The sequence below is a fragment of the Acinetobacter terrae genome (genome assembly GCF_002135195.1).
Lineage (GTDB): Bacteria > Pseudomonadota > Gammaproteobacteria > Pseudomonadales > Moraxellaceae > Acinetobacter > Acinetobacter terrae.
In genome coordinates, this window is the sequence record NZ_NEGF01000001.1 from 115,344 (window position 1) to 173,014 (window position 57,671).

53 protein-coding genes and 2 tRNA genes (1 of these 55 only partly in view) are annotated in these 57,671 nt (G+C 40.1%); 20 read left to right on the plus strand and 35 right to left on the minus strand.

Translation table 11 applies throughout. The features are described from left to right. Positions 1 to 17 carry the 5' portion of an NADP-specific glutamate dehydrogenase gene (gdhA, locus tag B9T23_RS00560; protein ID WP_228139729.1) on the minus strand. The gene continues 1,330 nt to the left of window position 1, outside the view, so only the first 17 of its 1,347 coding nucleotides appear in the window; it begins with the start codon at positions 15 to 17; its stop codon lies beyond the left edge, outside the window. 345 nt (positions 18 to 362) lie between these two features. Between gdhA and B9T23_RS00565 the strand changes: the two genes are divergently transcribed. After that, complete coding sequence (locus B9T23_RS00565) at positions 363 to 1,157, plus strand: RnfABCDGE type electron transport complex subunit B (protein ID WP_086192390.1); 795 nt, start codon at positions 363 to 365, stop codon at positions 1,155 to 1,157. 3 nt (positions 1,158 to 1,160) lie between these two features. Further along, the gene (nth, locus tag B9T23_RS00570) at positions 1,161 to 1,856 is read left to right on the plus strand and encodes an endonuclease III (protein ID WP_086192393.1); all 696 of its coding nucleotides are present in this window, start codon (positions 1,161 to 1,163) and stop codon (positions 1,854 to 1,856) included. 2 nt (positions 1,857 to 1,858) lie between these two features. On the opposite strand, the gene B9T23_RS00575 is transcribed toward nth, so the two are convergent. The 4 genes from B9T23_RS00575 to B9T23_RS00590 all read right to left on the minus strand — a co-directional run bounded on the left by B9T23_RS00575 (position 1,859) and on the right by B9T23_RS00590 (position 4,778). Further along, entirely contained in the window at positions 1,859 to 2,041 is a 183-nt protein-coding gene (locus B9T23_RS00575) for a hypothetical protein (RefSeq protein ID WP_067724062.1), read from the minus strand. Positions 2,042 to 2,137: 96 nt separating this feature from the next. Next, complete coding sequence (gene adk, locus B9T23_RS00580; RefSeq protein ID WP_067724061.1) at positions 2,138 to 2,797, minus strand: adenylate kinase; 660 nt, start codon at positions 2,795 to 2,797, stop codon at positions 2,138 to 2,140. Between the two features lie 82 nt (positions 2,798 to 2,879). After that, positions 2,880 to 4,196: a hypothetical protein gene (locus B9T23_RS00585; RefSeq protein ID WP_067724060.1), complete on the minus strand. Its 1,317-nt coding sequence runs from the start codon at positions 4,194 to 4,196 to the stop codon at positions 2,880 to 2,882. A gap of 63 nt (positions 4,197 to 4,259) precedes the next feature. Beyond that, on the minus strand, positions 4,260 to 4,778 hold the full coding sequence (locus tag B9T23_RS00590) for a hypothetical protein (protein WP_086192840.1): 519 nt from the start codon (positions 4,776 to 4,778) through the stop codon (positions 4,260 to 4,262). Between the two features lie 235 nt (positions 4,779 to 5,013). Between B9T23_RS00590 and mrdA the strand changes: the two genes are divergently transcribed. Beyond that, a complete protein-coding gene (mrdA, locus tag B9T23_RS00595) occupies positions 5,014 to 7,044 on the plus strand; it encodes a penicillin-binding protein 2 (RefSeq protein ID WP_086192395.1) in 2,031 nt (676 codons plus the stop codon). 3 nt (positions 7,045 to 7,047) lie between these two features. Further along, positions 7,048 to 7,605, plus strand: coding sequence for a 16S rRNA (guanine(966)-N(2))-methyltransferase RsmD (rsmD, locus tag B9T23_RS00600; protein ID WP_086192397.1), 558 nt, complete (start codon positions 7,048 to 7,050; stop codon positions 7,603 to 7,605). An 83-nt stretch (positions 7,606 to 7,688) separates the two neighbouring features. On the opposite strand, the gene B9T23_RS00605 is transcribed toward rsmD, so the two are convergent. Further along, on the minus strand, positions 7,689 to 7,883 hold the full coding sequence (locus tag B9T23_RS00605; protein ID WP_086192400.1) for a hypothetical protein: 195 nt from the start codon (positions 7,881 to 7,883) through the stop codon (positions 7,689 to 7,691). 244 nt (positions 7,884 to 8,127) lie between these two features. Between B9T23_RS00605 and B9T23_RS00610 the strand changes: the two genes are divergently transcribed. Together B9T23_RS00610 and B9T23_RS00615 are read left to right on the plus strand one after the other, a co-directional pair. Continuing rightward, complete coding sequence (locus B9T23_RS00610) at positions 8,128 to 8,862, plus strand: sulfite exporter TauE/SafE family protein (protein ID WP_086192403.1); 735 nt, start codon at positions 8,128 to 8,130, stop codon at positions 8,860 to 8,862. Between the two features lie 198 nt (positions 8,863 to 9,060). Beyond that, positions 9,061 to 9,390 (plus strand): hypothetical protein, encoded by a 330-nt coding sequence (locus B9T23_RS00615; RefSeq protein WP_086192405.1) that lies wholly within the window; start codon positions 9,061 to 9,063, stop codon positions 9,388 to 9,390. 192 nt (positions 9,391 to 9,582) lie between these two features. On the opposite strand, the gene B9T23_RS00620 is transcribed toward B9T23_RS00615, so the two are convergent. Then, positions 9,583 to 10,170 carry a 1-acyl-sn-glycerol-3-phosphate acyltransferase gene (locus B9T23_RS00620; protein ID WP_067724054.1) on the minus strand — a complete coding sequence of 196 codons (588 nt, stop codon included), beginning with the start codon at positions 10,168 to 10,170 and terminating at the stop codon, positions 9,583 to 9,585. A gap of 334 nt (positions 10,171 to 10,504) precedes the next feature. On the opposite strand from B9T23_RS00620, the gene B9T23_RS00625 reads away from it, so the two are divergent. Then, complete coding sequence (locus tag B9T23_RS00625; RefSeq protein ID WP_086192408.1) at positions 10,505 to 10,999, plus strand: copper resistance protein NlpE; 495 nt, start codon at positions 10,505 to 10,507, stop codon at positions 10,997 to 10,999. Positions 11,000 to 11,175: 176 nt separating this feature from the next. Beyond that, positions 11,176 to 11,931, plus strand: a complete 756-nt coding sequence (locus tag B9T23_RS00630) for a copper resistance protein NlpE N-terminal domain-containing protein (protein WP_171263026.1) — start codon at positions 11,176 to 11,178, stop codon at positions 11,929 to 11,931. A 68-nt stretch (positions 11,932 to 11,999) separates the two neighbouring features. Here the strand turns inward: B9T23_RS00630 and groL are convergent, their stop codons facing one another. The 4 genes from groL to B9T23_RS00650 form a co-directional block, all read right to left on the minus strand. Continuing rightward, on the minus strand, positions 12,000 to 13,634 hold the full coding sequence (gene groL / locus B9T23_RS00635; protein WP_086192413.1) for a chaperonin GroEL: 1,635 nt from the start codon (positions 13,632 to 13,634) through the stop codon (positions 12,000 to 12,002). Positions 13,635 to 13,690: 56 nt separating this feature from the next. Next, positions 13,691 to 13,981: a co-chaperone GroES gene (locus B9T23_RS00640; RefSeq protein WP_067724050.1), complete on the minus strand. Its 291-nt coding sequence runs from the start codon at positions 13,979 to 13,981 to the stop codon at positions 13,691 to 13,693. Positions 13,982 to 14,165: 184 nt separating this feature from the next. Continuing rightward, a complete protein-coding gene (locus B9T23_RS00645) occupies positions 14,166 to 14,939 on the minus strand; it encodes a metallophosphoesterase family protein (RefSeq protein ID WP_086192415.1) in 774 nt (257 codons plus the stop codon). Further along, on the minus strand, positions 14,920 to 15,858 hold the full coding sequence (locus B9T23_RS00650; RefSeq protein WP_086192418.1) for a diacylglycerol/lipid kinase family protein: 939 nt from the start codon (positions 15,856 to 15,858) through the stop codon (positions 14,920 to 14,922). The genes B9T23_RS00645 and B9T23_RS00650 overlap by 20 nt, the downstream gene beginning before the upstream one ends. A gap of 416 nt (positions 15,859 to 16,274) precedes the next feature. Between B9T23_RS00650 and B9T23_RS00655 the strand changes: the two genes are divergently transcribed. Both B9T23_RS00655 and B9T23_RS00660 read left to right on the plus strand, forming a co-directional pair. After that, complete coding sequence (locus tag B9T23_RS00655) at positions 16,275 to 18,107, plus strand: phosphoenolpyruvate carboxykinase (GTP) (protein WP_067724047.1); 1,833 nt, start codon at positions 16,275 to 16,277, stop codon at positions 18,105 to 18,107. Between the two features lie 98 nt (positions 18,108 to 18,205). Further along, the gene (locus tag B9T23_RS00660) at positions 18,206 to 18,571 is read left to right on the plus strand and encodes a hypothetical protein (RefSeq protein WP_086192420.1); all 366 of its coding nucleotides are present in this window, start codon (positions 18,206 to 18,208) and stop codon (positions 18,569 to 18,571) included. A gap of 130 nt (positions 18,572 to 18,701) precedes the next feature. Here B9T23_RS00660 and glpD read toward each other — a convergent pair whose 3' ends face one another. Further along, on the minus strand, positions 18,702 to 20,222 hold the full coding sequence (gene glpD, locus B9T23_RS00665) for a glycerol-3-phosphate dehydrogenase (RefSeq protein ID WP_086192422.1): 1,521 nt from the start codon (positions 20,220 to 20,222) through the stop codon (positions 18,702 to 18,704). 312 nt (positions 20,223 to 20,534) lie between these two features. On the opposite strand from glpD, the gene B9T23_RS00670 reads away from it, so the two are divergent. The 3 genes from B9T23_RS00670 (at position 20,535) to B9T23_RS00680 (ending at position 24,016) form a co-directional block, all read left to right on the plus strand. Continuing rightward, complete coding sequence (locus B9T23_RS00670) at positions 20,535 to 21,842, plus strand: MFS transporter (protein ID WP_067724044.1); 1,308 nt, start codon at positions 20,535 to 20,537, stop codon at positions 21,840 to 21,842. A gap of 268 nt (positions 21,843 to 22,110) precedes the next feature. Further along, the gene (locus B9T23_RS00675) at positions 22,111 to 23,430 is read left to right on the plus strand and encodes an MFS transporter (RefSeq protein WP_086192425.1); all 1,320 of its coding nucleotides are present in this window, start codon (positions 22,111 to 22,113) and stop codon (positions 23,428 to 23,430) included. A gap of 154 nt (positions 23,431 to 23,584) precedes the next feature. Then, positions 23,585 to 24,016 (plus strand): hypothetical protein, encoded by a 432-nt coding sequence (locus tag B9T23_RS00680; RefSeq protein WP_086192427.1) that lies wholly within the window; start codon positions 23,585 to 23,587, stop codon positions 24,014 to 24,016. 37 nt (positions 24,017 to 24,053) lie between these two features. Here B9T23_RS00680 and B9T23_RS00685 read toward each other — a convergent pair whose 3' ends face one another. Continuing rightward, complete coding sequence (locus tag B9T23_RS00685) at positions 24,054 to 24,722, minus strand: class I SAM-dependent methyltransferase (RefSeq protein WP_086192430.1); 669 nt, start codon at positions 24,720 to 24,722, stop codon at positions 24,054 to 24,056. Positions 24,723 to 24,873: 151 nt separating this feature from the next. Then, entirely contained in the window at positions 24,874 to 25,722 is an 849-nt protein-coding gene (folD, locus tag B9T23_RS00690) for a bifunctional methylenetetrahydrofolate dehydrogenase/methenyltetrahydrofolate cyclohydrolase FolD (RefSeq protein WP_086192432.1), read from the minus strand. A 153-nt stretch (positions 25,723 to 25,875) separates the two neighbouring features. Here folD and B9T23_RS00695 point away from each other — a divergent pair. After that, positions 25,876 to 25,949, plus strand: a tRNA-Cys gene (locus B9T23_RS00695). A 14-nt stretch (positions 25,950 to 25,963) separates the two neighbouring features. Continuing rightward, a tRNA-Leu gene (locus B9T23_RS00700) sits at positions 25,964 to 26,049 on the plus strand. Between the two features lie 108 nt (positions 26,050 to 26,157). Here B9T23_RS00700 and B9T23_RS00705 read toward each other — a convergent pair. The 8 genes from B9T23_RS00705 to cysD form a co-directional block, all read right to left on the minus strand. Beyond that, complete coding sequence (locus B9T23_RS00705; protein WP_086192434.1) at positions 26,158 to 27,063, minus strand: helix-turn-helix transcriptional regulator; 906 nt, start codon at positions 27,061 to 27,063, stop codon at positions 26,158 to 26,160. A gap of 136 nt (positions 27,064 to 27,199) precedes the next feature. Continuing rightward, positions 27,200 to 27,400: a hypothetical protein gene (locus B9T23_RS00710; RefSeq protein WP_067724038.1), complete on the minus strand. Its 201-nt coding sequence runs from the start codon at positions 27,398 to 27,400 to the stop codon at positions 27,200 to 27,202. A gap of 235 nt (positions 27,401 to 27,635) precedes the next feature. Then, complete coding sequence (locus tag B9T23_RS00715; protein WP_086192436.1) at positions 27,636 to 28,628, minus strand: NAD(P)H-quinone oxidoreductase; 993 nt, start codon at positions 28,626 to 28,628, stop codon at positions 27,636 to 27,638. 137 nt (positions 28,629 to 28,765) lie between these two features. Further along, positions 28,766 to 29,014, minus strand: a complete 249-nt coding sequence (locus B9T23_RS00720) for a DUF2798 domain-containing protein (protein WP_086192438.1) — start codon at positions 29,012 to 29,014, stop codon at positions 28,766 to 28,768. A gap of 71 nt (positions 29,015 to 29,085) precedes the next feature. Further along, positions 29,086 to 29,595 carry a PadR family transcriptional regulator gene (locus tag B9T23_RS00725; protein WP_228145882.1) on the minus strand — a complete coding sequence of 170 codons (510 nt, stop codon included), beginning with the start codon at positions 29,593 to 29,595 and terminating at the stop codon, positions 29,086 to 29,088. 140 nt (positions 29,596 to 29,735) lie between these two features. Continuing rightward, the gene (locus B9T23_RS00730; protein ID WP_086192442.1) at positions 29,736 to 30,011 is read right to left on the minus strand and encodes a hypothetical protein; all 276 of its coding nucleotides are present in this window, start codon (positions 30,009 to 30,011) and stop codon (positions 29,736 to 29,738) included. A 145-nt stretch (positions 30,012 to 30,156) separates the two neighbouring features. Beyond that, the gene (cysN, locus tag B9T23_RS00735) at positions 30,157 to 31,773 is read right to left on the minus strand and encodes a sulfate adenylyltransferase subunit CysN (RefSeq protein WP_086192444.1); all 1,617 of its coding nucleotides are present in this window, start codon (positions 31,771 to 31,773) and stop codon (positions 30,157 to 30,159) included. A gap of 79 nt (positions 31,774 to 31,852) precedes the next feature. Continuing rightward, complete coding sequence (gene cysD / locus B9T23_RS00740) at positions 31,853 to 32,761, minus strand: sulfate adenylyltransferase subunit CysD (protein ID WP_171263037.1); 909 nt, start codon at positions 32,759 to 32,761, stop codon at positions 31,853 to 31,855. Positions 32,762 to 33,104: 343 nt separating this feature from the next. Here cysD and B9T23_RS00745 point away from each other — a divergent pair, with 343 nt between their 5' ends. The 5 genes from B9T23_RS00745 to pgaB (B9T23_RS00765) all read left to right on the plus strand — a co-directional run bounded on the left by B9T23_RS00745 (position 33,105) and on the right by pgaB (B9T23_RS00765) (position 38,690). Further along, positions 33,105 to 33,641, plus strand: coding sequence for a hypothetical protein (locus B9T23_RS00745; RefSeq protein WP_086192449.1), 537 nt, complete (start codon positions 33,105 to 33,107; stop codon positions 33,639 to 33,641). Positions 33,642 to 33,975: 334 nt separating this feature from the next. Continuing rightward, the gene (locus B9T23_RS00750; RefSeq protein WP_086192452.1) at positions 33,976 to 34,620 is read left to right on the plus strand and encodes a YqiJ family protein; all 645 of its coding nucleotides are present in this window, start codon (positions 33,976 to 33,978) and stop codon (positions 34,618 to 34,620) included. Between the two features lie 33 nt (positions 34,621 to 34,653). Beyond that, positions 34,654 to 36,372 (plus strand): flotillin domain-containing protein, encoded by a 1,719-nt coding sequence (locus B9T23_RS00755; RefSeq protein WP_086192454.1) that lies wholly within the window; start codon positions 34,654 to 34,656, stop codon positions 36,370 to 36,372. Between the two features lie 151 nt (positions 36,373 to 36,523). Continuing rightward, positions 36,524 to 37,354 (plus strand): VOC family protein, encoded by an 831-nt coding sequence (locus B9T23_RS00760; protein ID WP_086192456.1) that lies wholly within the window; start codon positions 36,524 to 36,526, stop codon positions 37,352 to 37,354. Positions 37,355 to 37,463: 109 nt separating this feature from the next. Continuing rightward, positions 37,464 to 38,690, plus strand: a complete 1,227-nt coding sequence (gene pgaB / locus B9T23_RS00765; protein WP_086192841.1) for a poly-beta-1,6-N-acetyl-D-glucosamine N-deacetylase PgaB — start codon at positions 37,464 to 37,466, stop codon at positions 38,688 to 38,690. Here the strand turns inward: pgaB (B9T23_RS00765) and pgaD are convergent. From pgaD to sdhC, 13 genes are all read right to left on the minus strand, one after another. Continuing rightward, a complete protein-coding gene (gene pgaD, locus B9T23_RS00770; RefSeq protein ID WP_086192458.1) occupies positions 38,656 to 39,168 on the minus strand; it encodes a poly-beta-1,6-N-acetyl-D-glucosamine biosynthesis protein PgaD in 513 nt (170 codons plus the stop codon). The genes pgaB (B9T23_RS00765) and pgaD overlap by 35 nt on opposite strands. After that, positions 39,161 to 40,429 (minus strand): poly-beta-1,6-N-acetyl-D-glucosamine synthase, encoded by a 1,269-nt coding sequence (gene pgaC / locus B9T23_RS00775; RefSeq protein WP_086192460.1) that lies wholly within the window; start codon positions 40,427 to 40,429, stop codon positions 39,161 to 39,163. Before pgaC ends, pgaD begins: the two co-directional genes overlap by 8 nt. Then, positions 40,429 to 42,267: a poly-beta-1,6-N-acetyl-D-glucosamine N-deacetylase PgaB gene (gene pgaB, locus B9T23_RS00780; protein WP_086192462.1), complete on the minus strand. Its 1,839-nt coding sequence runs from the start codon at positions 42,265 to 42,267 to the stop codon at positions 40,429 to 40,431. The genes pgaC and pgaB (B9T23_RS00780) overlap by 1 nt, the downstream gene beginning before the upstream one ends. Beyond that, positions 42,267 to 44,744, minus strand: coding sequence for a poly-beta-1,6 N-acetyl-D-glucosamine export porin PgaA (pgaA, locus tag B9T23_RS00785; protein WP_086192842.1), 2,478 nt, complete (start codon positions 44,742 to 44,744; stop codon positions 42,267 to 42,269). Before pgaA ends, pgaB (B9T23_RS00780) begins: the two co-directional genes overlap by 1 nt. A gap of 370 nt (positions 44,745 to 45,114) precedes the next feature. Further along, positions 45,115 to 46,005 (minus strand): succinate--CoA ligase subunit alpha, encoded by an 891-nt coding sequence (gene sucD / locus B9T23_RS00790; RefSeq protein ID WP_086192465.1) that lies wholly within the window; start codon positions 46,003 to 46,005, stop codon positions 45,115 to 45,117. A gap of 13 nt (positions 46,006 to 46,018) precedes the next feature. Further along, positions 46,019 to 47,185, minus strand: coding sequence for an ADP-forming succinate--CoA ligase subunit beta (gene sucC, locus B9T23_RS00795; RefSeq protein ID WP_086192468.1), 1,167 nt, complete (start codon positions 47,183 to 47,185; stop codon positions 46,019 to 46,021). 170 nt (positions 47,186 to 47,355) lie between these two features. After that, positions 47,356 to 48,789, minus strand: a complete 1,434-nt coding sequence (gene lpdA / locus B9T23_RS00800) for a dihydrolipoyl dehydrogenase (protein WP_067724022.1) — start codon at positions 48,787 to 48,789, stop codon at positions 47,356 to 47,358. A 60-nt stretch (positions 48,790 to 48,849) separates the two neighbouring features. Then, positions 48,850 to 50,067: a 2-oxoglutarate dehydrogenase complex dihydrolipoyllysine-residue succinyltransferase gene (gene odhB / locus B9T23_RS00805; protein WP_086192470.1), complete on the minus strand. Its 1,218-nt coding sequence runs from the start codon at positions 50,065 to 50,067 to the stop codon at positions 48,850 to 48,852. Then, entirely contained in the window at positions 50,067 to 52,907 is a 2,841-nt protein-coding gene (locus B9T23_RS00810) for a 2-oxoglutarate dehydrogenase E1 component (protein WP_067724200.1), read from the minus strand. Before B9T23_RS00810 ends, odhB begins: the two co-directional genes overlap by 1 nt. Before the next feature lie 830 nt (positions 52,908 to 53,737). Continuing rightward, positions 53,738 to 54,448 (minus strand): succinate dehydrogenase iron-sulfur subunit, encoded by a 711-nt coding sequence (locus B9T23_RS00815; RefSeq protein WP_067724020.1) that lies wholly within the window; start codon positions 54,446 to 54,448, stop codon positions 53,738 to 53,740. A gap of 14 nt (positions 54,449 to 54,462) precedes the next feature. Continuing rightward, positions 54,463 to 56,361, minus strand: a complete 1,899-nt coding sequence (locus B9T23_RS00820; RefSeq protein WP_067724019.1) for an FAD-binding protein — start codon at positions 56,359 to 56,361, stop codon at positions 54,463 to 54,465. A 12-nt stretch (positions 56,362 to 56,373) separates the two neighbouring features. Continuing rightward, a complete protein-coding gene (gene sdhD / locus B9T23_RS00825; RefSeq protein WP_086192472.1) occupies positions 56,374 to 56,739 on the minus strand; it encodes a succinate dehydrogenase, hydrophobic membrane anchor protein in 366 nt (121 codons plus the stop codon). Then, the gene (sdhC, locus tag B9T23_RS00830) at positions 56,739 to 57,137 is read right to left on the minus strand and encodes a succinate dehydrogenase, cytochrome b556 subunit (protein WP_067724017.1); all 399 of its coding nucleotides are present in this window, start codon (positions 57,135 to 57,137) and stop codon (positions 56,739 to 56,741) included. Before sdhC ends, sdhD begins: the two co-directional genes overlap by 1 nt. Positions 57,138 to 57,671: the final 534 nt, after the last annotated feature.

A 57,671-nucleotide genomic window follows, 5' to 3' on the forward strand; every position in this document is an offset into this window, starting at 1 on the left:
CTGTTATATTTCAACACTTAATCCTCAGCAGAAAGATGGATCAAAATTGGTCAAATTTTCAAAAAATGATAATTTTTGGCGCAAAATATTAAATAGCTTTTGTAACAATAGCACAATACTTTTTTTTAAAAAAACTTAAATAATATTTAATAACATATATTTATTTTAATTATAACCATTTTTTATCTTACCATTAAAGCGATGCTGTCTTACTGTTTTTGTTATCTTTTCGCCCGATAATAATGCGCTTATAGCGCCATTTTTGCGCATAAGATTAAAGGCCGAAATCATGCTAAAATCATCCAACTCGTTTTAATCTTCTTTCGGTATGCTGCTATTTCTTCAGCAGTCGTGGTTTATACATGAATTCGCAACTTGCTCTCATCCAAAATATTGATGCCCTCCTTCCTCAAACCCAGTGTGGCTTATGTGGTCATCGGGATGGATGTTTACCGTATGCAAAAGCAATCATTGAGGGTGAAGAAGCCAATAAATGTGTCCCAGGCGGTCAACCTGTTGCAGATGCCTTAGCTAATTTACTCGGTCGTGCGCAACTGAAAGCCGAAGAAAGTGTTTGGCCAATTCAAACTGATGGTCGTCCACAACGTATGAAAGCCATTATTCGCGAAGATGAATGTATTGGTTGTACCAAATGTATTAGTGCCTGCCCTGTGGATGCCATTATCGGCTCGGGTAAGCTCATGCACAGCATTTTGACGGACCTGTGTACAGGCTGTGAACTTTGCATTCCACCTTGCCCTGTCGACTGTATTGATTTGATTGCAGATCATCACCCAGTGCCCGATGAGACCATGCGGATTGCAGAACAAAATGGCTTGCGAAATCGCTATTACTCACATATTCAACGTGAGGAAAAACGACGCGTAAACCGTAAAGGTCCTGTGGTGCGTGCCAATATTGATACTGCATTATTTGCTCAGTTTTCAGCACAAAATGACAGTGTCCCAGACATTGTAATTACTCAAACTGAAGCTAAACCAGCAGTCCATTTAGATGCCAAATCGACCATTGAACTTGCAAAATTTCGTACGCAAATCAAAAAACTAGAAAAACAACTCAGTGTTCGCGAGGATGCGAAAAAACGTCAGCAACTAGATGAACTCAATCAACAACTCAATGCTTTGCAAGGAGCATAAAGAATGCCTGTAAAGAATATGACTAAAAAACAAATTCAGGTATTTTTTGAGCGATTGCGTGAGCAAAGACCCCACCCAAAAACCGAGCTTAATTACACCAGTCCTTTTGAACTTCTAGTAGCTGTGACGCTTTCTGCGCAAGCAACCGATGTCAGCGTGAATAAAGCCACGAACAAATTGTTTCCTGTCGCCAATACCCCTGAAGCCATTTATGCACTCGGCGTAGATGGCCTGAAGGAATATATTAAAACCATTGGCCTATATAACGCTAAAGCCGAAAATGTCATCAAGGCTTGTAAGATCCTGATAGAGAAGCATAACAGCGTCGTACCAAACAACCGTGCCGATCTGGAAGCACTACCCGGTGTTGGGCGTAAAACAGCGAATGTGGTGCTGAATACCGCCTTTGGTCATCCGACTATGGCGGTTGATACCCATATTTTCCGCGTAGGTAACCGAACTGGTCTGGCGGTTGGAAAAAATGTGTTAGAGGTTGAACATCGACTGGTTAAAGTCATTCCTAAAGAATTTATCATTGACTCGCACCACTGGCTGATTTTACATGGCCGTTATTGTTGTATTGCCCGTAAGCCGAAATGTCATGAATGCGTGGTGTCGGATATCTGTCAGTGGCCAGACCGTTTTGAATTTGGCGCAGCGAAAAGTATTCCGGTGAAAATGATTGAAGATAAAATCTAAATTCAGTGTTTATCTTTATTTTTCTGTTGCAATTTAGGATGTAGCTGACGCTCAGGTTGGCTATTTTTCTTTTCTGCCGCTTCTTGCTTTTCCACGCGACGCAAGAATTTGAAACTTTGAACCATTAAAGCCAATACCCCAATACCCAAAAAAATCATCAATACAATTAAGCCAATTTTTAGCAAGGGATCATCCTCAAAATAGCGTAGAAATTAAAAGAGCCCTAATATGACTTAGGACTCTTTTAATGTCAAAACATTCACCGCACTAGGGCATGTGAATTATTTTGATTGATCTAAAATCGCGAACAAATCAGTTTGAACTTCTTCAATCGGACGAAGACCATTCAATTTGTTATAAGTCGGTGCATTTTCGCCAGAAGCTGCACGACCTTGATAGAAACCGACCAATTGTTCAGTTTCAGTATGATATGAACCCAAACGTTTACGAATCGTTTCTTCTTGATCATCTGGACGCTGAACTAAATCTTCGCCAGTTTCATCATCTTTACCTTCCACTTTAGGCGGATTGTAAACAACATGATAAACACGGCCAGAAGCTGCGTGCTGACGACGACCTGAAAGACGTTGTACGATTTCTTCATCAGGCACATCAATTTCGATTACGTGATCGATATTAATGCCTTCACTCTCCAAAGCTTCTGCTTGAGGAATCGTGCGTGGGAAACCATCAAAAATGCAACCGTTTACACAATCAGGTTGAGCAATACGTTCTTTAACAAGACCGATGATGAGCTCGTCAGATACGAGACCACCGCTTTCCATCACGCTTTTAGCTTTAAGACCTAATTCAGTTCCTTCACGAATTGCAGCACGGAGCATATCACCGGTTGAAATTTGTGGGACATTGTAGCGCTTACAGATCAACTGAGCCTGTGTACCTTTACCTGCTCCAGGTGGTCCGAGTAATATAATGCGCATAAAAAAACATCCTCATTTAACAATGTATATGACGCCTTGTGTATGTCGAATCTGTTGATTCAACATGCATTCCAGCATCTAATTATAAGAAAGCCACAAACAAATGGATTGTACCCGCTATAAATCCAGTTACACCACCAAGGAGAATCAAAATCCATTCATCTTCCTGAAAAGCAGGACGTAATAAATTCTGAAACTCTCTTGGGGTCAGCTCTAGAATACGGTCTCTAAACATTTGATAGATTTTCTGTGCACGGCTCGCATTAAAAGCAGGGTCGCATACAGGCACCATCGTAATTTCAATCGAGCGATCGATCAAGTCCGTCTTGAGTTTTGCGTACTCTTTTGGCCCTAATGAGAGCTGTAAAGAGGTTCTAACCAGAGGTGTTTCCATAATTTCATTGATATGGCGTTTAACGATACGGCGAGTTTTGTTTTTCTTCCCGCCATACATCATCTCAGTCATGATCGATTTTAACGTAATTAAGTCTTCTGTGACTACTCGAGCAAAAACTTCTGACACTTCTTCCTGGCGTTTCATAAACGCGCCCTGAATATTGTAGGTGCCAATACGTGGAATCACAGGTTTTACCCAAGGAAACTTACGATTTTTAGTTAATTCAAAGAATTGCGGATAACGAACATAATGCGGTTCAAGCGGATTAAACACCATCCAGATCGCAATCCAGTTGGTCAGAAACCCCCAAATCGCAGCCCAAAATGGTACAGTCCAGTGCCAGGGTACAACAAACCAGACAATCATCTGGAATACACCAAAGAACATCCCGATTAATGCACTAATATGCCAAATAAAGTTGATTTCTTTCTGACCAACCTTGAGAAACATATTGACCATTAAACGGCGATCACCTTCCATTTGGCGAACCACCATTTCACGCATATCCACAAGTGACTCGACGTTCATGGTCAGTTCGGTCACAAGTTCTCTTAAGATTCCTGGCAACTGTTTCTGTGCCTGAGCATAAATACGGCGCTTGATCGAATAAGGCAAGTTTTCCCAAAGCACCGCATTCCGTTCAATCATCATCTCATCAATGATGTGTTCAAGTTCAAAACCAACCTGTTCACCAATGATACGCGCCATATCTTCAGGGTCCATCGCATCCAGGAATTCGTGCAATGACCCCAGTTTTGATAGCGTGTTATCGGTAATAATCCCTGAAATACGGCCGGCTTTACGTGGCACAATACCCTGCCAACCAACCGGTAATGAACCTAAATGGAATCCCCAAAATGTAATGGGATAAAAGACCATTTTAAGCGCCATCCACACATGTGCCCAAGTGACAAAAGCAGTTACAGGAATAATGCTAAGTACTGCCCAGAAATCTGGGCGTTTCAAGAAGGTTTGCCACAATTCGTTGACGTACTCAAGCATGCATAATATCCATTTTAATTTTTAATCACCAAATACTAAATCGTATAAAACTGAACATTTTCACTATAAACCGATACTTAGAGTATAGGAGAATTGTATTCTCGGCTCTATTTCAACCACAACATTGCCATTTCTATCTTTTAACTCTTCACCAGCACCAATACCGATACTAAAACTACTAATCCGTTCATTGCTTAGCAAAACATAGGCCAGATCTACACCTGCCCCCAATCTTTCTTCATATTCATTGTCTACGCGTTTACTTTCAATATGCCCAGCATAAACCCCGAAATAATAACCATTTTTATCCTTACCAGTGAGATGGTAAGGATAACGAAAGCCCACCTGCGCCCCTGGATTATTGTCATCATTAAGAAACACCCCAGCTTTTGCATAGGCGATTCCATAAGGATTAACCCATTCAGCATTTACATGCGCTAATTTGTGGGTAAAACCGGCTCCTACATTCCATGTTTTTGCACTTCCTGGTGTTAATTTCGCTTCAGGTAAATATGGATTGTCTTGTGCATGAGCTACATTTGCTAGCGCAAAAAATGCCAGCAAAGAATACGCCTTTGTGATTATTTTCATGGTTGTCCCTAATTTTATTTTTTAATACAGTCCTTTTTTTCAATTTTGACTTTAGCAGAATTATCAGAACTCTTATATACTGCACTCTACAATTTTAATGTCTGTAAAGTCAAAGTTTAAGCTAAACAAACCCAACGTTTCGCCTGAACAAATATCAAAAAATGATGACATGCGTTAGAATACCCCACCGGTTTTTCCCACTCTCCTGTATGTAAGTCGATCGCGTATGAAGCAGCACTTTCCTTTAAAAAATGTCCAACAAGAAAAGCGCATTTATCGCAATCGAGTGTTTATATCGGTCGGGATTGTTGTATTCTTTCTTCTTCTACTTGTTACCCGTTATGCATATTTGCAAATTGCAAATTACGATGAGTTTTCAACTGCCTCAGATCAGAACCGAATTCGACTGCAACCCTTAGCGCCTGCACGTGGTTATATCTATGACCGTAATGGCGTTTTACTTGCAGACAATTATCCGGTGTTTTCAGCGACAATTTCACGTGCTGATGTTAAAGATATTGATGATACGGTTAAACGTTTAATCCCAATTTTAGCGTTAACTCAAGAAGATATAGACCGTTTTAGCAGCCGAATTAAAACCTCAAAAAAAACCGAACGCGTTGCACTTAAATTAAATTTAACTGAAACCGATATCGCCAAATTTAGTGAAGTGAAGTTTCAGTTCCCTGGGGTCAATATAGAAACTCAAATGACCCGCTATTATCCGCATGGTGAATTGTTTGCGCATGTGATTGGTTATGTCGGTCGGATTAATGACAAAGAATTAAAATCGATTGATAAAGATTTATATGCAGGCACCAACCTCATTGGGAAAATTGGGGTTGAAAAATCCTATGAAGACCTTTTACACGGTGTGCCCGGCAATGAATCTGTTGAAGCCGATGCACATGGTAATGTGCTGCGTAATTTAGGCCGTAAAGACCCTGTTCGAGGCAATGACTTATACCTGTCGATTGATTATGGCTTACAAGTTATTGCGACAGAACAGCTTGCTGGACGCCGTGGTGCAATTGTTGCACTGAATCCCAAAACTGGGGAAATTTTAGCGCTGGTTTCAAGTCCAAGTTTCAATCCGAATCTGTTTGTGACCGGGATTAGCAATACCGACTATAGTGCGCTACGGGACAATCTTGACCAACCGCTTTACAACCGTGCAGTTCAAGGGGCTTATCCTCCGGGTTCAACCATTAAACCGATGTTTGGTTTAGGTGGCATTCATTATGGTTATGTCGACTGGGCGACTGCTATCTCTGACCCTGGCTATTTTACCTTGCCGGGTGACAGCCACCGTTTCCGTGACCATAAAAAAAGTGGTCACGGTGCTGTAAATATGCATAAAGCCCAAGTGGTGTCTTGTGATACTTACTTTTATGTGCTGTCTTATCGGATGGGCATTGAAAAAATGAATGCCTGGATGCGCCAATTTGGTTTTAGTGAAAAAACTGGCGTGGATTTACCAAGTGAAAGTACCGGTTTATATCCAAACCCGGACTGGAAAATGCGCACCCGTAAAAGCAAATGGATGAAAGGTGAAACCATTTCCGTGAGTATTGGCCAAGGTGCCTTTACTGCAACGCCCTTACAACTCGCCATGGCCACTGCGATTACCGCAAATCAGGGCTCACACATTACTCCACACGTACTGCGTGAAAGTCACGGTGCAAAACCGCATAAAACACACAATGCACCAGATGGAATAATTCAGTTTAATGGTAAACCTGAAGACTGGATTAAAATGCGTGACGCGATGGTTGATGTGATCGAAAGTGGTACCGGTCGTGGTATTCGTACCCCGATGTATCACATTGCAGGTAAAACCGGGACAGCACAGGTTAAAAGTATTGCGCAAGGTAAAAAGTATAACGAATCATTATTAACCGAGCGTCAACTTGACCACGGTTTATTTGTCGGTTTTGCTCCTGCTGAAAATCCTGAAATTGCCGTTGCAGTGGTTTGGGAAAATGGTAAACACGGTGGTTCAGCAGCACAATTGGCTCGTCCTATGTTTGATTATTGGCTGCTGAAACGTAAAAAAGACCCAATCCGTCCAGCCGACCATCAAATTAGTGGCGGCTTAATGACTGCAGGCATTAAACCGGGTGAATTGCCAAGTGGTATCACTCCAGTGACAGCTGATGCTAACGCGACCAATCCACCTCAATCAGCACAGCCTGCAACTCAAACTACGCCAAGTACAGCACCATCAACAAGCTCACAACCAGTAGAGAATGACTGATCTATGAAAAATCAACTCCGCATTATTGGTGGTGAATGGAAACGCCGCCAACTTGCTTTTGCCAGTATTGATGGTTTACGTCCTACACCGGATCGTGTGCGTGAAACTTTGTTCAACTGGCTGATGTGGGACATTCAAAATTCAAATGTCTTAGATCTGTGTGCTGGCTCGGGTGCCTTAAGTTTTGAGGCTTTGTCACGTGGCGCGTCACAAGTGGTGATGATTGAACCGAACCGAACTCAAGCTGCATTCTTAACAGATAATTTGCAGTTGCTTAAAGTGACCAGTCAACATGCAAAATTAAAAGTCGCCACAGCTCAACAAGTCTTACCTACGCTCAAAGAACAATTTGATCTGGTATTTTTAGATCCACCTTATAGCTTGGATTTATGGGAAGAACTGGCTCAACTTGCCGATCCTTTAATTAAGGACAAGGCTTTTATCTATGTTGAAGCCGATCGTGACTTAAATCAGCTGAAACTTCCATCTTCATGGCAACAGATTAAACAGACCAAAGCAGGAACCGTTCGCGCAGGGCTGTATCAAAAAAATATGGCTTAATCAGAAGCAATAAAAAAGGATTCCTGTATGGAATCCTTTTTTTCAAATGTCGTCTGCCAATTTAAGGTCAGGTTACAAACCTGTTAACGATTGTAGTGTCGACCACGATCACTTCTGTCATGATGCCGGTCTTTGTTGTTCCAATCTCGGTCACCATGTTGTCGATCATAATGTCCGTTGCGATCTCGATGACCACCATAATCGTCATCCCAAGGATCAACAACACAGCCAGTTAATGACACTGCCAATACAGAAAGTAATATCACTTTTTTCATCATGTCCATCACCTCTTTACTGCACTCTGCCAGTATTAAAGGATTTAATGGAGAGTGAACGGAGTCATTGTTGCTCTCTTGTAGTGATTTATTCATTTTTTATTCATAGTCAAAATATCCAATACGTATCTTATTAAATCCTTTTATTCAAAGTTCTACTTAGATTTGCAGAAATTCAGCTAACTATAAGCTTGGCTTTTCCACTGATCTTGAGAATACTGCTGCCTTTCTTTATAACCTTATCCCTATGACTTGGCTGTTATTTATTCTTGGCGCAATGGTCGCAGGTTTTGTACAGGGACTCACAGGTTTTGCTTTTGCCTTGATTGCCATGTCTTTCTGGGTCTGGGTATTGCCTCCGCAAATTGCTGCACCTTTGGTAGTTTTTGCTTCGGTATGGAGTCATATTATTTCCTTATCCAGTGAGCAAAAGTACCCTCATCTCAATAAATCACTGGTTTTCCCCTATTTAATTGCAGGCCTTATCGGCGTACCTTTAGGCACTTACTTACTGCATATTATTCAGCCAGAAACCTTTAAATTGGTTCTAGGCTTATTTTTGGTGGTGTGGTGTCCGATCATGTTCTTCAATCCTCAATTTCCACGACTGAAACAATCAGGCAAATTTGCGGATAGTCTGGTTGGGTTTATCGGAGGAATACTGGGTGGTCTAGGTGGATTTTGTGGCTCACTGCCTTCGGCTTGGGTCATGCTAAAAAACTTATCCAAACAAGAACAACGCTATATTTTACGGCATTTTAATTTTGGTATTCAGGTGTTTACCTTAGTGGCCTATTTGCTCCAAGGTACACTCGAAATACAACTACTGCCTTATATGGCTATCTTGCTGGTCAGTGTCAGTTTTCCTGCAATATTGGGAGCAAAATTATTTTATAAAATTTCAGAGCGACAATTTAAACATACCGTATTAAGTCTGTTATTTGCATCTGGTGGCTTTTTAATTTTCAGCACCCTGCTGTAAATTTGTCGATGATGAAAATATTTAAAACTCATTTAAAAAATCAGATGCCCAGAGTTGGAATAATCCCCCCTGAAAGATAGTCCAAAAAGTGAGATAAACCTCATTTAATCAAAAAACATGCAATTGATATTCTACATTCCATGAATGTTAGAGAAAACTTTATACAATAACTTATCCTCTCCACTAGTTTTTCTAAAAATGAAAACCTTGATTTTGTTAGCAGGGATTATTCTGCTAACAGGCTGTACTTTAGGCTCATCTCGTGATGTCAAACATGCCGAAAAAATGCTTGCATACTTTCAATGCAATAAAATTGAAAGTGCACAAATGACGCATAGTTCCATTACCTCATTTCACGAACAATCACTCGCTTCTAGCCGGCAAAAAGCAGAATCTTATGTGCAAAGTTATAAAGAGGGTGAAGAGTTATTTGATGTTCCCTTAACTGATGTAATTAAGGATCAATATGCCATTTATCAGGAGGCTTGCCAGCATTTAGGTGGAATCAGTCCAACACCAAACAAATAAATGTGCTTATTTCATCTCGTTAAGTTAATGCCCTACGGATTTGATCGTCACTAAAAAGTGCTCAATCACATGCTGACTGACGAATGCTAAAACCTCGGGGCAAAGTTTTTGTAATTTCTAAATCTAGTTCATGTTTTAAAGCAAGACAGGGATAAATCTCCCTGTCCTTTTAAAAACTACGCTTCTTAAAAACTATGCTTCAGTGTAATAACGCTGATCAACACTAAAATTTTCTGGGAATTTAGCGTTGATTTGTGAATAGAAATCCATAATTTCAGCCATATCTTTTTCATAATCCCCTGTAGGATATACAATTTTTCCTACACCGGTTTTTTTCTTGGCATAATCCATATAGGCCAAAGCAATAGGTACACCTGCACCCGTTGCCACATGATAAAACCCGGTTTTCCATTGTTCTTGTTTTGCACGTGTTGCTTCAGGTGTCACCAGCATCACTAACTTTGGATGGTCTTTGAATAAATCGGTCATGACCTGAACCATACTTGGGCGCGGCTCCCCTTCTGCTTTTGGTGTACGGTCAATACCAATGCCACCCAAAGCACGTACAAATGGCCCAAATGGAAACTTCATATAACTGTCTTTAATGGTTAAACGAACATTCACCCCTAAAGCTTTTAGCGCTAAACGGGCATATAAAGCATCCCAATTACTGGTGTGTGGTGCTGCAATCATCACGCACTGATCTAAATCAAGTGGCCAATGATTATCAATTTCCCAGCCCATCATTTTTAAACTTTGTTCAGCTAACTTTTCGAACACAAAAACACCGCAACCTAATAAAGTGCGCAGATTTTAACAAGGTCACTGAAATAAGATAGCTTAATGCGAACAATTAATGATCAATTAATATATAAATGTATAACTTAGAATTTAAATGAAATAGGTGTTTATTTTTCAACCATTATACCTCGTAGAAATCATTGTATTTTTAAAGAAGAATCAAATTTACACAGCAAAAGTTAAACAAAAACAGTAATATCTATCTTTAAAACCCATGCAAGCAATAACAAAGCACGAACAATATCACTCTTTAATCAGCCTCTTTTTCTATGTAGTTTTAAAAGTTGCGTTGTCATATAAAAGGAACTAAATCGTGAAAAAAACAATATTAATCCTATCCCTTAGCACAATCACTTTAGCTGCCTGCAGCAAACCGAATACCGATACGCATGAAAGTGATCAAGCACCTGAAAACACGGTCAATCAAACTCAATCTATGCAGCCTACCAATGCTCAACCTGCAACCCCGATGGGTGATACTGCAGAAACTTCACTGGATTGGGCGGGTGAATATAAAGGTGTTTTCCCCTGTGCTGATTGCCCAGGCATTGAAACAGAACTTGATTTAAAAGCAGATAAAACTTATGAATTAACGCAAGAATATTTGGGTAAAGGAAAAGGCAATGAATTTAAGGTGAAAGGTACTTTTAGCTTCGATCCGGATAATCCATCGGTCATTCGCTTAGATAAAGCCGGTGAAAATCGTAAATTTTTTGTAGGTGAAAATTTTGTAGAAGCGCGCGATATGAACACAGGAAAAGCTATTGATTCAAAGCTTAATTATAAATTACAAAAAGATCTTAATTAGTTTAGCTCCTTTACTCCCCGGCATAAAAAGCCTGAAATATGGCTTTTTAGCCCCTCCTTTTTGTATACTCGTCACGATTTGCTACAAATAAATCATTTATTTAATGGCTTAATACTAGCGAGATCATCCAGTTATGCTTATGGTTAGAAAAATATCTTTCTAATTAAATGATCATTATGAAACAAACGATGATTACACTTAGTTTTTTTGCCATGTTACTTTCAAGTGGCTGCGATAATACAAGTACATCATCCCTGAATGAAAAAGTTAATCTCCCTGAGCAGCCTTCAAAACCGATACAGGCTAAAATTTCCGATTGGGTTGGCCATTACAAAGCATTTATTCCCTGTGATGCTTGTGAAAAGAAACTCGTTTCACTCCGACTTCATCAAAACAAGACTTATACCCTAAAGGAAATTAGTTTCTTTAAGCAAAAGATTAAACAAAAAGACTCTTCAGGGACATTCACTTTCGATGAGCAAAATTCAAATTTATTGCAATTAATGGACAATAAAACCAAGCAAAATCGTTATTTTTCTTTGCATGATCATTCAATAGAACCCCTTGATCAAAATAAAAACCAATTCAAAGATTTTGAAAAATACCAAATTCCACAAGTGCAAAATATTGAAGTGAATAATGCACTCAAATATGTAGATATTCAGGCTGATTTATTTAAATCAGAAAAAATAGAATCTAATGGCATTGAAAGCACAAAATTGACGTATTTTTTTGAAATTAATAATAATTCAGATCGACCGCTTAAATTACGCGACAGCGATATTGTTTTAGTGGATGCGAAGAATAACGAACATATTTCTACGATTGAAAATAATCCAATCTCACCTATTAAGCCTCATAAAACCCAACATGAGCTTGTATCGTTTATCTATGCTGAATCACATCAACCTGCTTATATCAACATCAAGTAATTTGAATATTGATAAAAAAATCCCCGCATAAAGCGGGGATTTTTTTAGATCGGGATGATCAGTATGAATTACATCATACCGCCCATACCCCCCATGCCGCCCATATCAGGCATAGCAGGTTTATCTTCTGGGAGATCAGTGATCATGCATTCAGTTGTAAGCATCAATGCAGCAACAGAAGCAGCATGCTCAAGTGCAGAACGCGTTACTTTTGCAGGGTCAAGGATACCCATTTCAAGCATGTCGCCATATTCGCCAGTCGCAGCGTTATAACCGAAGTTACCTTCGCCATTTTTAACAGCGTTGATCACTACAGATGGTTCATCACCTGCGTTTGCAACGATTTGACGAAGTGGTGCTTCAATCGCACGACGTAAAATATTGATACCTACATTTTGATCATCGTTTGCACCAACAATACCATCAAGTGCTTTAGCTGCACGTACTAGCGCAACACCACCACCTGCAACAACACCTTCTTCAACTGCAGCGCGAGTCGCGTGAAGTGCATCGTCAACACGGTCTTTTTTCTCTTTCATTTCAATTTCAGTTGCAGCACCGATTTTAATCACTGCAACACCGCCTGCTAATTTAGCAACACGTTCTTGAAGTTTTTCCTTATCGTATTCAGACGTAGATTCTTCAATTTGAGCACGAATTTGTTGAACGCGATCTGCGATTTGAGCCGCATCACCTGCACCATCAACAAGAACAGTATTTTCTTTAGAAACAGTTACTTTATGCGCTGTACCTAAATGTTCTAAAGTTGTTTGCTCAAGTGACATGCCAATTTCTTCAGAAATTACAGTACCGCCAGTCAAGATTGCGATATCTTGTAGCATAGCTTTACGACGGTCACCAAAACCAGGTGCTTTAACCGCACATACTTTGATAATACCGCGCATGTTGTTTACTACAAGAGTAGCCAACGCTTCGCCTTCAACATCTTCAGCGATGATAAGCAGTGGTTTACCTGTTTTAGCAACCGCTTCTAATACACTGATCAATTCACGGATGTTGCCAATTTTCTTGTCAACCAGAAGAATGAACGGGTTTTCAAGTTCAGCAGTTAAAGTGTCTTGTTTGTTTGCAAAGTACGGGCTGATATAACCACGGTCAAACTGCATACCTTCAACAACGTCAAGCGAATCTTCAAAGCCTGAACCTTCTTCAACAGTGATTACGCCTTCTTTACCCACACGTTCCATTGCTTGCGCAATAAGTTTACCCACAGTGGTGTCAGAGTTAGCAGAGATCGAACCAACTTGTTCAATCGCTTTAGTATCAGAAGCAGGTTTAGCCGTTGCTTTAATGTTTTCAACTACAGCGCGAACTGCAAGGTCGATACCACGTTTCAAATCCATTGGGTTCATACCCGCAGTTACTGATTTGATCCCTTCGTTCAAAATTGCTTGAGCAAGTACAGTTGCAGTTGTTGTACCGTCACCTGCGATGTCATTGGTTTTTGAAGATACTTCACGAACCAACTGCGCGCCCATGTTTTCGAATTTATCTTTTAGATAAATTTCTTTGGCAACCGTTACACCATCTTTAGTGATGTGTGGTGAACCGAAAGAACGGTCGATAACCACGTTACGACCTTTAGGGCCTAAAGTTACTTTTACCGCATCTGCAAGGATGTTTACGCCTGCAATCATTTTGCTGCGCGCTGAATCACCAAATTTTACTTCTTTAGCTGACATGCTTTACTCCAAATATTTTAATTTTCAAAAAATTTGATTAACTGAAAAGGTCTGAATTAGTCTTCTAAAACGGCTAAAATGTCAGACTCTTTCATGATAAGAAGTTCTTCACCTTGTACTTTTACAGTTGTACCTGCGTAAGTACCGAACAAAACTTTGTCGCCTACTTTAACGTCTAAAGCACGTACGCCATTGTCAGTAACCTGACCATTACCTACTGCAATGACTTCACCTTGAGCCGGTTTTTCAGCAGCAGAACCTGGAAGTAAAATACCGCCAGCAGTTTTAGTTTCTTCTTCAACACGACGAATAACTACGCGATCATGTAATGGACGAATATTGCTCATTGGAAACTCCATCAGACTAAGTCTTTTATTAGTGAAGTAATGATGACTTTGTTATTCCATCGGTCATCATCAAAAATAATTTCGATGTCACTTTTGTGGGGATGGAAAAAAACGCTTCAAGGGGCAAACGAAAAAAAAGTGCTGTTTTTGTATTTTTTTTAATCAACCCTCACTGTTTCTTTATTTATTCAGCATTTTGTTCATCTAATACAAATTCTTTTTGTTGTTCATCAAAATAATAATGCTGCACGTCGGCATTTGCCTGAATGACATTAAAACTATTTGGCAAGCCACGATGTAATCGGTAAGAAGTCGCCGTACCTGCATGAATATCCAGTACAGGATGTGCTGCACCTAAACGATAAATATCATTTAAGTCATACACCGCCGATTGATGCAGATGTCCATGCAATAAGCCATTTAAACCGCTTTGGCTCCAAGACTCTAAAGCCATACGTCCCAGCATCGGACAGTCTTTTACCCCATGCGGATCATTCGGTGGGGTATAAAAAGGCTGATGCGCCACGATCAGTTTGATTTTATCTGTAGGTGCGATCATTAATGACTGGTCAATCTGCTGGATTTGTTGCAAAGAGATATGTCCGCGGGTGTGATAACGTCTTCGAATACTGTTCACCCCAATCATATAAAAATGTGCAGTTTCTAAAGTATTTTCCATGTGGCCAAAGAATAATTTATAGCGGGTAAATGGACTAAAGATGCGGTTCCATAGATGATACAGCGGAATATCGTGATTGCCGGGCACCACCAAATAGGGAAGATCCAAACTTTCCAAAAACTGTTTGCAATCATAAAACTGCGTATAGCGCGCTCTCTGGGTTAAATCGCCACTCACCACGACAGCTTCAAGAGGTTGCTCTTGGCAAAAGAGACGGATTGCAGCCATACAGGCTGGTTTTTCCGTCCCAAAATGTAAATCAGACAGATGCAGAATCATGAGGAACCATTATTTTTAATGCATTTTTACGCACTGAAATTTTAAGCGGCGGCTGCATTTCAACAATTTCACCATCTAAAGCCACAGTTAATTTTTTTCGTTTTGAATAAATTTTAACTTCATCCGCAGAAAAGCTATACACATCTGGTGCTTGGTCTAAGTTCCCCCTCATCAATTGCCATAACATTTTAAACAAGGTACGTTTATCGCTTTTGGCGACCACCACACCCGCCACCTTGCCTTTTGCAGCAGATTCTGCAATACGCAGATTCATCTCTGCCAGTTGCAACTGATTATTGCCGAAAAAAATCAGTGGCGTTTTCACCGGATATTTTTTTCCATCGACTTCTATTTCAAGTTTCAGTTCTTTACGATCACGAATCAATACATCCAAACCCGAGGTATAGGCATTTAAAGCAAAACGACCAAAACGCTGGTTGTATAATTCACGTCTTTGAATAAATAAAGGATATAATCCCAAGCTGGCATTATTTAAATAAATATGATCATTGATTTGTGCAACATGCACTTCACGGATCTTGCCTGTAGCAATGGCTTCAGCCGCCTTTAATAGATCCAGTGGAATATTGAGCAATCGCGCCACATAATTAAAGGTTCCCAGTGGAAAAATTCCCATCGGAATATCCGTTCCCATGAGCTGTGCCGCGACAGCATTTAAGGTTCCATCACCACCCGCAGCAACCACAACACCAACTTCACTCGCCTGTTGATGACGTAAAATAATTTTTTTCATTAAATTAACAAAATTTGCTTCTGCACCAATTTCAAAAGCCTGAATTTCATAACCATAAGCCGTTAAACACGTTATAAGTTGTTCATAGACCTCATCTTTATCCACAGCATGAAATCCTGACTTTTTATTATAAATAAGAGACAGTGGCTTTAAAGGTTCTGACATTTTCTATACTTTTTTGAAGCAATTGCTCTAATTGTGTCCAATTTATCGGCAATTAAAAGCCTGTTTATGTAAAATTCGAATTACCGCCATTTATTTAATCAATAATAACTCTCATAAAAAAAATAATACTAAGTTATTGTTTTTAAAATACATAGTTAAAATAAATAATGCTCATAACAATTAAAAATACCTAAAACAAGAAAATAAAAATTTCGTAAACCATTGTTTTAATAAGTATTACATAAGAGCAAACATAATCTACCCCCCTATTTCCCATACTTCTTTAGTCTTATTTTTTTTACGATTTTATGCTTTAATACAGCCACTTTTTTTTATACTTAAATTGGAATGTTGTATCCCTTCATTCTAATTATTATTTGTACACACAATTGTACACATTTGAGATAGGCCTCACCATGACCCAAGTGAACGCACCAGAATTCGTTCGTCACCCTAAGCTAATTGCATGGGTTGAAGAAATTGCAAAATTAACGAAGCCAGCGAAAATTGAATGGTGTGACGGTAGCGCAGAAGAATATCAACGTTATATCGACTTGATGATCGCTAACGGCACTATGCAAGAGCTTAACCAAGAAAAGCACCCTGGTTCTTACTTAGCTAATTCTGATCCTTCTGACGTTGCTCGTGTTGAAGGTCGCACATATATCTGCTCAGAAAAACAAGAAGATGCAGGTGCGACAAACAACTGGGAAGCTCCAGCTGAAATGCGTGCTCGCCTTAACGGTTTATTTGATGGCTCAATGAAAGGACGTACTTTATACGTTGTACCTTTCTCTATGGGTCCTTTAGGTAGCCATATTGCACACATCGGTATCGAATTAACTGACTCTCCTTACGTTGCAGTAAGCATGTCTAAAATGGCTCGCATGGGTAAAGCTGTTTATGACGTTCTTGGTACTGACGGTGAATACGTTCCTTGCGTACACACTGTGGGTGCTCCGCTAGAAGAAGGTCAAAAAGACGTTGCATGGCCTTGCAACCCTGAAAAATACATCGTGCATTACCCAGAAACTCGTGAAATCTGGTCTTACGGTTCTGGTTACGGCGGTAATGCATTGCTTGGTAAAAAATGCCTAGCTTTACGTATTGCATCTTCTATGGGTCGTCAACAAGGCTGGTTAGCTGAACACATGCTGATCCTTGGTGTGACAAACCCACAAGGTGAAAAACATTACATCGCAGCTGCATTCCCTTCTGCTTGTGGTAAAACCAACTTTGCAATGTTGATTCCACCAGCGGGTTACGAAGGCTGGAAAATTGAAACTGTAGGTGACGATATTGCCTGGATCAAACCAGGTGAAGATGGTCGCTTATATGCAATCAACCCTGAAGCTGGTTTCTTTGGTGTAGCACCTGGTACAAATACCAAGACCAACCCGAACTGTATGGCTACGCTGAGCAAAGACGTCATTTATACCAACGTTGCTGTGACTGATAACGGTGAAGTTTGGTGGGAAGGTCTGACTAAAGAAGCGCCTGCTAACCTGACTAACTGGAAAGGCCAACCACATGTTGCTGGTGAAAAAGCTGCGCATCCAAATGCACGTTTCACAGTTGCTGCTGGTCAATGCCCTTCTATTGATGCTGACTGGGAAAATCCAGCTGGCGTGCCAATCTCTGCGTTCATCTTCGGTGGTCGTCGTGCAGATACAGTGCCTTTAGTTTCTGAAGCTTTCGACTGGGTTGATGGCGTTTATAAAGCTGCAACTATGGGTTCTGAAACTACTGCTGCTGCTGTTGGTCAACAAGGTGTTGTTCGTCGCGATCCGTTTGCGATGCTTCCATTTGCTGGCTACAACATGGCTGACTACTTCTCTCACTGGTTAGAAATGGGTGAACAAGTAGCAGTTAAAGCTGAAGCTGCTGGCAACAAACTTCCTAAGATCTTTAACGTAAACTGGTTCCGCCGTGATGCCGAAGGCAACTTCGTATGGCCTGGTTTCGGTCAAAACATGCGTGTTCTTGAGTGGATGATTGATCGTTGTGAAGGCCGCGCTGAAGCGACTGAAACTCCAATCGGCTTAGTTCCTACTTATGAACAATTGAACTGGACGGGTATCGACTTCTCTAAAGAGCAATTCGAAACTGTTACAGCTCAAGACAAAGATCAATGGATCAAAGAGTTGGAAAGCCATACTGAATTATTCGCTAAATTGGGTGAACGTTTACCAGCTGCGCTTAAAGCACGTCAAAACGAACTTTTAGAAGCTGTTAAAAAATCTGCTTAATTTCTTGAATTAATTGATAAAAGGTCACTTCGGTGGCCTTTTTTTATATTAATATAGCTACGCAAATAATTTCATAACTAATAAAAAGAGAAAATTTCATGTTAAAAACATTCACACTTACAGCTTGCCTGCTCGGCTTGTCCAGTCTAGCTATGGCTCAAGCAGCTACTGCAGAACAATCCTCTCTTCACGTCTGTGCAATTAAAGGCACTCCAGACTCTAGCCAATTTCAGGTCCAAAAGCGCATTAAAGTTGCCAAAGGTACTTACGGCAGCGTAGAAGAACTATATTCACGCTTTGCCGAGCGTGCACATCAGGTCGGTGGCAATGTGGTAATCAATTATAATGCTAGCCAAAGATTCGGTTTCTGGCCTTGGCGCATGGTACGTCCAGTAGTTTCGGGCACTGCAGTTAAATGGAATATGCCTGTAGATTGTACAAGGTTGGGCGGCATTGAAATTTAAAATAATTTAAAACAATTTAAAATAGAAAGTTAAACGCAGTCTGAGCTAAAAATTCAATTGAAGATCAACACTGCAATTTGACTCAAATAAAAGACCGTTAAGACGGTCTTTTATTTCATTTTTAAAAAACTTAAGCTGCACTATCCTGCGATCTCTTCACCAGCAACTTCGAAAGATATTGATCCAATACCTGAATCTCGTCATCCCTAAATTGATATCCTAGCTTGGTTCTGCGCCATAAAATATCTTGACTGGTTCTGGCCCATTCTTGATCTACAAGATAATCGACCTCTTTGGCAAACAAACCATGCCCAAAGTCTTCACCAAGTTCATCCGTCACTGTAATACCATTTATAAATTTCCATACCCGAGAACCATAGGCATGCGCCCAGCGCGAAGCCAATTGGAATGGTACATTTTCGATGTTTTGCATAATTTCCTGAATTAACCATTCAACTGAAACCAGGTTTTCTGCGCCAGGCAATAATGCTTTTTCAGTCCAGGGCTTTTTCATTATCGGAAAGAAAGGTTGCAAATGTGCAATTGCAGATTCAGCCAGCTTTCTATAAGTCGTCAACTTTCCACCAAACACCGAAAGCAACGGCGCATCATTTTTCTGTTCTTGAGATACAGCCAAAGTATAGTCGCGGGTGATCGCAGATGGATTATCAGACTCATCATCACATAAAGACCGGACACCCGAATAGGTATATAAAATATCTTCAGTAGTTAACTGATGCTTAAAATGATCATTATAAACATCCAGCAAATAATCAATTTCAGGCTGGGTAATATTGACCCGATCTAAATCACCTTGGTATTCGTGATCTGTGGTCCCAATTAAGGTGTATTGATCCAAATAAGGAATTGCAAAAACAATACGCTGATCATCATTTTGAAGAATAAAGGCTTTATCGCCTTCATATATTCTCGGCACGATAATATGACTGCCTTGAACCAATCGAAGCCCATGAGGTGATTTTTGTTTTAAGTTCTGTTGAATAAATTGCGCGACCCACGGCCCCGCAGCATTCACCAATACTTTGGCTTGAACTTGATAAGAACCTTGTGCATTTTCCAAATGCACCACCCACAAACCATTTTCACGGTATGCAGATGTACATCGCGTTTGAGTAACAATATGCGCACCCAGCTCACGTGCTTGCATCGCATTTAAAACCACCAAACGCGCATCATCCACAGCACAGTCTGAATATTCAAAACCCTGCGTTATTTCTTCTTTTAAAGGGCTGGTTGCTACATCAAAATGAATATGTTTTGAGCCTGCTAATTTTTCTCGCTTACCCAAATGATCATAAACAAATAAACCGGTCCGAATTAACCATGCAGGCCGTAAATGCGGCTGATGAGGCATGATAAAACGCAAGGGACGAATAATATGCGGTGCTTTGGCCAGTAAAATTTCGCGTTCAACCAGCGCTTCATGAACCAAACGAAACTCTTTATGTTCAAGATAACGCAAACCACCATGTATAAGCTTGCTGCTTGCAGAAGAAGTGTGGCTTGCTAAATCATCCTTTTCACATAAAAATACAGACAACCCTCGCCCTGCAGCATCCACTGCAATACCAACACCATTGATGCCTCCACCAACCACTACCAAATCATAGACCGGATGACTCACTTGCATGTTCACCTCCTCTAATTTTATTAAAACAGCTGACTTAAATTTCTTATTGTCCTAGGAAACTTAACACCATTTAAACTGAAATGACACTTGGAAATCATGAGTCAATGGGATGAATATAAAATAATAATGGGGCTGCCGCAGCAAAAATAAACAATGCATATAAATCATCAATCTAATATGTCTTTCAACCACTTCACTTTCAGGCACTTAGACTGTGAACATTTTTTATACAAAACTAGAAACTCCCACGCGTATACCATTAAAACAATAGGTTTAACATCTAAAAAACAATACCAAAATGGACTTGAACACATGATTGAACAAAACGTTCCTCAAGTAAATTTGGATACCAAAACACGGGTCAAATCCATTCTGGGTGGCTCAGCAGGTAACCTGGTGGAGTGGTATGACTGGTATGTTTATGCCGCATTTACATTATATTTTGCCCATTCATTCTTCCCCAAAGGCAGTCAAACTGCACAATTGCTTCAAGCTGCCGCCATTTTCGCAGTTGGCTTTTTAATGCGTCCGATTGGTGCCTGGATCATGGGTATTTACTCGGACAAAAAAGGACGAAAATCGGGTCTCACTCTTTCTGTGACCTTGATGTGTATTGGTTCTCTAATGATTGCAGTAGCCCCAACGCATGATCAAATCGGGATATTTTCACCCATTATTTTAGTGGTTGCCCGACTCATTCAGGGCTTAAGTGTCGGTGGAGAATATGGTGCCAGTGCCACCTATTTAAGTGAAATGGCAGAAAGAAACCGACGCGGGTTCTTTTCCAGTTTTCAGTATGTCACTTTAATTGCAGGTCAGCTTACCGCACTCTGCGTTCTACTCATTTTGCAGTTTGTACTGACTGAAGAACAACTCCATGAGTGGGGTTGGCGCATTCCGTTCTTTATTGGCGCCTGCTTGGCCATAGTCGTATTCTATATTCGTCGTGGTCTGCTCGAGACCCAATCTTTTAAAAATGCCCAACAAGATAAAACCCAGCCTCAATCGAGTATGTTTGCGCTGTTTAAGCATTATCCCAAACAGGCATTTACAGTATTGTTTTTAACTGCTGGTGGTACGGTAGCCTTCTATACCTATACCACCTATCTGCAAAAATACTTAGTCAATACCTCTGGATTTAGTAAACCTGAAGCCACGCAAATCACCACACTGGCACTGTTTATTTTCATGTGTCTACAGCCGTTTGCAGGTGCTTTGTCGGATAAAATTGGACGCAAACCGCTGATGATTTCCTTTGGGGTACTCGGTGTTTTATTTACATATTTCCTATTTGATAAATTAGGCCAGACCCAAGACTACTGGTCCGCATTCTGGATCTGTTTAGCAGGATTGGTGATTGTCACAGGCTATACCTCCATTAATGCCGTGGTGAAAGCCGAGCTGTTCCCTGCGCATATCCGTGCATTAGGTGTCGCATTTCCCTACGCGCTTGCCAATACACTATTTGGTGGCACAGCAGAGTTTTTCGCCCTAAGCTTTAAAGAAGCCGGACATGAGTCCTGGTTCTTTATTTATGTCACCATCTTAATTTCTATCTCATTGATTGTTTATATCTTTATGAAAGATACCAAGCACCACTCAGAAATTAAAGAACATTAATCTAAAGTCATTTTTAAAAGCCTTTCTATATGAGAGGCTTTTTCATTTGCCTATTCTATTGAATAAAAATAATGAGTTAAATGTACTAAACGTTCAAAATCAAGACAATGCCTAGACTAAAGTCGAATGAAGAAGCAAAAACATGAGCGTATAACGTACCTGTAAAAATTTATTTCAAACTCCCACAACAAAATATATGTTTTTAAATTTTTTCGTTTCGAAGAATTTAAAAGGATGTGTTTTGCCAACATTCTTTTGGAGAATTGTTGTGACAGATTCATCTCCCCAGGTTGCGGCTCCGCAACTTGATAGAAAAACTCGTTTCAAATCTATCCTTGGAGGCTCTGCAGGTAATTTAGTTGAATGGTATGACTGGTATGTCTATGCCGCATTCACCTTGTACTTTGCTTCGCAATTTTTCCCTGAAGGCGATGATACGGTCAAACTGCTTCAAGCAGCAGCGGTATTTGCACTGGGTTTCCTGATGCGTCCGATCGGCGCATGGATTATGGGTATTTATGCTGACCGCAAAGGCCGTAAAGCAGGTTTAACCCTATCGGTTTCACTGATGTGTGTCGGTTCACTGATTATTGCCTGTGCACCAACCTATTCATCTGTGGGTATGCTTGCACCCGCCCTATTATTGTTTGCCCGCTTACTGCAAGGCCTAAGTGTCGGTGGTGAATATGGTTCTAGTGCAACCTATTTGACTGAAATGGCAGGTAAAAAACATCGTGGTTTCTTCTCAAGTTTCCAGTATGTCACCTTAATTTCAGGTCAGTTACTTGCGCTTTGTGTGCTGATCATTTTACAACGCACACTTACTGAAGGTCAGCTTTCTGAATGGGGATGGCGTATTCCCTTCGCGATTGGTGCCTTACTTGCCATTGTCGTATTCTGGATTCGTCGTGGTTTGGTTGAAACACAATCATCTAAAGAAGCTCAGGAACAAGCAAAAAATGGTGGACCTAAATCAGGTGCACTGGCTTTATTTACTAAATATCCCAAACAAGCCTTTACTGTGATCATGTTGACTGCCGGCGGTACGCTTGCTTTCAATACATTTACAACCTATTTGCAAAAATATCTGGTCAATACTTCAGGCTTTGAAAAAACCACTGCAACCGAAATCACCACTGCTGCCATCTTTATTTTCATGTTGCTTCAACCTGCTGTTGGTGCGCTATCCGATAAAATTGGTCGTAAACCGATTATGATTACCTTTGGTGTATTGGGTGTATTGTTTACAATTCCAATTTTTAATGGCTTGGGATCAACCACCAATCCAACGACTGCCTTCATGCTGTGTATGAGTGGCATGGTGATTGTAACTGGCTATACTGCCATTAATGCGGTGGTTAAAGCGGAACTATTCCCTGCACATATTCGTGCATTGGGTGTTGCTTTACCGTATGCCATTGCCAATACTTTGTTTGGTGGTACAGCAGAACTGGTTGCTCTTAGCTTTAAAAATGCAGGTCATGAAAACTACTTCTTCTACTACATTACCTTCATGATTGGCTTGTCTCTCATTACTTACATCTTTATGAAAGACACCAAAAAGCACAGCATGATTACTGACGACTAAACCCAGCGTATTCAGTTGATTAATCATCTAAAAAAAGCTTTCCAAGTTGTCACAATTGGAAAGCTTTTTTATTTGATATCCGTCTTGATCACATCGTTAAAAAAGCAGGCTTATGGCATACTAAATACAATAACAACGCTTGGAACTTTTGAAGATGAACAATATATATAAATTGCTTGGCTTAGGTTTTATGGCGCTTGGACTTGCTGCATGTCAAAGCACACCACGTCCATATAATGGTAATGTCGGATATCAGATTGAAAGTCAGTCCAATGGCCGTGCAACCTTGGCTTATACTTTGGCAGGTCGCAAAAGCCAGCAAGTGGATGAGAGAAAATTACAACGTGCTTGTCAAAAAGTATTGGGTTCAAATAAACAATACAAAATAGATATTTTAAGCATTAGTGAAATTGCCAATCCCGCAATACAAACTCCACAATATGGTCGTCAACTTGGTCAAAGTCGCACCAGTGTGAGCTTAAGCAACACCCCTGACCTACACAATAGTGAAGACATGGCGACTCGCGAATCTTTAGATGCTACGCGTCCAAGCACATTGAGTGTCGTTCGTTATACTTGTTCTTAATCGCTTTAAATGACTTATTAATTTAAAAAGACGCTGTTTACAGCGTCTTATAAAAACTAACATTTCGGAATTCTTTAGATTCATCCAAATCTGGCCAAGTCGTGGCACTTCGTTCATCTAGTTTTTGATATTTTGGATGACTAAAGTTTTTCACCCGACTGTCTGCAACCCACACCTCAGATGCAAATTTTAAAAACTCATCCAGGAAAAAACGATTGCATTGATCATAGAGAACATCCGCTGCTAACAGCACATCAACCTGTTCTGCTTTATACAAATCATCCAGATATTCAAGCTCCACATCATTCAATTCTGCATTGGCACGGCAGGCATCTAGACTAATTTTATCGATATCACAACAAATGACACGTTTAGCCCCTGCCATTTTCGCTGCAATCGCGACTACGCCCGATCCCGCCCCAAAGTCGAGTATGACCTTGTCTTTAACATGATGCGGCTCTGCAAGCAGCCACTGCGCCATAGCAAGCCCTGATGCCCAACAGAAGATCCAATACGGTGTATCGTTCCAGATACGACGAATCACTTCATCGTCTAAACGGTCAGTCGGAAATACCGGCGGAATCAGCCAAAGTGAAATCGGTGTTTCAGGCAATTGCTGTGCCATTAACTCACAACCGGGGATCACCTCATGCAAGGCTTGGATAAGATGTTCTGGGGCTTTAGGAAATTGAAATGTACAGCTCATTGGATTTGTTATTCGTTTTAGATTTAAGAAATGAATACTTGTCTAGACAAGAAGTTCCCTCTCCTTTTAGGAGAGGGTTAGGGAGAGGATTATGTAAAAAGCCCCCTCATCCTAGCCTTCTGCCTGAGGGAGAAGGAACATCCTATATGAATCAACCCAAAGCTTTTTCAGCAGCTTCAACAGTTTGACGAATCAAAGTAGTAATGGTCATTGGACCTACACCACCTGGAACCGGTGTATACGCAGAAGCAACTTCTTCAATCCCTGCAAGCTGGATGTCACCTACACCACCGCCATCACGTGGATGGAAGCCAGCGTCTACAACAACTGCACCTTGTTTGATCCAGTCTTTTTGGATCAATTCAGCTTTACCTACCGCACCAACGATAATATCCGCTTGTTTAACAAAGTCAGCTAAGTTTTGCGTACGTGAATGGCAAATCGTTACTGTTGCATTGGCTTCAAGTAGCATTGCAGCCATTGGTTTACCCAAAATCGCAGAACGACCGACAACCACTGCATGTTTACCGGCAATTTCAATGTTGTTTTCTTTAAGAATGGTCATAATACCTGCTGGTGTTGCAGAACCATAAGCTGCTTCGCCCATCGCCATACGACCAAAGCCAAGGCAAGTTACGCCATCGACATCTTTCGCTAATGAAATTGCATCGAAACATGCACGTTCATCAATTTGCTCAGGAACTGGGTGTTGTAACAAAATACCGTGAACATCTGGATTTGCGTTTAATTTTTCAATTTCAGCCAGTAACTGTTCGGTTGTGGTTTCTTTGCCTAATTCAACTTTTAACGAATCCATACCGACACGGCGGCAAGCATTGCCTTTCATACGTACATAAGTTGCAGATGCACCATCATCACCGACCAAAATAGTCGCAAGAATGGGGGTACGATTTGTTTTCGCCTTTAATGCTTCAACGCGAGTTAACAAGTCTGCTTCAATTTGCTTCGCCAATGCACGACCATCTAAAACTAATGCCACGGCACATCTCCAAGTGTTGATATGAATCAATTTTGCAAATAATACATGATTATTTCGCCAATTTTATTCTATATGCCGATTTTATGTGCATATACACTATTTATAGTATTGTTTTTTTTTCAAAGATTGCTAATATGTGCATCACCAAGAGATGGCGGGGTGGCAGAGTGGTCATGCAGCGGACTGCAACTCCGTGTACGCCGGTTCGATTCCGACCTCCGCCTCCAATCTTGTTAAAAATGCCCGAGTGGTGAAATCGGTAGACACAGGGGATTTAAAATCCCCCGCCCACAAAGCGTGCCAGTTCGAGTCTGGCCTCGGGCACCATTTTAATACTTCTTAAAATGGTGCAATAAAAAATCCAGCTTAATGCTGGTTTTTTTATGTCTGGAATTTCTTCCAGACTTCTCGCTATTTTATTTTGGCAGTTATTTATTACTGAGCTTCTTTCAAATAACCTTGCAAACTATCATCCAGCTCTTGCTGTAAATGTGCCGGCTTGATGATTTTTAGATAAGGAATCCAGTAACGTACCAATGGATTCAACTCCTTCTGATGCCGAATATGACAGCTAATCAATAATCCCCCTGTTTCCGATTCATCTAAAATCGTCTGTTCGGGAAAAATTCTGCGTTGCTTAAAATAAATTGCGACATCAGGATGCACTGATAAAATCACTTCCTGTTTTTCGTGCTGAAACCAAATGCCATCTTCATCTATTAATTGCTGCAGAACAGCCTGATCATGTTCAAACTGTGAAAGCCGATGGCTACAGATAATTTTCTCAATACGGCCAAGACGGTAAACACGCAGCTCCTGCTTGCGTACAGCCGCCAAATACCAGTTACCCATGTGATGAATCAATCGATACGGTTTTACAACCCGAATTTGACCTCTGTAAAACAACGCGATTTGCTGTCTTTTTTGAATACTGCCAGTCAGCGCCTTAAAGTGTTCGGCATACTGCGTCGCATCTTCAAAGTTATAGCCTTTGGCAGAAAAGACCAGATTGGCACGGTTATCAAATAACTCTCTTAAAAACGAGATATCCAAAGACGGATAAAGGTCATTAATTCCCGACAATTGTGCGAAATTTTTAATATCCTGTAATTTGAAACGCCCGAGATAGGAAGATTCCAGATAGAATTTTTTGGTTTGTGCATCCTGTATTAAAGGGAGATAAGAATTGAGTCGGTCAAAATCACGTTCAATGGTTCGGGTACTGACCTGAAACTCACGCGCCAGCTCCTGTACACTCAACTGATGCCCTATATTTAGTTTGGTTAAAATACCCGCCAAACGTTCCGCAAGGCGCTCATGCGTTGACGCATTGCCCTTCATAGATACCCTCTTTGTGCTTTGCAGCACAGTGCATAAAATGCTTAAAATTTTTAAATTATAGGAAAAATTATACAGCCAAATAAAAACTAAATTTTAAATATTCACTTCAACTTAAGGCTAATAGGCAATGCTCAAATCACGCTTTAATGCGACTTGCAGCACGGTTTTTAGAACGTTTACGATTGAGCCGTTCGACATAACGCTCCAAATGAAGCATGGCTTGATAAAGCTTATGCAGATTACAAGGTAATACCTGATTACGAATAATCGCTTTATGCAGACGCTTTAATGCACGGAAGCTGTGGGCATGAGTATATGGAGCTGACACTATTTTCATAATACATTCCCTCTATTGCATGAATTTTCAACTAAAACCAAACAATTTGGTCAGGTTTCATCTAAGTGCTAATTTACTCCTTCGTTTTGACAGGTTGTGTCGAAGATTCGACATTTTTTACCATTTTTTAAAATTTCTTCACTGTTTTTCAATCAATTAATTTGAACTACTTATCATTTTTTATGCAAAATAAAAGCCAACATTTGTTGGCTTTTATTATTTAAAGATGGAATAGTTAGATGATTTCCACCACGATCTTCCCGATATGCTCACCGGTATCCATAGCAGCATGTGCTTCCTGAATCTGATCGAACTTAAATGTTTTATAGATCATCGGTAAACATTCACCTTTTGCCCATAGAGGTGCAACGGTTTCTTGCAAGCCTTGAGCGATCTCTGCTTTTTCAGCCGTGGTACGTGCACGCATGGTTGAACCGGTAATAGTCAAACGTTTCATCATGATTTGACCGAGTTTCACCTCTTTGGCTTTTGCACCACCCAAGAAAGCGATATAGACCAGACGACCATCACGACGCAGTAAATTCAGGTTACGTTCCAAATATGGCGCACCGACCATATCTAAAATCACATCTACACCACCATTGTCGGTAGCGTCGTTAATGACTTGTTCAAAGTCTTGAGTCTTGTAGTTAATAGCCGTGGTTAAATCTGAAATAGCAGCAACTTTGTCGTCCGAACCGACAGTTGCAAAAGTTTTGATGCCAAGTGATTTGCACAGCATCAGCGCAGTCGTACCAATACCGCTTGCACCACCATGAACCAATACAGTTTCCCCTGCTTTGGCTTTACCCATTTGGAACACATTTGCCCACACGGTAAAGAATGTTTCAGGAATGGCTGCGGCTTGAGTAAAGCTTACATCTTCAGGGATCGTTAAAGCTTGGCTTTCAGGCACAACGCAATATTCCGCATAACCACCACCATTGGTTAAGCCACAAACCTTGTCACCGACTTTAAATTTAGTGACATCGCTACCTACAGATTCAACAATACCTGCAACTTCCAAACCTGGAACTGGTGTTACACCTTTAGGCATTGGATACAAGCCTTGGCGTTGCAAAATGTCTGGGCGGTTAATACCAAAAGCATGGACTTTAACCAAAACTTCATCTGCTTTTACTGTTGGTACTGCAACAGTTTCATAGGCAAGTTTTTCGACACCACCCGGTTCTGTGATGATAACTTGCTGCATGTTAGCTTGTGACATAATTTCTTCCCTTTCAATTTATTAACTATTCATCTATCTACGGTTTATTTCAACATAGTTTGTCTGTGCTTTAAAGCCAACTCCTGCTTATGTCTGAGAGCCTACCATCATCTAGAGAAATACCCCTAGATGTCGGTTTAATTTGGTTTGGCCATAAATAGCATAAGGAAACGACGAACCAAAGGCAGCACCATGATAATCAGTGGAAATGCCATCAGCCACGATAAACTCCATGCATGCAGCCACAAAGAAAAGAAGCCATCCCCAAAACCTTTATTAATAATCATGTTAAAACAAGAAATCGCGCCACTCATGATGCCAGATAAAAACAGAGGCAGGAGCCACGCTAAATGTTTGGGATGAATTTTTGGAAGATGGTTATGCATAATTGACCTATATGTACTTCGTCTTGATGTTGGCTTTTATAGATGCTTTGAGTCTTTTTAAATGTCGGTGATTACATTCGAGCGATGTCTACAGCGGCTTGATCGATCTTTTCTGCTATCTCACGGACTTGTTCAGGTGTGAGCTCACAATGCTGTATTTTCAGGCGCAAAGATGTTTTGAGATTTTCCATCGCACGTTTGATATCGACATAGTGTTCGTCATTTTGGATTTGCTTGCGTGTGTTAAAGCGGTCGAGGATTTTTTTTACTGTTTCTTGATTCCCTTCAAGATGTTGAAGACCTGTAGGCGTAATACGGTATTGCTTACGATCATCGGCACTCAGTTGAGCCTGAGTATATTGATGCTCTTCCAGATAGTTGATTGTCGGACAGATGGTACCTGTACTCGGCTTATAATTGCCACCGACCAATGCCGCAACGTCTTTAATGATGTCATAGCTATATTTAGGAGATTGCGCAATAAAGTGCAGTACCAACAGTTTCATCTGACCTGCTTCAAATAAGCGTTTACGTGGTTTTGCAGTGCTTTTAATATCTGAAACGAGATCAGTATTTGGCATAATTAAAATACACATCAAGATTAATTAAGATATATCTTAATATAAAAACATACCTATTACAAACGAATAAATAGGAATAAAAAAACTCGCTTTAAAGCGAGTTTTTTTATTAACAAAGTCTCATAGACAGGTACTTCTTATTATGAGCGCCTTTTTTTATAATCTCTCACCATCCGATCAATCACATCTTCAGGGTAACAAATTGGCGTATACCCGCCTGCTTGATTATATGCACTACGTTTACCACAACGACTACCATTTCTTGCAGAGTTATAAGGACAGGGACAATTTCCTGGATAGCTTTCAATCGACTGCTTAATAATTTTTTGCTTAATCGCTTCTGTACTTTCACTATTTTGTTTGGCTTCCACACCAAAAGCTAAGCACAACCCCATTAAAATAAATAATTTTTTCATAAATACCCCTCAATATTTGTATTGTATCGAGAAGCAATTTAAGTGAAAGTTCAAATTTAAAATAAATGTATATTATTCAAACACTTAAAACTCACCAAAATAAAAAACCCGCATTAAGCGGGTTTTCTTTTAAATCAGCTCAGTCTTATAGACGAACCAATTCCACAATTTTCTCAGCCAGTTCTTCAACAGATTCTTGCGTGAAAGTTACGTCTGTCGCTTCTGCAACAGTCGTAATTACCGCAATACCTGTTTCACGAAGAAGTGCAACTTGAGCAGCATCAAGGTCAGCTTTCGCAATCGCTACGATGCCTTGTTGAAGCAACAAGTTTTCAAGCACTTGCGCATTTTCCAATGCTTTGGCAGATACAGTGATTGACGCAGGTTTTTGACCCAAGCGCGCCGCACGGTCTTCCGCTGTTACAGGATTGGTATGTGCAGACCATTCAACAGTATCTTCCACCATACCCGCACCAATCGTTACGTTGTTCAAACGATCAATGAAGATAAACGAACCGGTGTAACGGCTGTCTTGATAACGGTCAAATACCACTGGCGCATCAAATTCAACAGTGACATTGGCAATAGCATTCAGCTCAAGGTGATCCACTTGCATTTGTTCAAGCGTGTTCACATTGGTACGGAAGTTGATGCCAGTAACTTTGGCAGGAACAGTTTGTGTACCAATTTTGATGTTATACAACTTGCCAAGCACAAGCGGTTGATCCGCCATCCATACCACAGTCGCTTTAACCGAACGTGAAATGGCAGGAATACCCTGATCCGCACGGATCAACATATTGCCGCGTGAAACGTCAATTTCGTCGTTTAACGTCAATGTCACCGCTTGACCTGCAAATGCATGTTCAAGGTTGCCATCAAAGGTTACGATTTCTTTAACAGTTGAAGACTTACCCGATGGTAACGCTACAATTTTATCACCCACGTTGATTTCACCAAGCGCAATCGTACCTGCAAAACCACGGAAGTCGAGGTTAGGACGGTTGACATATTGCACAGGGAAACGGAAATCACGTTGCGCGGTATCACGATTAATTTCAACAGATTCAAGTGAACCCATTAAAGTTTGACCCGTATACCACGGCGTATTTTCAGACTTGTTCACCACGTTATCGCCATTCAATGCAGAAATAGGCGTAAAGATTATGTTGCTTGGCTTACGATCGCCCAATTGGCTCACGAAGTTTGCATAATCTGCTTGAATTTCATTGAAGCGTGCTTCAGAGAATTCAACCAAGTCCATTTTGTTGATTGCAACAATAATGTTCTTAATACCGAGCAAGCTTGCAATATAAGTATGACGACGAGTCTGGGTTTGCACACCGTAACGCGCATCAATCAAGATGATCGCAAGGTCACAGGTAGATGCACCTGTAGCCATGTTACGCGTATATTGCTCATGCCCAGGAGTATCGGCAATGATGAACTTACGTTTTTCTGTAGAGAAATAACGATATGCCACATCAATGGTAATACCCTGTTCACGTTCAGCTTGCAAACCATCTACAAGTAACGCCAAGTCAGGTGCGTCACCTGTTGTACCTACTTTTTTAGAGTCACGAGTTACGGCTTGCAATTGATCTTCATAGATCAATTTTGAATCGTAAAGCAGACGACCAATTAAAGTCGATTTACCATCATCCACGTTACCGCAAGTCAGGAAACGTAGAAGGTCTTTATTTTCATGTTGTTTCAAATAGCCCAAAATATCCTGGCTAATTAATTCTGATTGATGAGACATCGCTCAAACTCCACAAATTCGTTAGAAATCGGTTTTAATCCACCTACCCCTCTTTATGAAAGAGGGGGTTAGGGGGAGATTAGAAGTAGCCTTCCTGCTTCTTCTTCTCCATCGAGCCTGCTTCATCATGGTCAATCATACGACCTTGTCGTTCAGAGCTTGTGGCTAAAAGCATTTCTTGGATAATTTCCGGCAAGGTGTTGGCAGTTGATTCAACCGCACCCGTTAATGGGTAACAACCTAAAGTACGGAAACGTACCGATTTCATTTGTGGAACTTCACCTTCTTTTAAAGGCATACGTTCATCATCAACCATAATCAGTGTGCCACTGCGTTCAACCACAGGACGTTCTGCAGCCAAATAAAGTGGTACTAATGGAATACTTTCCAAATAAATGTATTGCCAGATATCAAGCTCAGTCCAGTTTGATAATGGGAACACACGAATACTTTCGCCTTTGTTCACTTTACCGTTGTAAAGATTCCAAAGTTCAGGACGCTGGTTTTTAGGATCCCAACGGTGCTTCGTATCACGGAAAGAATATACACGTTCTTTAGCACGTGATTTTTCTTCGTCACGGCGCGCGCCACCAAAAGCAGCATCGAAACCATATTTATCAAGTGCCTGTTTTAAGCCTTGAGTTTTCATGATGTCGGTATATTTAGAACTACCGTGATCAAACGGGTTGATACCTGCTTCAACACCTTCTTTATTTTGATGCACGATCAAATCGAAACCATGGGTTTTGGCCATGTTGTCGCGGAATGTGATCATATCTTTGAACTTCCAGCCCGTGTCTACATGCAGTAGCGGGAATGGGAGTTTTGCAGGATAGAATGCCTTTAGGGCGAGATGCAGCATGACTGCAGAATCTTTACCAATGGAATACAACATGACCGGATTTTCAAATTCGGCAGCCACTTCACGGATAATGTGAATACTCTCAGCTTCAAGCTGTTTAAGATGAGTAAGTCTTTCCTCATTTATGGACATTGACAACACCAGCTCAGATCAACGTGTACTTATTACACTTTTAAAAATATATATATTCATTATAAAGATTTAGTTATCCCAACTATTGCTTGTTTTATTATATTGATATGCAAAATTGTCATATAAAGCTTATCTAATAATGAGTATAAGTTTTTATTAATGATTCACTTAAATAATCTTTTTTTATTTTACTTAAGCCTGGCGACCACAACAACCAAACATTAAAATGTACAAAATCTAAGCTGATCGATATTTTATCTAAAACCTATATTTTATTCAGTCTGGAAATTTCATACAGTAGCCAAACCCTCTTCCCTCGCCTATGTTCTTTTGAATTATGCCTACGCGTACTATCGACACCGTTAAATCCAGCCTAGAACACGCACAACTTGCCGGCTATATCTATCAACACAACAATCATTTACTGGTTCTTCAAGAACCCTTAAATGATGATGGTTCTATGCTGAATAACTTTGTTCAACATGAGCTTACTGCTGACCAAATCGGGCTTCAATTTGGTCTACGACTTTCGGATAATCATTTTGATTTTTTGATTGGGGTGACTCATAGCAATCAGGATCGAAGCTACGAAATTGGTGCGGGAAATTTGAAGGCCGATCAAAAGGCATTTAACTTGCTTTATGCTTTTTATAACTATCCCAAAGCATTTTATTTGGTCAGTCTTCCTCTTGCAGCCAATAGCGCGCAACTTGAAGATGCCATTGAAAGCCAATTGTTCAACCAACCCAAATTAGATTTTCTCAATAATGCAATTAAAACCAATCCAATGGGACAACAAGTCAACTGGATGAAAAGCTTTATTGTGCAGCAAGCCTTAGATATGAAAGTCCGGATTCAGACCTGTTTGAATTAAGGTCTGCTTAAATTTCAAGACCGGATTGTTTTGAGATACCTTTCATTCAACTCATATAATCAAAGTGTGGATGATCGGTATCTCTCAGGCTTTTAAGCATTTTTGTTCTTTTATAGGATGGTTAATTTAAATCATCCTCTATAGACTTTCCTAAAAATATTCCTAAATAAAATAATTAGACAACTCAACAAGCGACATCACATTTATCTCTTCATTTATTTGTTTTTTTTAGACAAATTTATTCTTCAATGCTATCTTTAATTAAGTTTAATTTTTAAACAAAAACCAATAACTTGAATAATTTACGCGAACAAACATATAGAGATAAACATTAATGTGGGAACTCATTACTCATTCTTCCAACCTCATTTTCAGCGTTTGTATTTGCCTGATGTTGCTATTGGGTATTTTAGAACTGATTTTGCTTTTACTGGGTGGTGGCTCTCAAGGATTCTTGGAGCAATTTTTACCGGATGATTTAAGCACTGCACAACATGCTGAAATTGGCGTCGATGCCGATCAAAGTATTTTTACCCAAGTTTTAGACTGGTTGTATTTGGGTCGTGTGCCACTTTTTGTCTGGCTGATTATTTTCTTAACCATTTATGGTTTAACCGGTTTTATCATCCAAAGTATTTTCCATCATTTTACTGCACACTTTTTTAGTGCCTGGATTATTGCACCTGCCTGCCTGTTCTTGAGCATGCCATTGGTACGCTATAGCTCCATGATCATTTCAAAAATTTTACCGCAAGATGAAACCACCGCTATTTATAGTGAAGAATTAATTGGACGCACGGCGGTGATTATTTTAGGGGAAGCCAAAATCAATTCACCTGCACAAGCCAAAGTTCAGGATCAATTTGGACAAACCCATTATGTTTTAGTTGAACCCGAACAAGACGAAATATTTACTCAAGGTCAGTCCGTGGTCTTGACCCAAAGAACCAAAATTGGCTTTCAAGCCATTACCCTTTAATTTTTTACTTTTAATAAAACAATCGAGATAACAATGTTAATGTCGAATTTATACAACATCTTAATCATCGCGGGTGTAATTTTTGCCGCACTGATCATTATCGGGATCATTATTGCCAGACTGTACCAACGTTCAAGCAAAGAAATTTCTTTTGTACGTACAGGTTTTGGTGGGGAAAAGGTGATTTTAGGTGGTGGTGCCATTGTACTGCCTGTGCTGCATGAAACTATCCCGGTCAACATGAACACACTGCGTCTGGAAGTTCGTCGTGCAGATGACCAAGCCCTGATCACCCGTGACCGTATGCGTGTAGACGTGATGGCAGAATTCTACGTTCGGGTTAAACCCACAGCAGAATCAATTGCAACTGCAGCCCAAACTTTGGGTCAAAAAACCATGTCACCGAATGAATTAAAGAACCTGGTCGAAGGCAAATTTGTTGACTCATTACGCGCAGTTGCGGCTGAAATGGCAATGGAAGAACTGCATGAAAAACGTGTCGATTTCGTGCAAAAAGTTCAGCAAGTGGTGTCTGAAGATTTATTTAAAAATGGGTTAGAGCTTGAAACAGTATCACTGACTGGTTTAGACCAAACTGGTTTTAAATACTTTAATCCGCAAAATGCATTCGATGCGGAAGGTTTAACCAAGCTTACAGAAACCATCGAAGACCGTCGTCGTAAGCGTAACCATATTGAACAAGATACTGACCTTGCCATTAAAACCAAGAACCTGGAAGCTGAACAGGCACGCTTGCAAATTTTGCGCGAAGAAGAATATGCAAAAATGCAGCAAGAACGTGAAATTTCAATTCGTAAAGCTGAACAACAGGCAGAAATTGCAATGCAAGAAGCTGCAAAAAAACGTGAAGCGGAAGAAGCACAAATTGCTGCCGAGCGTGAAGTTGATTTAAAACGTATTACTGCGGCACGGGATGTTGAAAATCAAAACATTCAAAAATCGCAAATTATTCAACAAGCGCAAGTGGAACAAAAGAAAACCATTGAACTGGCTGAACAGATTCGTGCCATCGCCATTGCCGAAAAATCTCGCGAAGAATCAGAAGCTAAAGCTTCAGCTGACCGTGCCCGTGCAGAAGCGGTAAAAGCCGAAGAAGAAGTCATTACAGTACGTGAAACGCAACGTGCAGAACGTCAAAAAGCAGTTGAACTGGTTGCAGCAAAACAAGCCGCAGAAAAAGATGCAATTGCCATTACCGTTGCGGCAGAAGCAGGCAAAAAAGCAGCCATTGATGATGCGGAGGCCGTTCGTATTGCTGCTGAAGCCAATGCTGAAAAAGAACGCTTAAAAGCCAAAGGTGAAGCAGATGCTAAAATTCTGTTGGCACAAGCGATGGAAAAACAATACCAAGTCGATGCCGAAGGTACACGTGCGGTGAACGAAGCCAATAACATCTTGTCTACCGAACAGGTCGAAATGCAGATTCGTTTGGCCTTATTGAAATACCTACCTGAGATTATCCGTGAAAGCGTTAAACCGATGGAAAATATTGATGGTATTAAGATTCTACAAGTCAATGGCTTAGGTGGGATTGGTGGTAGCGGTGCCCAAGGTGAAGGCTATTCAGATCAAGGGCAAATTGGCTTGTCTGATCAAGTGGTGAATAGTGCTTTACGTTACCGTACGCAAGCTCCGCTCATTGATAGCCTGATGAATGAACTGGGTATTCAAGGTGGTGATATCAATGGTTTAACGCAAAGTTTAAAGCCTCAAGTGACTACACCTAAGTAGATCTTCAAAATTCAAAAAATGCAGCCTAAGTAGGCTGCATTTTTTATTTCAATCCGAATAAATTTTATACAATTATTCTGCATAAACTTACTTGAGTTACACCTGTAGAACGCTACATTATCTGCTGATATTGCATATATAGAGAATAATAATGACTCACTCTATTTACCCCGCCTTGCGGTTTAAAGAAAATGCCAAAACTGCATTGGAATGGTATTGTTCCATTTTCCCAAATAGCCAAATTATTCAACAACAGGACGCTACGGTAAAAGCACAATTTGCAGGTGTCCCATTTATTGGTATTAATAGTGGTTCCTCTTTTACCACCAATCCTTCTATTTCTTTTATGGTGATTTGTGAAAGCTGCTCTGAAATTGATAGATTCTGGAAGCGCTTGATTGAAGGTGGTTCTGCACTGATGGAATTAAATCAATATCCATGGAGTGATTATTATGGCTGGCTACAAGACCAACATGGTTTTAGCTGGCAACTCTATTTAGGCAAATTATCCGATGTAAATCAGCAAAAAATTGTCCCGACCCTGATGTATTGCGGTGCATATCAAGGACAGTGTCTGGCAGCATTAAACGTCTATCAAAGTTTATTCAAAAGCTTTCGGACTCAAGGCATTTTAAAATATACCGAGGGTGAATTTTCCGGACAAGTGAAACATGCTCAAGTGATTGCAAATGACTTTACCCTCATGGCAATGGACAGTGGTGTTAAACAAGATTTTGAATTTACTAAAGGTATATCCTTAGTCATTGAATGTGAAAATCAAGCTGAAATTGACTATTACTGGAATGGAATCACCTTACATGGCACTGAAGACTGGAGCAGTTGGTGTAAAGACCAATTTGGTGTCAGTTGGCAAATTGTCCCGAAAAACTTATGGCAGATTTTAAACAATAACCCTCATGCCCAAGATGCCATATTCAAAATGAAAAAGCTTTCGATTCAAGATTTGATTCAAGCTCAATAACTTTGATCAGCCCAAATCTGACTACACTATAGCCACAACTGTTTTCTGCTTTTTCAAAAGAATAATGGGCTATACAGTGAACAATCCGCTTAAAAACGAGGATAAAAAAATGATAAATTTAAAATATATATATAAAAATCGTTTCATTCACTGTTTTTATTTAAGTATAGGTTGTCTGCCTTTGTCTGCAAACTCTGCGAATTTAACTCAAATTAAAAATCACCCCATTGATGAGATTGTTCAGCAGAATATCGTCAAAAAATCAGCCCCATCTGCAAAAAAAATCACCAAAATTGATCAGATGCGCATTATGCATATTGATATTGACTACGTATATGACAAGGACAAAAAACAGCAACATGAGAATATTCGGAATTTAATAGAACGGATTCAACAGATTCAGCCCAATACCATTTTTTTACAGGCTTTTGCTGATCCAGACGCGAATGGGTCGGTAGATCAGGTTTACTTTAAAAACCGTCACATCCCATTAAGAGAAAATCTTTTTCCGCTCCTTGTGAAGCAAATTCGTAGCAAAACACAGGTGCAGCATATATATGCGTGGCTGCCTTTAATGGCTTGGGAATTTCCAAAAAGCTACCACATTCCCTATGTTTCACATAGTGGCGGCGGAAAGCAAGGTTATATTCGAGTTTCTCCATTTGACCAACAAAATCTTAAATACGTTTCTGAAATTTATTTAGATTTTATGAAGTCCAATTCAGTCGATGGTGTGCTCTATCATGATGATATCACTCTCAGCGATTATGAAGATATTTCTGCTCCTGCCCGAAAGATGTATCAAGCGTGGGGGTTTAATTCAGAGCAGGTATCAAAACTTCACAATTCTCCAAAACAAGCGCCATTAGCTCAACACAAAACAGCATATCTTGACCAATTTGCTGAAGGTATTAGCAAGATACTTAAACAACAGCAACCCAATATCCTTACTGCACGGAATATGTATGCACCCGTGATATTGAATCCCGTTAGTGAAAATTGGTTTAGCCAGTCGATGCCAAGCACATATAAATACTATGATTACAATGCCATCATGGCGATGCCCTATATGGAAGAAGCAGATGATCATCAACAATTTTATTTAGACTTAATTCAACAGTCAAAAAAATACGATCCAAAATTGGATCGTACTATTTTTGAACTTCAAGCAGTGAATTGGATAAATAATCAGAAACTTTCAACGCAAGAAATTATTGAGACTATACAATTTTTAGAAAAACATGGGGTAAAACATATTGGTTATTACCCCGATGATTTTGTCAATGAACATCCTCATCCATCTAAGCTGAAACACGTTTTTTTAACTGATGATTAATCTCAAAAAATTCCAGCTTCCCTTTGTTATCATAATAAAGGGTTAGATTCTTCGCTTGTTGCATATTTAAAATATCTACCTTATTGACCTTAAAACTTTTAGCAATCTGTTGTTCATCTATGGCTAAAGGAGTACTACGGCGTTCACGGTTATAAAAACGAATCCAGTTATACGTTGCCCAAAGCAGCAGTCCACAAATAAAAATGACTATCATAAGGATGATATTCATTAAACTCAGCTGGCTATCGGGTGCAGCCTGTATCACCAACTGTTGATAAATTGTTTCACCTTCTACCCACCAGAAGAATACTGTCAGCAGCGGCATAAACAACCACATAAAAGCGAACCAACCCACAATTTGCAAACTGTAGCCCACTGATTTATTTCGTACATATTCTGGTTGATCAATGTATGCAGGAAGTTCTAACTTCGACTCATCTTTAACAATATGAAATTTATCTATATTAGTATTAGTCATTTTTCGCCTCTCCTCTAAAACCACGATCTGGACTGACCCATCGCGCACGCTTTTTAGTTTTGAAAATTGTTTTGGGCAATGCTACAACCGTGGTCAGCATGGCTAGAATCCAGAAAAATAACGGATACCAAATAACCCAAAAATAGTTCCTGAACATTCGATCTTTATCGTAGGATTTATCAATCCATAAACTGACAAAGAATTGGATAAGACAAGTTAGCCCCAGAATCACCCCATACCATTGAGGAAAGAGCGATTGAATTGCCCACTCGCCCGGTAAAGAAAAAAACAGACCGTATAAGTACAAAAGAATAATACCAAACATCACATATGCCCAAACCACACTGATAACGGATTCCAGTGCAATCGGCCACATCCGGCGCAAATTCCATTTAAATAATCTAGGTAAATAAGCCATTAAGACTTCAATTCCACCTTGTGCCCAACGTAAGCGTTGTTTCCACAACCCATTTATTGTTTCCGGCATATAGATGTAACAAAGTGCTCTTGGCACATATTGCAGATCCCAGTGATCGAATTGTAAACGCCATGAAACATCAATATCCTCTGTGATCATGTCATCACGCCAATAACCAATGCGATTTAAAGCAGTTTTGCGGAAACCGACAATAGCCCCCGACACTGTAAAAATACGCCCATAGGTTCGTTGGGCACGTTTAATTAATCCAATGATGGAGGAAAATTCACCGACCTGAATTTTACCAAGGATACTAGAACGGTTCACAATACGAGGATTACCTGTTACAGCACCAATTCGCGGGAAACGGGTTAAATGATGCATCATCCATAACACAGCATGCGGGTGTAATAAGGCATCCCCATCAATACAGACCAAATATTCATTTTGACTCACCATTGCACCCGCACGAAGTGCATAGGCTTTACCTTGGTTTTCAGCCAAATGAACCACTCTAAGTTTTGGATATTGCAGTAAAAGCTCATCTAAAATTTCAGCAGTTTTATCTCGACTACCATCATTTACCGCAATCACCTCAAACTTTGGATACTGGGTTTGCATCGCAAATTTAATAGTGTCTCTTACCTGGGCTTCTTCATTAAAACAAGGAATAATAATACTGCAAGCATGTTCACTAGCGGATGGTATGGCAGGTTGTTTACGTTCATGCTTTAGATAAAACCACATGCCGCCTGCAATCCATATCCAAGCCATAAATAATGGATAGAAAAAAGCAAAGCCAAAATAAAAATCACTGAATCGAAGTTCATTAAACCATTCCATTATTTTACCTCCTTAGCAAGGTTACGCTCATAAGGATTTCGATAAGTTAATGGACTACCATTGGTGCTTAATTCCCGATAAAGATTTTCCTGAATCTTCTGTCCATCTTTTAAGTGATAGTTATTAATACCAATTTTTTGTACAGATAAATTTTTTAAGGTTTGATAATCGTACTGATACTGTTTCCATTCACGTTTTTTGGCATTGGGATTGACCGTAAAACTAAAAATCAAGCGCTGTATTTGTTTATCACTCAATTGTTGTAACTGCTTTTGTATAGCTTTAAATATTTCAGGATGACCTACCGGATCAAATTCAATATAAAGGAAATCGCTATAAGTTAAGCTATGCTCAATTAAGGGTTTTATACCCTCAACATGTTTATCCTTTAAACTTATTTTTAAAGCAGTCTGATAGTTATTACTAATATTCGAGTAATACTTGGCCTTTTGTTTAGTTCTTTCTTTAATTTGAAAAACTTGATTTATTTTCTTACTACAGTCCGCATCCCAAGTTTTATTTTTTACAGCACATAGAAACTCATCTCCTGTTTCTATTACCAAGCCCTCAAGATTCGTGTTATTTTTAACCAAATCAGCTGTTAACTCTGCAAGATTAAAACCTTGTTTTGTTTCCAGACTAATCGGCAGTTCTGCATATACATCATTTTCAATACGTGTACGTGCTTGCCAAACTGTACGATTAAGCAGATCTTGACGCATACCCAACTGGCGATTTGGGAAATATGTCACATCTATTTTTCCATCACCATTCTCATCAGCTACTGCTTTTAATAAAATCATATTGGTTTTTAATGCGCTGACTTGATCTAAAAACTGTCCAAGTTTTTGATCAAAAATTTGATTATTGGGACTGACCATTTCAGCTAAATCGAAACGGATAAAACTGTGACGTTGCTTATGAGGGGCACGGGCAAAAGTTAAAAAATCTTCCATCTGAGTGCGAAGCATTTCAGGCGTTGGATTATCCATCACAAGAGCGCGTTGATATGTTTTGCCCGAGTCTGCAAAGGTAGACATACTGCCCAAGCTAAAAGACATTGGCAATCCTGCCTTTGCCGCAAGTTGTTCGCTTTCTTTTGTCACTGCACCATAAGGCCAAAAAACACCCTGGGTGTTAATACCAAGTTCAAAATCTAAGATTTCTTTAGACTTTTTCAAGTCTTCCACCACTCGTTCCTGATAAGCTTGATCAGACTCATATTTCTGAAGTTTGGGGAAATATTCACGGGTAATTGCGGCAGGCTGCATATTTTTTTGTGGATTGGCAAGAATACCTTTATGCATACTGTCTGAATGTGAAGCAAACTCGACTAAACCTGATTGTTGCATTTCACGCATTTGATCCCAATTCATCAAGTTATTTTTACCATAAGCTTCATAAGCGTCTTTGGTATTGCCATTAATCCAACTTGTGGGAATGGCAAATACAGCAGGAAAGTTATATTGTTTCAATAAAGGATAAACATGGGAATAACTACTTAATGCGCCATCATCAAATGTTAATAAAACTGATTTAGGAGGCAAACTCTTTTTTTTCTGGCGAGCTTGCCATACATCTTTCAAGCGAATGGGATGCCAACCTTCTTGCTGGAGCCATGCAAAATATTGCGCTAAATTTTTAGTACTAATCGCATAAACATCTTTATCTCCTATTCGAGCAACATCATCTCGCACATCATGAAAAGTAAGCGTCACAAACAGATTATCTGGTATTTCAATTGCAGCCTTTGTTCCATTTTGAGCCATACCCAGTGTAGGAATTGCCAAAGCTGCAATCACAATTACTGCAAATGTTTTTTTTGCAATTTGCTTCATTAAAAACGCCCCTCAAAACCAACAGTTCCATACGTTCTCTTTTCATCTTCACCGTCATAAGGATGTGTCCCCCATCCAATGCCGTAGTTTAGACTCCAGGTTCGATTAATTTTCCAGTCATGTTCATAAAATACGTTATAAATCGGTTTTGAGGAAAATCCATCTTGCCCAAAAGCTCCGACAGTTGCTTGAAAATGTTGTTGAAAATATTGGTCATAACGACGCCAAGTCATCCAGTCATGCTCTAAAGTCATTTCTGCGCTATAACTTTCTTCAGGATTGAAATAATCAACTAGAACTTTATCGTTTTGACTGTAATACCCACCTAATGCCAAGTTGGTAATATGATGGGGTGACTGAAAAATCTGCTGTTTAAAATAAGTGGAAAATTCCTGACGGGTATTTCCATCATCAATATCAGTCAGTTGATATGTTGCTCCAGCTTTGCGAGATTCATTCTGTTGCCAATTCATGCCAACGGAATAAGATTGACCTTCATCGCCATTTCTAATGGCTTGTAATGGAATATCAGCCTGACTATTGAAACCTAAAACATACTGCCAATGATCATTTAACCATTGCGACCAATTCAATTTCACACCAAAACGATCGGCTTGATCATCTATGCTTTGAGAAAGCATAATATTTGCAACTTTACGACGTGATGCCCATTCAAGACCAAGCCCTAAGCGTTGATCATCAATTTTACCCTCAGTGTAGTCAGCCGAACGAATGTGATGATCCACATAAGTACGATAATTGTCATAAAACCAGGGGCTGTTAATGCGTGTCCAGTTTTCCTGTTCTTGACTTCCCTTTAAACGATTAAGCAAGGCAGAATTATCAGATTCACTCTCTGAAAAAGTACTCTGATGTTGAATAGATACATGATTTCGATCATCAAGTTCTTTTTTACTTTTTATGACTGCGGTATCTCCTGGCATATTTTGCATGAGATAAGCATTCTGCTTACGCCATTGTTGAATATCACCTAATGCTTGCATGTTCTGTAAATGATTCACTCGAACACCTGGATCAACAGGTTCAACGCCATCCCACTGTGCCAATGTCCATTCAGAATGCTGTGGTTTTTCACGCCATCGTTGAATAAGTGCAAGATGATATTGATAAATCACATTATTGGGCGCTTTTGCAACCAACTCCTCAAAATGTTGTTCTGCTTTAGCATCCTCATTACGATACGCGTAGTTGAGACCGACTAATCCTAAATATTCACTACGGTCATCATGGGTCACTTTATCAACCCCTTTTGCATTACTGTATTGAAAAGTGGGCAATAATTTGTCCATATCAAGGAGTAATTGATTGGCTTCTTGAAACTTTTCTTGTTCAATTAAAGCGTAATAAATACCGGAATAAACTTTAAAGTTGGGATAATTTCTTTCTTTCAGCAAACTTTTATATTGCGCTTCAGCTAATTTAGGTTGCTGAGTCTTTAAATATGCATCTGCAATTGAGTGACGCACATAAGCAGGCATTTGATCAATCGGCAATCCAATTTTTGGAATTTGCTCAAAGACTCTTTCAGACCAATTTCTCTCATTCAATGCATAAATATATTCATAGTAAAATTTACGTTTGATATTAGGATCATTAGGCAACTGAGCTTCAAACTTTGTCATATCGGCGATGACTAGATCAAGTTGTTGATAAGCAACATTTCCACGATCACGATAAGTTGAAAGTTTGTAATACTCTACTGCATTTATAATGCGTTGGGTAAATTCACCAATTTTTGCATTAGCTCTAAGTTGGGAATTTTTCGTTAATGATTCATTCTTTTGAATATATTTTTCAGCCTTAGCATAATCAGCGTTTACCATAAGTGCCAATGCATACTGTTCTTGCGTACTGCTATTTTGATTCTTTTCCACAGCTAGGCTAGCTGCATTCAACTCCTCAATCGGCATATCTAATAATCTGTATGCATAAGCGAGCTGTGCTAAATAATCTGCTTCCACATAATTGATATCAATCTGAGAAAGTGTTTTTTTTGCTTGATCCGTTTTACCCGCTTCTGCCTGCAACACTCCTATCAAAACCAACCATTGTTGATTAGGATCATCTTGAGCGAATTTTTTTGCCCATTGTTCTGCCAATTCAAATTTCTTTAAATCCCGCAGTGCTTTAATTACGCTAATCTTTGCATATTCTGGAAATTGGGTATTTTGTATGCCAGAAAGATATTTAATATCTTGCTCGGTAAATTTTTGATGTTCATATGCCATCACCACAAAGTCAGCAATCAGTTTCTGATTATTGGGTTGAAGTATTAATAATTGTCTGAGTTTTTGTACACCTGCATCTACTTGCCCTTGCTTAATCGAACCTACTGTTTCTTCACGTTGCGGGTCAACAGAGTCCCTATAGATTAATTCTGCATGCAAGAATGAAGAAAACAGTAAAGTGCCACAAGAGAGCGTAAGTATATTTAATTTAGAATTTATTTTATTCATATTTAAAATATTCATCATTCATTGTTATTAATTATTGCAATGAAATAAACAATACCCTCAAACCTTCTGATATCAATACTCTTTTGTGTTTCATTTTGTGTTTTTAAGTATTAATGTGACACTTATCACTTTATTTTAACCGTGAAAAATTTAATATTTATCTGTTTTATATTTTTTTCTATGAGAGTATTTCTGTTAAGAATAAATAGCACAGTCTATATTCTCTTATCAATTCGATAATTTTTAAATTAAAATTTTCCAACCTCTGCAAGATTTAATGTCAAACTGGTCATCATTTATTTTCTATAATTTAAAAATACCATTGAATAAAAAAGCCCTCAAATGAGAGCTTTTTTTATTTCGCTAAAAATTAAGCTAAGCCTTTATCTTTCAGCACTTGAAGCATAGTCGAACCCAATTCTGCTGGACTACGGGTATATGCCATGCCTGCTTTTTCAAAGGCAGCAAATTTTTCTTCTGCTGTGCCCTTACCACCTGAAATAATTGCACCTGCATGCCCCATGCGTTTACCTTTAGGCGCAGTTACACCCGCGATATAACCCACAACAGGCTTGGTGACATGGGATTGGATATATTCAGCTGCTTCTTCTTCTGCCGTTCCACCAATTTCACCAATCATAATAATGGCTTCGGTTTGCGGATCTTCTTGGAATAGTTTTAAGCAGTCAATCTGGTTCATACCTGGAATTGGGTCACCCCCGATTCCAATACAAGTAGACTGACCTAAACCAAGCTTAGTCGTTTGCGCCACAGCTTCATAAGTCAATGTACCCGAACGCGAGATGATGCCAATTTTACCCGGTTGATGAATATGACCCGGCATAATCCCGATCTTACATTCACCCGGTGTAATAATTCCTGGACAGTTTGGACCAATTAAGCGTGCGTTATTGCCATAAGTTTCAAGATAACGTTTGGCTTTAAGCATATCTAAAGTTGGTACGCCTTCTGTGATCACCACAATTAATTCAATACCTGAATCAATCGATTCAATAATTGAATCAAGTACAAAAGGTGCAGGCACATAAATAGAGGTTGCAGTCGCACCTGTTTCACGTACCGCTTCTTTCATGGTATTGAATACAGGAAGGCTTAAATGTGTTTGCCCCCCTTTACCGGGTGTTACCCCACCAACAACTTTGGTGCCATAAGCAATCGATTGTTCTGAATGGAAAGTTCCATTTTTACCGGTAAAACCTTGTACCAACACGGTTGTGTCTTTATTTACTAATACGCTCATGATTGATACTCCCTTACGCTTTCACTGCAGCAACAATTTTTTCTGCGGCATCAGCCAAACCAATCGCAGAAATTAATTTCAAACCTGATTCATCGAGTAATTTTGCCCCTAACTCTGAATTGTTGCCTTCTAGGCGAACAACTACAGGTACAGTGACATGTACTTCCTGAACCGCTGCAATAATTGCCTCTGCAATCATGTCACAACGCACAATACCACCAAAGATATTGATCAACACACCTTGTACAGAAGAGTCGGAAAGGATGATTTTAAATGCTTCAATGACGCGGTCTTTGGTTGCACCACCGCCAACATCAAGGAAGTTCGCAGGCTGACCACCATATAATTTGATGATATCCATGGTTGCCATGGCAAGACCTGCACCATTGACCATACAACCAATGTTACCTTCCAAAGCAACATAGTTCAGATCAAATTCAGAAGCTTTCAATTCACGCTCGTTTTCCTGAGATTTATCACGCATTGCTGCGATTTCAGGTAAACGATACAGTGCATTTGAATCGATCCCCACTTTTGCATCGACACACAAGATATCGCCATTTTCTCGAACTGAAAGTGGATTAATTTCAAACAGGGCAAAATCATTTTCAATAAATGCCTGATAAGCAGCCGTCATAATTTTGACAAATTGGTTGATTTGTCCATCTTTTAAGTTAAGTGCAAAGGCCACTTCACGTGCTTGAAAAGGCATTAATCCCACCAAAGGATCCACTTCTATCTTAATAATTTTTTCTGGCGTTTCTTCTGCGACTTTTTCAATTTCCACACCGCCTTCAGTCGATGCCATAAAAGTTACGCGGCGGCTAGAACGATCAACCACTGCACCGAGGTACAATTCACGTTCAACGGGATAGACATCTTCACACACCAGAACACTATTTACCGGCTGACCATTGGCATCCGTTTGATAAGTCACAAGGCGTGTCCCAATAATACCATTTACATATTCAGCGGCTTCATCGCTTGATTTTACGACTTTAACCCCACCTGCTTTACCACGTCCCCCAGCATGAACTTGAGCCTTCATTACGGCAAACTTACCGCCGAGTTGCTCAAATGCTGCTACAGCTTCTGCTGCATTGGTTGCCAGTACACCCTCTTGAACAGGCATACCATATTTTTTTAATAACGCTTTTGCTTGATACTCATGTAAATTCATCGAATAACCTTTTATTACTTCTTTGCTTTGTTATGACCCACCAATACCCAGACGTCCGTCAAAGCAGTATTGGCATTTTTTAAAATCGTTATCTTTATTTTTAGATGATTGTTCCAATAAAAACAACCATGAAATGTAAAAAGAGCGACCTAAGTCGCTCTTTTTTCGAATTACTTACGCTTACGTTGAATCGCGTGAATTGCACGTCCATCGACTGCCAGTGCAGCTTCATGTACCACTTCAGAGAAAGTTGGGTGACCGAAAGTCATCAACTGTAGATCTTCAACTGAAGATACAAACTCAAGTGCGATCATCCCTTGGTGAACGATATCAGACGCAGCAGGTCCAATCACGTGCATACCCAATAAACGATCCGTTTTTGCATCAGCAACAAACTTCACGAAACCAGCGCCTTCACCTGCAGCTAAAGCACGACCATTTACCGCAAAACCGAATTGACCAGTTTTAACTTCATGACCTTTATCAATCGCTTGCTGTTCTGTTAAACCTACCCAAGCCGCTTCTGGGTGTGTGTAGATTACAGAGATGATGGTGTCGTAGTTGACTTGAGCAGCATGACCGTGAATACGTTCAACTGCCATTACGCCTTCTTCCATTGCTTTATGTGCAAGCATTGGACCGCGTACCAAGTCACCAATCGCATATACACCTTCAACAGAAGTTGCACACCAATCGTTTACTTCAACCAAACCACGCTCTGTCAATTTAATGCCTGAATCATCAGCCAATAAACCTTCAGCATATGCACGACGACCTACACAAACGATCAATTTATCGAAAGTTTCAGTTTTGTCTTCACCAGCTTGGTTATATTTAACCGTCACTTCACGACCGTTGATTTCAGTACCTGCAACTTTTGCACCGATACGGATATCCATACCTTGCTTAGTCAACAGTTTTTGGAAGTCTTTTGCCAAAGCTTTATCAGCCATTGGCAAGAATGCATCCATTGCTTCAAATACAACAACTTCTGCACCCAAACGACGCCATACTGAACCCAATTCAAGACCGATTACACCGGCACCAATCACACCTAAACGCTTAGGTACTTCTTGGAATTCAAGCGCACCAGTAGAATCAACGATTAAGTCTTGATCCACAGGAGCTACAGGAATATTTACAGGAACCGAACCCGTCGCAAGAATCACATATTTAGGCTCTAAAACTTGAACTTCACCTTCAAATGGAGTGAATTCAACTTTTTTACCCGCAAGTAATTTACCAGTACCTTGTAACCATTCAATGCCATTGCCTTTAAGCAATTGAGCAATACCACCCGTCAATTGATCTACAACTTTGTCTTTACGACCAAGCATTTTAGAAAGATCAAATTTAACTTCACCCGTGGTAATACCATGGTCATCTAAATGCTGAACGGTATCTTCATAACGATGTGAAGAATCAAGTAAAGCTTTAGAAGGGATACAACCCACGTTTAAGCAAGTACCGCCTAAAGATGGCTTGCCTTTATGAATACGTTTTTCGATACAAGCAACTTTATAACCAAGTTGAGCAGCACGAATCGCCGCTTCATAACCACCTGGTCCACCGCCAATTACAACTAAGTCAAATTGTTGAGACATTTTTATCTCCAAAAATGGGCCTAGAGGTTCGCCCTAAGCCCATGGATTTATTCTTTAGAATTAAAGATCAAGGATAAGACGAGCTGGCTCTTCTAACAATTCTTTAATTGCTACAAGGAAACCTACAGCTTCTTTACCATCGATTAAACGGTGGTCATAAGAAAGTGCCAAGTACATCATTGGTAAAATTTCAACTTGACCATTTACAGCCATAGGACGCTCTTGGATTTTATGCATACCCAAGATTGCAGTTTGTGGCGTGTTCAAGATAGGAGTCGACAACAATGAACCGAAAGTACCACCATTAGTAATAGTGAACGTACCGCCAGTCATGTCTTCAATACCCAATTTACCGTCACGTGCTTTAGCAGCAAAACCACGGATGCCGTTTTCAACTTCAGCATAGTTCATGCGGTCTGTATCACGAAGTACAGGAACCACTAAACCACGCTCAGAAGATACAGCAACACCGATGTCATAGTAACCGTGATACACGATATCGTCGCCATCAATTGAAGCATTTACCGCTGGGTAGCGTTTAAGTGCTTCAGTTGCAGCTTTAACGAAGAATGACATAAAGCCAAGACGTGCACCATGACGTTTCTCGAATGCATCTTTGTATTGAGCACGCATTTCCATGATTGGTTTCATGTTCACTTCGTTAAACGTCGTCAACATTGCAGTGCTTTGCGTTGCAGCAAGAAGACGTTCAGCAACACGTTTACGAAGACGAGTCATTGGAACACGTTTTTCGATACGTTCGCCAATAGCAACGCTTAATGGTGCAGCAGCAGGAGCCGCTGGTTTAGCTTGATGACTTGCAACATCTTCTTTAGTGATACGGCCACCACGACCAGTACCTGTAACATCAGCAGCAGCAATACCAGTTTCAGTCAATGCTTTACGTACTGCAGGCGCTTGATCAGAAACAGGTTGAGCACGTTCAACAACAGGTGCAGCACCCGCTTCAGTTTGAGATGCAGCTTGTTCAACTTGTCCTTCAGACTGAACTGCTTGAGTTTGCGCAGCGCCTGAAACAGCACCTTCTTCAAACTGTGCAATCACTTCGTTAGAAAGAACAGTTTCGCCTTCACCTTTAAGGATAGTAGCGATTGTACCGTCAGCAGGAGCAACAACTTCTAAAACAACTTTATCAGTTTCGATATCGCAGATCACTTCATCACGTGATACAGCTTCACCTGGTTGTTTGTGCCAAGTTGCGATCGTACCGTCTGCAACTGACTCTGGGAATACCGGTGCTTTAATTTCGGTTGCCATTATTTAGAATCTCCTGATTGTTCAGCTACGATCGCCAATGCGTCATTTACTAGCTGAGCTTGTTGTTTTGCATGCAAATATGGTGAACCACAAGCTGGCGCAGCAGAAGCTGGACGGCCTGCGTAACTGATACGAACTTGTTTAGCAGATTTCATCACATCATCATATAGACGTGGCGCGATGAATAACCAAGCACCTTGGTTTTTCGGCTCTTCTTGAGTCCAAACTACTTCTTTTAGGTTTGGATAAGAAGCAAGTACTTCAGCAATACGTTGTTCTGGGTATGGATACAATTGTTCGATACGAACGATTGCAGTGTTGTTTAGATTTTCTGCACGACGTTTTTCAAGTAAGTCATAGTAAACCTTACCGCCACAAAGGACTAAACGAGTCACGTCAGCGTGGTTGATTTGATCCACTTCATCAATCACAGTCTGGAATGTACCAGTTGCAAGCTCTTCTAAAGTAGAGGTTGCGAGTTTGTGACGAAGTAATGACTTGGGTGAAGTCACGATCAATGGCTTACGGATTGGACGAACCGCTTGACGACGCAATGCATGGAAAATCTGTGCAGGTGTCGTTGGAGTAATCACTTGCATATTTTCTTCAGCACATAACTGTAAGAAACGCTCTAAACGTGCAGATGAATGCTCTGGACCTTGACCTTCATAACCGTGTGGAAGCAACATGGTTAAACCACATACACGTTCCCATTTGGTTTCACCTGAAGCGATGAACTGGTCGATTACAACCTGTGCACAGTTCGCGAAGTCACCAAATTGCGCTTCCCAAACAATTAAACCATGCGGAATTGTGGTTGCATAACCATATTCAAACGCAAGCACTGCCATCTCTGACAACAATGAGTCATAAATTGCAGTACGCGGTTGGTTTTCTTTGATATGACAAAGCGGAATATAGGTTGAACCATCGACCTGATTGTGCAATTTCGCATGACGATGCGAGAAGGTACCACGACCAACGTCTTCACCAGTAATACGAACCATGTAGCTTTCGTCAAGCAAGGTTGCATAAGCTAAAGTTTCAGCCGCACCCCAGTTCAATGGCATTTCACCAGTTTGCATTTTCAAGCGTTCATCAATCACTTTCGCGACTTGACGTTGCATCACGAAACCTTCAGGAAGCTCACGCATTTTTGCGCCAATTTCTTTCAAGCGTTCGATTGGGAAAGTGGTATCCCAAACATCTGTATATTCGTGACCTAAATAAGGTTTCCAGTCCACAAACATTTTTGTATTTGGTTCTAATACCAGTGCGTTGGCAACATGCTTGCCTGCTTCAAGATCTGCGCGGTAATTTTCAACCATTTGATCAGCAGAGGCACGGTCAAGAACACCTTCTTTAACCAGTTGATCTGCATAAAGTGTACGTGTAGTCACTTTTTTGTTGATCACTTGGTACATCATTGGCTGTGTTGCTGCTGGCTCGTCTGCTTCGTTATGACCACGACGACGGTAGCAGAACATGTCAATCACAACGTCTTTACGGAAAGTATGACGGAAATCATGTGCCAATTGAGTCACGAAAATCACAGCTTCTGGATCATCGCCATTCACATGGAATACCGGTGCCTGAATCATTTTCGCGATATCAGTACAGTATTCGGTAGAACGTGCATCACGTGGATCAGACGTTGTAAAGCCCACCTGGTTATTTACCACAATGTGAACTGTACCACCCACTGTATAACCACGAGTTTGTGACATCTGGAAGGTTTCTTGGTTTACACCTTGACCTGCAAATGCTGCATCACCATGTACAATAATTGGCAATACATCATCACCACCAATGTCGCGACGACGCACTTGACGAGCACGTACAGAACCTTCAACGACTGGTCCAACGATTTCCAAGTGTGATGGGTTAAACGCCAATGCCAAGTGAACTTCACCACCCGCAGTCATTACGTTAGATGAGAAACCTTGGTGGTATTTAACGTCACCAGAACCTTTTTTATGAATTGATTTACCTTCAAATTCACCAAAAAGATCTGCTGGGTTTTTACCCATGATGTTAACAAGAAGGTTGAGACGACCACGGTGTGGCATACCAATCACAACTTCTTTACAACCTACAGCACCTGCACGTTGAATGATTTCATTTACCATAGGGATAAATGATTCACCGCCTTCAACACCGAAGCGTTTAGCACCAACGTATTTGTTACCCAGGAATTTTTCTAGACCTTCAGCTGCAGTTAAACGCTCAAGGAAGTGTTTTTTCTGTTCTGCAGTAAAGTTAAATTGTCCTTTCGCACCTTCAAGACGTTGTTGAATCCAACGTTTCTCTTTAGTGTCAACAATGTGCATGTATTCGGTACCAACAGACCCGCAATAAACGGCTTCCATTGCTTCAACCATTTCACCAAGCGTCGCTTCTGCTTTACCTAGTGCAAGGTTACCTGTGTTAAATACTGTATCGAAATCAGATTTAGTTAAACCGTGCGTAGCAAGATCAAGATCAGGCACGTCTTCACGTTTTGCCAAACCTAATGGATCCAATTTTGCTTTTTGATGACCACGATTACGATAAGCAGCAATAAGTTGTAAAACGCCAATTTGACGACGTTCATGCTCAGAACTTACAGAACTTTGAACAACAGGTTGTACGCGGCTTGAATTGCGACCTAATAAAAGGAATTGCTCACGTACATTGCTATGTGGTTGATCACCTTTAGGGAATTTATCGAAATATTCACGCCAGTCAGCTCCAACTGAGTCTGGTGACGTCAAATAATGTTCATAAAGTTCTTCAATATACGCTGCACTGTCAGCGCTTAGTTCAGTGTCAAGACGCAGAGCGTCAGCAACTTCTTGCATTTGTGGACCCATTTCCTATTGCAAAAACATTTTCAGGATGCTTTTTAAGCGAACCCATGATTAATAATGTCAAATTGGTAATATGACATTAGTCCCCATTAGGCATAAGCCATGAGGCGTTATCACTACATCAGGAATAACCCAATGTGAATAATGAATCATAACGCCCTCATTGGCATCATCACTCATTTAAATACTCGACCGAAACCGAGCAATTTTTTGCAAATCGACTTAGAAAAAATAACTGCGCGACCTATTTTTTCTAAAACGATTGATCTCTATTTATAAACCTTATACACACTCTAAAATGTTGAAAAAATGTACATAAATAAGGCGCTTTTTTTTAAATATAGCGATGTGTCAAATCGTAACATGATATCTGGTTACAATTGATTTTTTTGACACATACCTCTCATAAATTAGCGAAATACATACTTAACATTTTCAACTAACATATGGTGCTTTATTTAATAATTGGATTCAATGTAGACTATAGTCCCAAGCCAGCAAACCCAATACAATAAAAGAGAGCACAATATTTAAACTGGCCCTCTTTATTTAGGTTATATCTTAACATTTTAATCTCAACTTTGTAGATTCAAACTTGAGATTGGCGCTTTAATTGTCAATTCGAACAACTTAACTACAATTTAATTAAGCTTTCATGTCATTTCGATTTATTTTTAAACAATTCCAATCATTTAATTCAACACCAATAACAGCCACCCTGACCCATTACATACATTTTTTGCATGAACCTATAAATCATTATGACATTCAAAACATAAAAAAAGGCACACCATGAGGTGTGCCTTTTTGACTGCTACAGATTAGCCTGCTTGGTCTAACAACATGCTACGGATGTGACCGATCGCTTTAGTTGGATTCAAACCTTTAGGACAAACAGATACACAGTTCATGATGCCTTTACAACGGAACAAGCTGAATGGATCGTCAAGACGAGCCAAACGATCTTGAGTTGCTGTATCACGAGAGTCAATAATGAAGCGGTATGCATTCAACAATGCTGAAGGACCCAAGAATTTGTCCGGGTTCCACCAGAATGATGGACATGCAGTTGAACAGCATGCACAAAGAATACATTCATAAAGACCATTTAAATGCTCGCGCTCTTCAGGAGACTGTAAACGTTCCTTCGCTGGCGCAGGCTGATTATTGATCAAGAATGGATGAATTTTGTTGTACTGATCGTAGAACTGATTCATATCAACAACCAAGTCTTTTACTACAGGCAAACCTGGTAAAGGACGAATGGTGATTTCGTTTGGTAAATCGTTAAGATTCCACAAACAAGCCAAACCATTTTTACCGTTGATGTTTACACCATCAGAACCACAAATACCTTCACGACATGAACGACGGAACGTTAAAGATTCGTCTTGTACTTTTAACGCAAGAAGAGCGTCAAGCAACATACGGTGCTTGTCAGTCAACTCAAGTTTAAAAGTTTGCATGTACGGTGCTTTATCCTTATCAGGATCATAGCGGTAGATATGAAATGTACGGATACCTCTACTCATCTTTATTCTCCTGATTAGAATGTACGTGGTGCTGGTGGAATCGCATCAACCGATACTGGTTTGTAACGGACTGGTTTGTATTCAAGATGGTTGTCTGAAGAGAACCACAAAGTATGCTTCATCCATTCATCATCACGGCGACCGTAAGAATATGTTGGGTGATCTGCTGGTAATTCATAATCAACAACAGTATGTGCACCACGACATTCTTTACGAGCAGCAGCAGAAATTAACGTTGCTTTCGCGACTTCATATAAATTCTCAACCTCTAGAGCCTCAACACGTGCAGTGTTAAATACTTTAGATTTGTCTTTTAAATGAATATTACGAACACGTGGCTCAATCGCAAGAATTTGTTTCACGCCTTCGTCAAGTAATGCTTGAGTACGGAATACACCAGCATGGTCTTGAACGATGTCACGAATTGCATCAGCAACGTCTTGAGCATTTTCACCAGAAGTTGATTCATCTAAGTGACGAATACGCTTTCTTGTATTTTCAAACACTGTGGTCGGAAGCGGTTGGTATTCATCACCGTGATGTTTAGTCACGTAATCAATAATATGTTCACCAGCCGCCTTACCAAATACAACCAAGTCAAGCAGCGAGTTGGTACCTAAACGGTTTGCACCATGTACAGATACGCAAGAACACTCACCAATTGCATAGAAGCCTTTAACAGGTTTTGTATAGTTACGCTCACCGCCATTGGTTGAGTAAACGTCACCACTTTTGTCATAACCTGCTTCAAAGTTAGTATCCGAAGCACCTTCAGGAACAACAACCTGTCCATGAATATTTGTTGGAATACCACCCATTTGATAATGGATTGTCGGCACAACAGGAATTGGTTCTTTAGTGATGTCAACGTTCGCGAACTTCTTACCAATCTCAAATACAGATGGAAGACGTTTCATGATGGTGTCAGCACCTAAATGCGTCATATCTAGAAGGATATAATCACCTTTAGGACCACAACCACGACCTTCTTTAATTTCCTGGTCCATAGAACGTGATACGAAGTCACGTGGTGCCAAGTCTTTCAAAGTTGGTGCATAACGTTCCATGAATGGTTCGCCGTCTTTGTTGCGAAGGATTGCACCTTCACCACGACAACCTTCAGTCAACAATACGCCTGCGCCCGCAACACCTGTTGGGTGGAACTGCCAGAATTCCATATCTTGTAATGGAATACCAGAACGTGCTGCCATACCAAGACCGTCACCAGTATTGATATACGCATTGGTAGATGCACGATAAACACGACCCGCACCACCAGTTGCAAACAATGTCGCTTTTGCTTGGAATACCGCAATATTACCAGTTTCCTGGTCAATTGCAGTCACACCCAGTACATCACCAGCTTCGTTACGAATCAGATCAAGCGCGATCCATTCCACGAAGAATTGAGTACCCATTTTCACGTTGCTTTGATAAAGCGTATGAAGAAGCGCATGACCTGTACGATCGGCAGCAGCACACGCACGAGGAACAGCTTTTTCACCGTAGTTCGCAGAGTGACCACCAAATGGACGTTGGTAAATTGTACCGTCCGCATTACGGTCAAATGGCATACCCATGTGTTCAAGTTCATAAACAACTTTAGGCGCTTCACGACACATAAATTCGATTGCGTCTTGGTCACCTAACCAGTCCGAACCTTTTACCGTGTCATAGAAGTGGTAGTGCCAGTTATCTTCTTGCATGTTACCAAGAGATGCACCGATACCACCTTGCGCTGCAACAGTGTGCGAACGTGTTGGGAATACTTTAGTCAGCACTGCAACATTCAAACCCGCTTGAGCAAGCTGATATGAAGCACGCATACCTGAACCACCACCACCAACGATGACTGCATCAAAAGTGAGGTGTTGAATGTTTGTATAATCTTCTTTAGGGGTTATCGCGCCCATGATATTTTCCTATCAATTCGCCCAAAAAATCTGGATCGCCCAGATTGCATATGCAAATACAGCAATAATTACTGCTGATGTCAGCACTAGGCGTAAACCTGAAGCTGAAGGACCCATTTGACGAGTAGTCACATAGTCAGTGAATACCTGCCACATGCCGATCCAAGCGTGTGCGACAAGAGATAAGACTGCCAACAAAGATAAAACCTTCATTGGTAATGTCATCATAAAGCCAAACCATTGTTCGTAGTTAAATCCGCCATTAATGAGGATCCAACCAAACACCACAACAGTATAAACAGCTAATACAACAGCACTGACACGTTGGATAAACCAATCGCGAGAACCTGAACCCGTAAAACCTGTAGCACTTTTCATTAGAGAACAATCCATACAAATGCTGCAATAATACCAATTGCAGACAAGATCAATGAAATAGTAGCTGCTATACGACCACTTTGCAGTTCTTCGGCAACACCGATATCTGCAAGTAAATGCTTAACACCCGCAATAAAGTGGAATATTAAACCGGCTACAAATACCCATACGATGAAACGCACAATGAAGCTACCGAAGATTGCTTGAACTTGAGCAAAACCTTCAGCCGAAGACAATGATTTGTCTAAAAGCCACAAAAGTACCGGTACGAGTAAAAATACGATGACACCAGAAAGACGGTGTAGAATTGATGCAATAGCCACAGGGGATTTTAAGTTTACTTCTAAAACTTGACCCATGGACAAATTGACAGGTCTGTTGCTTTTCACAGCGGGCATCCTGTAAGTAAAAACTCCATCCGGAGTTTGTTGGAATTAATTCGAAGGAAAGCTAGCATTGTTAGGTATTTGCAGTATCCAGCAATACCTAAACTTAAAACGACAGGGAATTATAAAACGTGAACTATTAAAATACAAACAATCACATTTACCTTTTCCACAAAAAACCATTAAATAAGAATCATTAGCATGAATTCCCCTACTAAAGTAGACAAAATACATCTAAGAAAACATAGCTATATACTTGGTTTTTATTAATTAAAACACTATTTGATTGATCGTTTTTTGCTTTGACAATTAAATCAATATATTTAGACTAAAGATGAACAAAGCACCCTAATGGCTTGTTATCTCTTTATATAATGATGAATCAGGAAAATTACCTGTATATTTTTTAAATAAATATAAGGTATTTATGTAAAAGCACATATTGGCAACATCATGAAACGAAATAACAACTTAGTCTGTGCATAACTCCCCGCCCTCACCCTATAAAGTTCACTATATAGACAAAAACATGGCTTTTTATCACAC

Bases quoted from the DNA above. Each gene is read 5' to 3' on its own strand.
- B9T23_RS00685 (WP_086192430.1), bottom strand. From the start codon at position 24,722: ATGAGCTGTACATTTCAATTTCCTAAAGCCCCAGAACATCTTATCCAA.
- B9T23_RS00815 (WP_067724020.1), bottom strand. From the start codon at position 54,448: ATGAGTAGAGGTATCCGTACATTTCATATCTACCGCTATGATCCTGAT.
- B9T23_RS00705 (WP_086192434.1), bottom strand. From the start codon at position 27,063: ATGAAGGGCAATGCGTCAACGCATGAGCGCCTTGCGGAACGTTTGGCG.
- B9T23_RS00725 (WP_228145882.1), bottom strand. From the start codon at position 29,595: ATGCCAAATACTGATCTCGTTTCAGATATTAAAAGCACTGCAAAACCA.
- B9T23_RS00655 (WP_067724047.1), top strand. From the start codon at position 16,275: ATGACCCAAGTGAACGCACCAGAATTCGTTCGTCACCCTAAGCTAATT.
- sdhD (WP_086192472.1), bottom strand. From the start codon at position 56,739: ATGAAAAGTGCTACAGGTTTTACGGGTTCAGGTTCTCGCGATTGGTTT.
- B9T23_RS00640 (WP_067724050.1), bottom strand. From the start codon at position 13,981: ATGAGCAATATTCGTCCATTACATGATCGCGTAGTTATTCGTCGTGTT.
- B9T23_RS00730 (WP_086192442.1), bottom strand. From the start codon at position 30,011: ATGAAAAAATTATTTATTTTAATGGGGTTGTGCTTAGCTTTTGGTGTG.
- adk (WP_067724061.1), bottom strand. From the start codon at position 2,797: ATGCGCATTATATTACTCGGACCACCTGGAGCAGGTAAAGGTACACAG.
- groL (WP_086192413.1), bottom strand. From the start codon at position 13,634: ATGTCAGCTAAAGAAGTAAAATTTGGTGATTCAGCGCGCAGCAAAATG.
- pgaB (WP_086192841.1), top strand. From the start codon at position 37,464: ATGATAAATTTAAAATATATATATAAAAATCGTTTCATTCACTGTTTT.
- B9T23_RS00610 (WP_086192403.1), top strand. From the start codon at position 8,128: ATGACTTGGCTGTTATTTATTCTTGGCGCAATGGTCGCAGGTTTTGTA.
- pgaA (WP_086192842.1), bottom strand. From the start codon at position 44,744: ATGAATAAAATAAATTCTAAATTAAATATACTTACGCTCTCTTGTGGC.
- B9T23_RS00750 (WP_086192452.1), top strand. From the start codon at position 33,976: ATGTGGGAACTCATTACTCATTCTTCCAACCTCATTTTCAGCGTTTGT.
- pgaD (WP_086192458.1), bottom strand. From the start codon at position 39,168: ATGACTAATACTAATATAGATAAATTTCATATTGTTAAAGATGAGTCG.
- B9T23_RS00660 (WP_086192420.1), top strand. From the start codon at position 18,206: ATGTTAAAAACATTCACACTTACAGCTTGCCTGCTCGGCTTGTCCAGT.
- mrdA (WP_086192395.1), top strand. From the start codon at position 5,014: ATGAAGCAGCACTTTCCTTTAAAAAATGTCCAACAAGAAAAGCGCATT.
- B9T23_RS00670 (WP_067724044.1), top strand. From the start codon at position 20,535: ATGATTGAACAAAACGTTCCTCAAGTAAATTTGGATACCAAAACACGG.
- B9T23_RS00755 (WP_086192454.1), top strand. From the start codon at position 34,654: ATGTTAATGTCGAATTTATACAACATCTTAATCATCGCGGGTGTAATT.
- odhB (WP_086192470.1), bottom strand. From the start codon at position 50,067: ATGGCAACCGAAATTAAAGCACCGGTATTCCCAGAGTCAGTTGCAGAC.
- B9T23_RS00650 (WP_086192418.1), bottom strand. From the start codon at position 15,858: ATGTCAGAACCTTTAAAGCCACTGTCTCTTATTTATAATAAAAAGTCA.
- cysN (WP_086192444.1), bottom strand. From the start codon at position 31,773: ATGTCTCATCAATCAGAATTAATTAGCCAGGATATTTTGGGCTATTTG.
- pgaC (WP_086192460.1), bottom strand. From the start codon at position 40,429: ATGGAATGGTTTAATGAACTTCGATTCAGTGATTTTTATTTTGGCTTT.
- B9T23_RS00630 (WP_171263026.1), top strand. From the start codon at position 11,176: ATGAAACAAACGATGATTACACTTAGTTTTTTTGCCATGTTACTTTCA.
- B9T23_RS00605 (WP_086192400.1), bottom strand. From the start codon at position 7,883: ATGATGAAAAAAGTGATATTACTTTCTGTATTGGCAGTGTCATTAACT.
- B9T23_RS00585 (WP_067724060.1), bottom strand. From the start codon at position 4,196: ATGCTTGAGTACGTCAACGAATTGTGGCAAACCTTCTTGAAACGCCCA.
- B9T23_RS00615 (WP_086192405.1), top strand. From the start codon at position 9,061: ATGAAAACCTTGATTTTGTTAGCAGGGATTATTCTGCTAACAGGCTGT.
- sucD (WP_086192465.1), bottom strand. From the start codon at position 46,005: ATGAGCGTATTAGTAAATAAAGACACAACCGTGTTGGTACAAGGTTTT.
- B9T23_RS00720 (WP_086192438.1), bottom strand. From the start codon at position 29,014: ATGCATAACCATCTTCCAAAAATTCATCCCAAACATTTAGCGTGGCTC.
- B9T23_RS00745 (WP_086192449.1), top strand. From the start codon at position 33,105: ATGCCTACGCGTACTATCGACACCGTTAAATCCAGCCTAGAACACGCA.
- nth (WP_086192393.1), top strand. From the start codon at position 1,161: ATGCCTGTAAAGAATATGACTAAAAAACAAATTCAGGTATTTTTTGAG.
- rsmD (WP_086192397.1), top strand. From the start codon at position 7,048: ATGAAAAATCAACTCCGCATTATTGGTGGTGAATGGAAACGCCGCCAA.
- B9T23_RS00810 (WP_067724200.1), bottom strand. From the start codon at position 52,907: ATGCAAGAAGTTGCTGACGCTCTGCGTCTTGACACTGAACTAAGCGCT.
- glpD (WP_086192422.1), bottom strand. From the start codon at position 20,222: ATGCAAGTGAGTCATCCGGTCTATGATTTGGTAGTGGTTGGTGGAGGC.
- B9T23_RS00645 (WP_086192415.1), bottom strand. From the start codon at position 14,939: ATGATTCTGCATCTGTCTGATTTACATTTTGGGACGGAAAAACCAGCC.
- B9T23_RS00820 (WP_067724019.1), bottom strand. From the start codon at position 56,361: ATGGGCGCGATAACCCCTAAAGAAGATTATACAAACATTCAACACCTC.
- lpdA (WP_067724022.1), bottom strand. From the start codon at position 48,789: ATGTCTCAACAATTTGACTTAGTTGTAATTGGCGGTGGACCAGGTGGT.
- sdhC (WP_067724017.1), bottom strand. From the start codon at position 57,137: ATGCCCGCTGTGAAAAGCAACAGACCTGTCAATTTGTCCATGGGTCAA.
- pgaB (WP_086192462.1), bottom strand. From the start codon at position 42,267: ATGAAGCAAATTGCAAAAAAAACATTTGCAGTAATTGTGATTGCAGCT.
- B9T23_RS00715 (WP_086192436.1), bottom strand. From the start codon at position 28,628: ATGTCACAAGCTAACATGCAGCAAGTTATCATCACAGAACCGGGTGGT.
- B9T23_RS00710 (WP_067724038.1), bottom strand. From the start codon at position 27,400: ATGAAAATAGTGTCAGCTCCATATACTCATGCCCACAGCTTCCGTGCA.
- B9T23_RS00680 (WP_086192427.1), top strand. From the start codon at position 23,585: ATGAACAATATATATAAATTGCTTGGCTTAGGTTTTATGGCGCTTGGA.
- B9T23_RS00565 (WP_086192390.1), top strand. From the start codon at position 363: ATGAATTCGCAACTTGCTCTCATCCAAAATATTGATGCCCTCCTTCCT.
- sucC (WP_086192468.1), bottom strand. From the start codon at position 47,185: ATGAATTTACATGAGTATCAAGCAAAAGCGTTATTAAAAAAATATGGT.
- B9T23_RS00760 (WP_086192456.1), top strand. From the start codon at position 36,524: ATGACTCACTCTATTTACCCCGCCTTGCGGTTTAAAGAAAATGCCAAA.